Consider the following 56455-nt stretch of genomic DNA (forward strand, 5'->3'; position numbering starts at 1 on the left):
CACCTGGACTTCTACTTCACACCCTGACGCCGCTGAGTCGCCCGAATCGGATCGAATCGGCGCCATTTCAGCGCCGTTCCGGGCGACTCAGGGGCGGACGGTGACGCTACTCTGGACTCCCGATCACTGAAGGAGCACCCATGTCTGTCGGCCTGCTCGCCGTCGTCGATGACATCCTCACCGCAGCGCTGAAGGCGAGTGCGAAGACCGCCGGCGTCGTCATCGACGATGCGGCCGTCACCCCGCAGTACGTGCAGGGCCTCACCCCGGCTCGCGAGCTGCCCGTCGTGTGGCGGATCGCACGCGGCAGCCTCTTCAACAAGTTCGTGATCATCATCCCGATCGCGCTCCTCCTCACCGCCTTCGCACCGTGGGTGCTGCCGTTCTTCCTCATCATCGGCGGTACCTACCTCTGCTTCGAGGGCGCCGAGAAGGTCATGGAGTGGTTCGGCCTGCACCACGATGCAGCGGAGGAGGAGACGCGCGACGAGAAGAAGCTCGTCTCGGGTGCCGTCCGCACCGACCTCATCCTCAGCACCGAGATCATGCTCATCGCCCTCGCCAGCCTCGACGCCGGCCTCGGGATCTGGCTGACGCTCGGCGCCCTCGCCGTCATCGCCCTCGTGATGACCGCGATCGTCTACGGCGCCGTCGCCCTGCTCGTGAAGCTCGACGACATCGGCCTGCGCCTCATGAAGAGCCCCGAGCGTCGCGTCCGACGCACCGGCGCCCGGATCGTCGCCTCGATGCCCGCCGTGTTCCGCGTGATCAGCGTCATCGGCACCGTCGCGATGCTGTGGGTGGGTGGCCACCTCGTCATCGCGAACCTCGCCGAGACGTTCTGGTCAGGCCCGTACGACCTGCTCCACGTCGTGACGCACGCGATCGAGGCGACCGGCCCCGTCGTCGTGTGGATCGCCGACACGGCGATGTCCGCCGTCTTCGGTCTTCTGCTGGGCCTCGTCGTCGTCGCGATCACACTCGGCGTCTCCCGGGTCGTGAAGCGCGGCCAGCCGACGCACTGACCGCCTTCACTCGCCCGGAAACGTGCGCAAATCGCTCGATTTCGCGCGTTTTCGGGCGACTCAGCGGCTCGGCGCAGCGAGCTCGCGGGCGTAGCAGAGCGACATCGGGATCAGCTCGTACGGGGAGTAGATCGGGATGGGTTCATAGCCCAGCCACTCGTAGAGCCGCACGGCGTCAGGCTGGCGGTCGCCGGTCTGCAGGATGAGTCGCGAGGCACCGTCGGCCAGCGCTGCCCCCTCGACCGCTGCGATGAGGGCCCGTGAGATGCCGCGCCCGCGGTGGCTCGCCAGCGTGACGACGCGCTTCAACTCCCACTCCTCACCGAGCTTCCGGAGCGCCGCGTGCCCCACCGCCACACCGTCGACGAGCGCGAGGAACGTACCGCGGATGTCGGCCGGGTCGAGGGCGAACGCCGTCTGCGCCAGCCGCGCCCGCTCCGGGTCCCAGTCCGCCCAGGCCGAGGCGTAGCGCGCGTCCATCTCCTCGTCCATCGCGGAGCGTAAGGCGACCGCTCTGGCGTCGTCCCAGGCGACGGACTCGATGGTGACGACGGGCGATACGGACATGGTGCTCCTTGTGTGACGGGTGAATCGGTGCAGCGTCGTCGAGTCGCCCGAGAACGCTCGAACTCAGGCGTTTTTCGGACAGGTTCGGGCGACTCAGCGGCGTTTGCGGACCTCGCGGAGCACGATCTGCTCCGGGCAGACGGTCGAGAGGAAGTCGCCGACCGACAGGGCCAGGCGCTCGCCGACCAGCGAGTACAGGATACGGTTCGCGTCGCGTCGTTCGGAGACGAGCCCGGCCTGTCGCAGCACGCCCAGGTGCCGGGAGATCGTGGGGCCGGTGGCGTCGAAGCGCGCAGCGATCTCACCGGCGGCCATCTCGCCGTCCTTCAGGTCCTGCAGGATCTGCCGCCTGGTGGGATGCGCGAGGGCCGCGAAGATGTCCGAAGCCGTATCTGCCATGGTTGCAATCTAGCACGATTGCAATATACGGTTTAGCTACATTGCTAACAAGCGAAGGAGCGACCATGAGAGTGGCCATCACCGGCGGGACCGGATTCGTCGGACGACACCTCGACGAACGACTGCGAGCAGCCGGCCACGAGACCGTCGTGATCTCACGCCGCACCGGCATCGAGATCGACGACGTCGCCGCCCTCACGGAGGCGTTCGCCGGCTGCGACGCCATTGCGCACTGCGCAGGCATCAACCGCGAGATCGGCGAGCAGACGTTTCAGCGGGTGCACGTCGACGGCACCAGGGCGGTCGCGGACGCCGCCCGTCGCGCCGGAGTCCGACGACTCACGATGGTGAGCTTCCTCCGCGCCCGCCCGGACTGCGGCTCGGGGTATCACGAGACGAAGTGGGCCGCCGAGGAGCTCGTGCGCGCATCCGGGGTGCCGCACAACATCCTCAAGTTCGGCATGATCTACGGACCGGGCGACCACATGGTCGACCACGTCACGAAGGCGGTGCGCACACTCCCGGTCTTCGGCACCGTCGGGTACACCGAGCGCCTCGTGCGGCCCGTTCCGGTCGCCGACGCCGTGGACGTGCTCGTCGCGGCGCTCGAGGGACGCGTCGAGGAACCGACCGTGGCGGTGATGGGCGCCGAGACCCTCACCCTCGGCGCGGCGGTGCGGCGCATCGCCCGCGTGGCCGACCGCCGCCCGCTGTACGTCCCACTCCCGGTGTGGTCGATCCGGGTGCTCGCCCAGCTGACGGAGTGGTCGATGCGGACACCGCTCGTCGCGAAGGCGCAGGCGCGGATGCTCGCGGAGGGCGTCAGCGAGGCCGCTCCGCACGCACCGGAACTCCCTGAGGACCTGCGTCCGTCCCGCCCGTTCACCGAGGACCGCATCCGCGCCGCCCTCCCCGAGGGTCGCTTCGCCCGCTCCGACCTCCGGCGCGTCGGCGCGCACTGAGTCGCCCAGGAATGTCCGAGAATCGGCGTTTTCGGAACAGTTCCGGGCGACTCAGCGCCGCGCGACGGGGGCGGTCGACTCGCGCTCGACGAGCGTCGTCGCCAGTTCGAGGTGGTGCGACAGCGGCTTGCCGCCCGCGTGGAGGCGCTGCAGCGTCTCCACCGCGGCACTGCCGATGTCGCGCATCGAGGTGTGGACGGTCGTGAGCCGCGGAAAGGTCTGCACGACGGAGTACGTGTCGTCGTAGCCGACCACGCTCACGTCCTCCGGTACGCGCAGGCCGGCCTGGAACACGGCACGGATCGCGGCGAACGCGTCTGCGTCGTTCGAGGCGAAGACCGCGGTGGGCGGATCGGCGAGCGTCAGCATCCAGGCGACCGTGAGTCCCGCCGTGCCCATGCCGTCCTCCGAGACGAGCGCCGGGTCGTCGGCGATCCCCGCCGCCAGGAGTGCGTCACGGTAGCCGCCGAAGCGCGCACGCAACCCCGGATTCTCCTGATCGCCACCGACGAACGCGATCCGCCGGTGCCCGAGCGCGATCAGATGCTCGACCGCCTGCTGTCCGCCGGTCCAGTGGGCGGAACCGATGCTCGCGACCGAGCGGTCGAGCGGGTTCGGCGAGTCGACGGCGACGAGGGCGATACCGGCATCGAGGCAGGCGTCGACCACGTCCGACTCGATCGCCGTCGTCACGACGATCATGCCCAGATGCCCGCGCCCCGCGACGTCCTCGACGAACGCTCGGTCGAGCGCCGTGCCGCCGACCCCGGCCCCGAACTCCTCGGTCGACAGCACCCGCACCACGAGGTCGACGCCATCGCGCTGCGCAGCGGCGACCATGCCGTCGAGCACGCGCAGCGAGTAGACGCTGTGCAGGGTGTCGAAGACGACGCTGAACGCCGACCGCGCGTCGGTCACGCCGCGCACGGTCGCCACGTAGCCGAGTTCGCGGATGGCGGCCTCGACGCGGGTACGCGTCGCGGCGGACATTCCAGGGCGACCGTTGACGACCTTCGACACCGTCGCCTTCGAGACACCGGCGAGCTCGGCGACCGAGGCGAGCGTCGGTCCGGCCATCGGTGTCCGTGCCATGGGCGCCTCCGTGCGTCGATGTCTTCGCGCCCGCACGAGCACGCGTGGGCATGCGATCAGCGTAGCGAAACTGTTTCACGCTCGCTCGATTGACCGCCAGTGGAGCCGACGCTTACCCTCGACTCATTCGCGAAACCATGAGAAACAGTTTCGCGAACGCCATGATCTGCAGTGACGCACATCCAGCGGGCGCCGATCAGACCACCACCACCGCACCACCATCGGAGCCCGCCATGACCGTCACCCCGTTCACCAGCGACTGGATCGTCCGCGCCCCTCGCGGGCCCTTCGCAGCCGTGCAGGGTGGCGAGGACGACTCGGTGGCCGTGACCCTGCCGCACGACGCCCTGCGTGACGCGGAACGCTCCCCGGATGCACCCGCGAAGGGTGGTGCGGCGTACTCCCCCGCAGGCGCCTTCAGCTATCTGAAGACCTTCGACGTCCCGGCGGAGTGGGCGGGTCGCATCGTGCGGCTCGAGGTCGAGGGAGCGTTCCGGCACGCGATGGTGTTCCTGAACGACGAGTTCGCCGGGAACCGTGCCGACGGCTTCGCCCGCTTCTTCGTCGACCTCACGCCGTTCCTCCGCTTCGGGGAGACGAACACGCTGCGCATCGAGGTGCGCTCCGGCCAGGACACCCGCTGGTACGCGGGCGCCGGCCTCCACCGACCGGTCTTCCTCCACGTGGACGAACCGGTCCACATCGAGCCCGACGGCGTGCGCGTCACGACGGTCCGGATCGAGGACGACCAGGCGGTGCTCGAGGTCGCGACGACGATCGCGAACCGTGGACTGACGACCGCGTCGGTCACGCTCGGGACGGAACTGCAGGCGCCGAGCGGTGCCGTGGTCGAAAGCGACAGCACGCCGGTCACCATCGCGCCGGGCGGCACCGCGCTCATCCGCCAACGTCTGTACGTGCAGGATCCGGCCCTGTGGAGCGTCGAATCACCGGCACTCCACACGGCGACGTCGACCCTGCGCGATGGCGACGGCGGTGTCGTCGGCGAGGAGACCGTCACCGTCCACGGCATCCGCACGGTCACGGTGGATCCGCGCAAGGGTCTGCTGATCAACGGCGAGCCCGTGCTCCTCCGCGGGGCGTGCATCCACAGCGACAACGGTCCGCTCGGTGCCGCCTCGATCGCCCGAGCCGAGGAGCGTCGCATCCAGCTCCTCAAGGACGCCGGCTTCAACGCGATCCGCGCCGCCCACAATCCGGCCTCGCCGGCGATGCTCGACGCCTGCGACCGGCTCGGCATGCTCGTCATGGACGAGGCGTTCGACATGTGGGGCCGCGGCAAGACGACGTACGACTACGCACTCGACTTCGCGCAGTGGTGGCGTGCCGACCTCGAGTCGATGGTCGCGAAGGACGCGAACCACGCGAGCGTGATCATGTACTCGATCGGCAACGAGATCGTCGAGGTCGGCACGCCGCACGGTGCGATCCAGGCCCGCGACCTCGCCGAGCACGTGCGCGCGCTCGACCCGACGCGACCGGTGACGAACGGCGTGAACGCGACCCTGGCGGTGCTCGACGAACTCGACGCGATCATGGCGTCCGACCAGGGACTCAACACGCTGATGGGCGAGGCCGGTGCGAACATGATGAGCCTCATCGGTTCGTCCGACGCGGTCACGAAGCGCACCGCCGAGTCGAGCGCCGCCCTCGACGTCCTCGGACTCAACTACGCCGACGGTCGCTACGCGAGCGATGCCGAGCGGTTCCCGCACCGCGTGATCGTCGGCTCCGAGACGTTCCCCACGCAGATCGGCGAGCTGTGGCCGCTGGTCGAGGCGAACCCGAACGTCATCGGCGACTTCACCTGGACCGGCTGGGACTACCTCGGCGAGGTCGGCATCGGCGCGACCTCCTACGAGGAGGACCCGGAGGCGAACGGAGCACTGGAGCGCGAGTATCCGTACCTCACCGCGTGGTGCGGCGACCTCGACATCACCGGCTGGCGGCGGCCGGTCTCCTACTACCGGGAGATCGTGTTCGGTCTGCGGACGACGCCTGCGATCGCCGCCGTGCGCCCGGAGCGGCACGGGCAGACGGTGACGATGCAGTCGCCGTGGGCGTGGAGCGACTCGGTCGACTCCTGGACGTGGCCGGGGTTCGAGGGGCGCCCGGTGACCGTGGAGGTCGCTGCCGACGCCGACGAGGTCGCGCTCCTGCTCGACGGCGTGGAGATCGCGCGTGGACCGGTCGGTGAGCGACGCCCGAAGCTCGCGAGCTTCGAGACGACGTACCGCCCGGGCACCCTCGAGGCCGTCGGTTACCGTGCGGGCGTCGAGTCCGGCCGCACCGCACTGGTCTCCGCGACGGGCGACACGCTGCTCACCGCGACCGCCGACCGCACCGCGCTCCGCGCCGACGACACCGACCTCGCCTTCATCGCCATCGAGCTGCGCGATGCGGCCGGGGTGCTCGTCACCGGCGCCGACCGCGAGGTGTCGGTCGAGGTCACCGGCTCGGGCACCCTCGCCGGCTTCGGCACCGGCGCCCCGAAGACCGCCGAGCGGTTCGACGCCACGACGCGCACGACGTTCGACGGCCGTGCCCTCGCGATCGTCCGCCCGACCGGCCCCGGCACGATCACCGTCGTCGTCACCGCCCCCGGCCTCGCCGACGTCGTCGTCGACCTGGAGGTGGCATCCGACCCGCGTCAGCACTGAGTCGCCCGCAACGGTTCGAAAACGCGCAATTCCCGAGCAGATCCGGGCGCCTCGCCGCGCCCTACACTCGGAAGTCCCATGGCACACGCACACACGACCCGCCGCGGCACGACCACACTCCCGCCCCTCACCGCCGGGCCGCACCGCAGTCGCCTCGGCATCATCTCCATCGTCGCCTGCTTCGGCGGCCTCCTGTTCGGGTACGACACCGGAGTGATCAACGGCGCACTGCGCCCGATGACCGCCGAGCTCGGCCTCACCCCCTTCACCGAGGGCGTCGTCACGAGCTCCCTGGTCTTCGCCGCAGCGTTCGGCGCCCTGTTCGGCGGGCGCCTCGCCGACGGCTGGGGTCGCCGGAAGAGCATCATCCTGCTCGCCGTCCTCTTCTTCGTCGGCACCATGGCCGTCGTCCTCTCGCCGAGCTTCGAGGTGCTCGTCGTCGGACGGGTCCTCCTCGGCCTCGCCGTCGGCGGCGCCTCCGCCGTCGTCCCCGTGTTCCTCGCCGAGCTCGCGCCCTACGAGATCCGCGGATCCATCACGGGCCGAAACGAGGTGGCGATCGTCATCGGCCAGCTCTCCGCGTTCATCGTCAACGCCGTCATCGGCAACGTGTTCAGCGAGTACCACGGCGTCTGGCGCATCATGTTCGCGATCTGCGCACTGCCCGCCCTCGCACTGTTCTTCGGCATGCTCCGGATGCCGGAATCCCCGCGGTGGCTGGTCGACCGGGGCCGACGCGATGAAGCGCTCGTCGTCCTCAAGACGATCCGCGCCGAGGACCGCGCCGTCGCCGAACTCGGAGACGTGGAGGCCGTCGCGCAGGAGGAGCGTCGCGCACACCGGATCGGCTTCGGGGCGATCGTCCGCAACCCGTGGCTCGTCCGCATCCTGCTGATCGGCATCGGGCTCGGCATCGCCCAACAGCTCACCGGCATCAACTCGATCATGTACTACGGCCAGACGGTGCTCGTCGAGTCGGGCTTCGAGGAGGGCGCGGCGCTCATCGCCAACATCGCGCCCGGCGTCATCGCGGTCGTCGGCGGGTTCATCGCCCTCGGATACATGGACCGGCTCGACCGCCGGAAGACGTTCATCATCGGCTTCTCACTCACCACCGCCTGCCACGTGCTCATCGGCGTCTCCTCGATGCTGCTCGAGGCGGGCGACCCCATCCGCCCCTGGGTGATCCTGTTCCTCGTCGTCGCGTTCGTCGGCTCGATGCAGACCTTCCTGAACGTCGCCGTCTGGGTGTACCTCGCCGAGGTCTTCCCGCTGCACATGCGTGGCATCGGCATGGGCATCTCGATCTTCATGCTGTGGGTCGCGAACGGCTTCCTGTCGCTGTACTTCCCGTCGATGGTCGCCGGCCTCGGTATCACCGGGACGTTCTTCGTCTTCGCCGGCGTCGGCGCACTCGCACTGCTCTTCGTGGTCACACAGGTGCCCGAGACCCGGGGCCGCACCCTCGAAGCCCTCGAGGAGGACGTCTCCACCGGCGCGATCTTCGCCCACGGCTCGTAGCGGTCGTCTCAGGACCACCGGCCCTGCGCTGAGTCGCCCGAAACGGTGCGCAAATCGTCGATTTGCGCGCGTTTTCGGGCGACTCAGCGGCAGGGGCTCGCGCCTCAGCGCAGGACGGTGACGACGAGCAGCGCGCAGCCGACCAGACCGAGCACCTGGAGCGCACGCGGGTAGCGACGGTGGACGCCAGACTGCGTCAACGCGGCGAGGTTCGTGACGAAGTAGTACAGGAGCACCCCGAACGACGAGTACCCGATGACCTCGCGGAGGTCGACGACCAGGACGAGCACGCAGACGACCGCGACGAGCGCGAGCTCCGCCCGCTGCGGCACCTGGAACCGGGGGTGCACGACGGCGAGTCCGCGCGGGAGGTCACCGTTCCTGGCCATGGCGAGCGCCGTGCGACCGATGCCCGTCATGAGGCCGAGGAGCGCACCGAGCGAGGCGGCCGCCGCTCCGAGCTGCACGACGAGCGGCAGCCACGGCACGCCGCTTGCGCGAGCGGCGTCGGCGACGGGCGCCGTCGAAGCCGCGAGTGCGGGTACGCCGAGCGCGCCGAGGAGGAACATCGCGACGACGGCATAGAGCACCACCGCTCCACCGAGTGCGATGACGATCGCCCGCGGGATGGTCTTCGCCGGGTCGCGCACCTCCTCCCCCATGGTCGCGATGCGCGCGTAACCGGCGAAGGCGAAGAAGAGCAGTCCGGCCGCCTGCAGGACGCCGAGTGGTCCGGCGTCGCCGAGGAGACCGTCGCCGAAGGGGTCGCGTGTGATCTGACCGGTGCCCACGATGACGATGGCGAACACGGCGAGGGACGCGAGCGAGATCGCGACGATGATGCGGATGACCCCGGCGGTCCGTGTGACGCCCCGGAGGTTGACCGCCCCGAGCGCGAGAACGGCGACGACGGCGACCGGGCGCTGCCACGGCGCGGGGACGGTGTACGCAGCGAACGTCATCGCCATGGCTGCGCAGCTCGCCGTCTTCCCCAGGACGAAGCTCCATCCAGCGGCGAAACCCCACCAGCGGCCGAGCCGTTCTCGACCGTAGAGGTAGGTACCGCCCGAGCTCGGGTACTGCGCGGCGAGCTGCGCCGAGGACGTCGCATTGCAGAACGCGACGACCGCGGCGATCACGAGGGCGATGAGCAGCCCACCGCCCGCCGCCTCCGCAGCCGGCGCGAACACCGCGAAGACACCGGCCCCGATCATCGAGCCGAGACCGATGACGATCGCATCGGTCAGGCCGAGTCGGCGCGCGAGGGGCTGGTGGGTGGGCACGCTGTCACGCTAGCGCCGCCGGGTGAACGGCGTCCGAACCGCCGTGAGTCGCCCGAAACTGTCCGGATATCGTCGATTTTCGCGCGTTTTCGGGCGGCTCAGGGGGTGGGCGACCCGGCAGGGTAACACCTCCGGGCGCGGTTCACGAGGCCTCAGGGGCTCGCAGCTTCGCCGCGTACCGTCGCTGGCGCGTCCGGGTCTCCGGTCGCGACATGCAGGTCACACGAAGAGAGGATGGCAACCATGACCCAGGTCATCGAAACCATCGACGTCGACGTACCCGTCTCCGTCGCCTACAACCAGTGGACCCGATTCGAGGACTTCCCGAAGTTCCTGGACGAGGTCGAATCCGTGACGCAGGTCACGGACGTCCTCACCGAATGGACCGTGAAGGTCGGCGGTGCGACCCGGACCTTCGAAGCGCAGATCACCGAGCAGCACCCCGACGAACGCGTCGCCTGGGCGAGCCGCGGCGGCGAGGTCGACCATGCGGGCGTCGTCACCTTCCATCGGCTCGACGACGCCGAGACGCGGGTGACCGTGCAGCTCGACTGGCAGCCGACAGGCCTGCTCGAGCACCTCGGTTCAGCCCTCGGCGCCGACAACCATGCCGTGAAGAAGGACCTCAAGAACTACAAGGCCCTCGTCGAAGCAGAAGGCCAGACCGGAGAAGGGTGGCGCGGAGATGTCAACTGACCGCCCACGTCCCGGCCCGCCCGCCGACCACACGGACCCGGTCGAGGCGTCCGTCACCCCGCCCGACGAGGTCGATCCGGAGTCGGGCACCGACGCCGGGGGCGCACCCGTGGAGAACCCGTCCGGCTAGCGCCCCGTGAGTCGCCCGAAACTGTCCGGAAATCGTCGATTTTCGCGCGTTTCCGGGCGACTCAGGGGGTGGAGTGTCCGAGGAGGGTGATCGCCTCGACGCCCCAGCCGAGCGGGGTCACGTCGCCGATCCGCCAACTGGCGGCTGCGGCGAGCGCCCCGATGGCGTCGGCGTCGCGCATGGGCGAGCCCGTCTGGGCGAAGTGGTCGAGCTGCGCCTCAGCGTCCTCGTCGCCGAGGCCGTCCGGGCGGGAGGACTCGATCACGACGGCCGTTCCCGCATGCGCGTGGAGTGCGGTGAGGAACGACACGGCTTCGGCGTCCGTGCGGTGCGCGAGACCCAGCGCTGAGACGACGAGCCCCGTCGGCGCGGATGGTGTCGCCGCGTGGGTGGCGCCGGCCCGCGCCTCCGACACCTCTGTCCAGGTGACGGCGACGTGCTCCCCGAGCTCCGAACGGAGCGCTCCCAGACCGGCGGCCTGCTCGACGACCTCGATCGCCGTGACCCTCCCGTGGTCGAGCAGTGCACCGGCGAGCGCGGCCGTCCCAGGACCGGTGAGCACGCAGCGTTCCACACCAGTCCAGATGCCGTCCGCGACGAACGAGTCGAGGAGGTAGACGAGGTGCCCGGCGCCGTCGATGAGTTCCGTGTAGAGCGCGGCGTCGGTCGCGGCACGGGCGGCGAGCGTCGCACCGCTGCGCTCCTGACGCGTCGAACGGCCACTGCGCAACGCCTCGGCGAGGAGTTCGAGCGACACGAGCGTCTCCGCCTCGAACCCGTCGTACTCCTCTCGGACGTGCTCGTCGTCGACGAGTTCGTCACCGAACGCGCCGAGCCGCAGCGCGTCGTCCTCCCCCGCCACGACGCCGTGCGTGCGCAGCACCGGCAGCAGCAGACGCAGTCGTTCGACGGCGACGCCGACCCGCCTGGCGAGCTCCGTCAGTGAGGTCCCGGGCGACACGGCCAGCACGTCGGTGACGCCGAGGCGGATCGCGGCACGCACCACGAACCACGGCAGCGGTGAGGCGACGACGACGGGCGGCGCACCCTCGCTGCCGTTGTCGGCGCCGGTTCCCCGGTCTGCGACGTCGGCCTCCGCGGTCGATGCGCCGGCGACCGCCTCGTCTCGGTGCCAGTACCCGGTGATGTTCACGTGCGATCGCGGCATGCCGAGTTCGCGCGTGAGGTACCGACGGACCGGCAGCAGCACCTTGCTCTCCGCAGCGGCCCAGGCGTAGCCGGCCGGCTCGGCTTCCGCCTGCCCCCACAGGCGGCGCACCGCTTCCTCGATCGAGGTCGCGTCGGTCGGCTCGGCCTCGATCCACTCGATCGTGTCGCCCGGTCGAAGCGTCAGCTCCTGCCGAGCCGACGCATCGGAGACGGTGACGACCACGACGACCGGCGCGTCCACGGGCCGTTCCTCGAGGAATCGCCCGATGGCGGGGAGTGCGGTCTCGTCCCCGGCAAGTAGCACCCGGGAGACGTCGACGGGCAGCACGGTCGACGACTTCGGGCCGACGAACCACAGCTCATCCCCCACCGCGGCCGACGTCGCCCACGCCGCGGCCGGGCCGTCGCCGTGCAGGACGAAGTCGAGGTCGAACTCGTCCTCCGCCACCCGTCGCGGTGTGTAGTCGCGCCCCAGTCGGGTACTGGAGGGCGACCACTCGATGCCGTGCGCGAGCTGCACCGGCAGCGCCTGGGCCACGTCACCGTCCGACGCGAAGATGAGCTTCACGTGGTCGTCGAAGCCTGGCGCAGCGAACGCCGGATGCAGGACCCCGTCGACCTCGATCGGTCCGAGCCGGTCGCCGCCGAGGGTGACGCGGCGCATGCGTGGGGTCACGTCCCGGACGGCGCGCACCGTGACGCTCCGGACGACGAGTGGGTGGGTGGTGAAGGACCGCTGCGTCATGCTCGACCGATCAGGAGAACTGCTGCTCGATGACGTCGAGGAGGGCCATCGCCTCGTCGTAGTCGCCGCGGAGCGCCCAGTACGGGAGGTCGTAGGCGTTGCCGCTCTGGAACGCGGGGAGCGCCGCGTAGACCGGGTTGGTCTGCAGCAGGGCGACGTCGAGCGTCTCGCCGTTGAAGCCCATCACGAAGACGGACGGCTGGGTGATCGTCTGGCCGACCTGCTCCGTGGACAGTTCGAACATGTCACCGCCACCGCCGTACACCTCGAAGTCGCCCTCGGCGAAGATCGGTGCCGGCTCGATGCCGACCGCGGCGAACTCGGTGGGGAGGCCGATGCTCTCCACCAGCGCGTAGGCGGTGCCGTCGGCAGTGAAGGTCAGGAACGAGACCGGACCCGCAGGGGCGGTGATGACGTCCTTCACCTCGGCGACGCGGTCGTCGTAGGCGTCGAGCGCGGCCTCGTACTCCTCGGTGCGGTCGAAGACATCCTCCGCGAGGAAGGCGAACTGGTCCTGCCAGGTGCCGAGTCCAGCGCCCACGAGGACGGTCGGTGCGATGTCGCTGAGGTCGTCGTACGCCTCCTCCGCCTGGAACAGCGGGAAGCCGATGCCACCGCCGATGATGAGGTCGGGCTCGAGCGCGAGGATCGCCTCGAGGTCGAACCCGTCGACGCTCCACGGGAGGAACTCGGTGCCGTCCTCCTCGGCGTCTTCAGCCCAGAACTCCGAGTACTCGCCCTCGGTCGCATCCGCGTCCTCGGGGATGGTCGCGAGCACGGGCACGTCGAGGTTGTAGAGGTACCCGGCGAGCGCGTAGTTGAGGACGACGATGCGCTCTGCGTCGGTCGGGATGACGACGTCGCCGTAGTCGGTGGTGACGGTGCGGGTCGCGTCGGCGGAACCGGTGGACTCGGCCGATCCGGCAGAGGCGGAGCAGCCGGTGAGGGCGAGCCCGGCGACGAGCATCGTGGCGATCAGGGGACGGGTGAGACGCATGGTTCCTCGCAGAGGACAGGGCGGCACGATGGCACGCAGGCGAAGGGGGAAGTAAGGTAAGGCTATACTTCGCGACATCGTCGGGGCGTCCGGAGACGACATGCCCCGTCCCGGACGCGACACGTTCCCGAACCGAGCCGAAGGGTGGAGATGGTCGTCCGAACACTGGCCACGGTCGTGCCGGAGAACTCGGTGCGCTTCCTCGGCCACGACACGCACGAGCACGACGAACCGCACCTCGTCTACGCGGCGGCCGGCACCGTGGAACTCACGGTCGACGACGAGGTCCTGACGCTCCGCCGCGGCGAGGCCGTCTGGCTCGCCCCGTTCGTCCCGCACGCCGTCCGGCTGAGTGACGGCGGCATGGCGCTCGGACCGATGCTGCACGCCGACGTCGTGCCCGGTCAGCGCTTCCGGGTGCTCGGCGTCGTCCCCGCGCTCGTCGACGTCATGACGACCGTGCTCGGAGCGGCGCCGTCCGGCGACCAGATCGAACCGTTCCGTTCCGCGATCGGCGAGATCCTGCAGCGCCTGCAACGCCAGTACTTCGCGGTGATCGCCCCCACGCACCCGGTCGGGCGACGACTCGCACGGGAGGCGGTCCGGAGCCCGTACACGCTCGTCCAGCTGTCGGAACGACACCACCTCAGCCCCCGCCAGGTGCAACGCATCTTCCTCGACGAGACCGGATTGCCGTTCGCCCGGTGGCGGTCCCGGGCTCGGATGAACGCGGCGGTCGCCCACCTCGAGGGCGGCGGCTCGCCGTCGTCCGCGGCCCGCCTCGCCGGCTACAGCACCCGGGCCGGCCTGCTCCGGGCGCTGAGCCGGGAGACGGGCGTCGCGCTCGATGTGCTCGCCGCAGCCCCCGTCGAGGCGCTGCTCGCGGCGGAGACCACCACCGCCCGGTGAGTCCGGGCGCTCACATCCCGTGCGCTGCAGGGCTCGGCGGTGCTGTTAGCGTGTGGCGGACCGCGAGGTGAGGAGACCGATGCTCGAGCAGCGATCCGGGAGGCAGACCCCGGACCTCGCCACCCGCTCCCGGGGTCGGATGACAGGGCTCCTCCTCGGCCTCCTCCTCTCGGTCGGGCTCCTGGTGGCCGCGACGCTCCTGAGCGTCGCGATCGGCTCGGCCATGCTCCCCCTCGACGTCGTCTGGCGCGCGTTCACCGCGCCGGACGGATCCGTCAGCCAGATCACCGTCACCTCGGCGCGCGTCGACCGCACCCTGCTCGCGATCGTCACCGGTCTCGCGCTCGGCGTCGCCGGAGCCCTCATCCAGGCCCTCACCCGCAACCCGCTCGCCGACCCCGGCATCCTCGGGGTCAACGCCGGCGCCGGGTTCGCCGTGGTCCTCGCCGTGGCCTTCCTCGGCGTAACCTCGATCGAGCAGTACCTGCCGTTCGCGTTCCTCGGCGCGCTCGCCGCCGCAGCACTCGTCTACCTCGTCGCGAGCGGCGGACGCGGCGTCCCGACACCGCTCCGCCTCACCCTCGTGGGCGTCGCACTCGGAGCAGTGCTGACGGGCCTGACGCAGACCCTCGCGCTGATCGACGTGAACACCTTCGACCGCATGCGCTTCTGGGGTGCGGGGACCGTCGCCGATCGGCCGGCGGGCACGCTCGGCACGATCCTCCCGTTCGTCCTGGTCGGGCTCCTCCTCGCCGCGCTGAGCGCGCGCGGCCTCAACGCGATCGCGCTCGGCGACGACCTCGCGAAGTCGCTCGGCGCGAAGGTGACCTTCACCAGGCCCGTGGTCGTCATCGCGGTGACCTTGCTCTGCGGTGCGGCGACCGCCGCCGTCGGCCCGATCGTGTTCGTCGGCCTCATGGTGCCGCACGCCGTCCGTTGGCTGACCGGCCCGGACTGGCGCTGGATCCTGGCGTTCAGCGCGGTGCTCGCGCCGGTGCTGATGCTGGTGTCGGACGTCCTCGGACGACTCATCGTGCTCCCGGCGGAGCTGCAGGTGGGCATCGTCACGGCCCTCATCGGTGCGCCGGTCCTCATCGTCCTCGTCCGTCGTCAGGAGGTGAGCGGCGTGTGACCCGAACCCCCGCGACCCGAACCCCTGGGACATCGATCGCACCGACCGGCACCGTCACCATCCGCCTGGGCGGATCGAGCCTCCGCACGACGCGTCGCCGGATCGTGGGCGCGATCGTCCTCATTGCCGTGATCCTGGTCCTCGCCATGTGGGCGACGACGCTCGGCAGCTACGACCTCGCACCCACCGACGTCGTCGCAGCGGTGCTCGGTACGGCCGACCGGCCGACCACCACGGTCGTCCTGCAGTGGCGTGCCCCGCGCATCGTCGCCGCCGTGCTGTTCGGCGCGTCGCTCGCGATCGGCGGAGCGGTGTTCCAATCACTCACCCGCAACCCGCTCGGCAGTCCGGACGTCATCGGCTTCTCGGTCGGCTCCTACACGGGCGTCGTGGCGACGCTCCTCCTCGGTTTGAGCGGCACCCTGGTCCTTGCCGCGGGAGCCCTCGCCGGCGGGCTCCTCACGGCCGCCGCGGTGTACGCGCTGGCCTACCGACGCGGCGTGCGGAGCTTCCGGCTCATCATCATGGGGATCGCGGTCGCGGCGTTCCTCACCGCTGTGAACACCTGGTTCTCGACGAAGGTCGACGTGGACGTCGCGCTTCGTGCCGCGGTCTGGGGTGCGGGCACCCTGAGCATCGTCGACTGGGCGTCGGTCGGGCTGAGCGCCGTCGTCCTCTGCGCCGTCATCGTCGCCGGGCCTGCCGCTGCTCGCCGACTCCAGACGCTCGAACTCGGCGACGACGGTGCCGCAGCGCTCGGGGTGCGCGTCGAGCGGACGAAGGTCTGGCTGATCGTCCTCGGGATCACGGCGACCGCCCTGGTGACCGCGGCCGCCGGACCGATCGCCTTCATCGCCCTGGCCGCTCCGCAGATCGCGCGGCGGATCACGGGATCGGGCACGTCGATCGACCTCCTCGGCTCGGCCCTCGTCGGGGCGCTGCTCTTGCTGGCCGCCGATGTCATCGCCCAGCACGCGATCCCCGGAGTGGTCCTCCCCACCGGCGCGGTGACCGTGTGCCTCGGCGGCGCCTACCTCGTCTGGCTGCTCGCCGCCGAGAGTCGGAGCGGTCTCCGCAGCGGCCGACCCTGAGTCGCCCGAAACTGTCCGGAAATCGTCGATTTTCGCGCGTTTTCGGGCGACTCAGTGAGTGGTGCGGGCGCGCAGGGGGACGAGTGCGAGCGACAGCAGGACCACCGCGGCGACCACCACGGCGGCGAGGCCCGTCCACCCCCACGCGATGAAGACGAAGCCCGTCGCCCAGCCCATGAGCGACGAGCCCGCGTAGTAGGAGAGGTTGTAGAGCGCGGAGGCCTGGTTCCGGCCGGTCCGCGCGAGCTCCGGCGCCCAGGACGACGCCACCGCGTGCACGATGAAGAAGCCGGCGGTGGCGATGACGAGCCCCACGAGGATGAGGGGCAGCACCTCGGCGACGGTCACCGCCACACCCACCACCATCATCGACGCCCCGAGGAGCACCGTGCGCACCCGGCCGAGCCGGCCGATGAGCTTGCCGGCCTGCGAGGACGACCAGGTGCCGGCGAGGTAGGCGACGAACAGGAGCGAGATGATGCCCGGAGCGAGCAGGTAGGGCGGCGCGGCCAGACGGAACCCGAGGTAGTTGTAGATCGAGACGAAGCACCCCATCGACAGGAACGCGATGGCGTACACGGCGAGCTGCCGCCGGTCGCGGAGGTGGTCTCGGAGCGCCGCCCACCCGCGGGCGGGTGCGCCGCCGATCGAGCGTGCCGTGCGGGGCAGGAGCAGCACGAACGCCACGGTCGCGAGCGCGCACGTCGCCATCACCGCGAGGACACCGAGGCGCCAGCCGGCGAGCTCGGCGATGGGACCGGCGATCAGCCGTCCGCTCAGTCCCCCGATCGTCGTCCCCGAGATGTAGACGGCGGCCGCGCCCAGGTGGTGGGGCCGCTCGACCGAGCCGAGGATGAAGGTCATCGCGATGGCCGGCACCCCCGCGAGGCACAGGCCTTCGACGAAGCGGAGGGCGACCAGCGCGCTGATGTCGGGGATGAGTGGGCCGGCGAAACCGGGGAGGACGGCGGCGGCGAGCGCGATCATGAGCGAACGCCTGCTACCGAGGCGGTCGGCGATGAACGACCACGGGATGACGCCGATCGCCACACCGAGCGTGGTGGCCGACACGGTGAGCGCCGCCATCGACGCCGACACGTGCTCCTCGCGGGCGATCTCCGTCAGCACACCCTGCGTGGAGTACAGCTGGGCGAACGTCGCGACTCCGGCGAGGAACATCGCGACGAGCAGGCGCCGGTAGGCGTTCTCCGAGGGGTGGATCAGCGCGGGAGGGGGCTTGATCGCGCTGGTCACCTCTTCACCCTAACCACCGCCCGGTCGCCCGGACATGTACGGACCATCCAGTGGAAACGCACCGTTCCGGGCGACTCAGCATGTGTACTCAGTGCTGGTTGAGGCGTGCGACCGTCTCGGCGTAGGCGCCGCGCACCTCGGCGTAGCGGAGCAACTTCACGTTCTCCACCTGGATCTCGGTCGCCTCCGGCTGCGTGGTGATGAGCTCCAGCACCTCGTCGATGTACGCGTCGAGCGGCATGGCGAACGGGTTCTCCGCGTGTCCGGGCATCAGGTCGGTCTGGACGGCCGGCGGCACGAGTTCGAGCACCCCGACCGTGGTTCCGGCGAGCTGCAGGCGGATCGACTCGCTGAGCATGTGGATGGCGGCCTTGCTCGCGTTGTAGCTGGGCGTCGCCCGCAACGGGGTGAAGGCGAGGCCCGACGACACGGTGACGACAGTCGCGTCGGGCCGGCTGCGCAGGTGGTCGAGGAAGGCGGCGATGAGTCGGATCGGGCCGAGGACGTTCGTGGTGATGGTCTCCTCGGCGTTGGCGACGGCGGCGGCCGGGTCGGTCCAGTCCTCGGCCCGCATGATGCCGGCCATGGTGATGAGGACGTTGAGCTCGGGGTGCTGCGCGACGAGGTCGGCGGCGACGGCGGTGATGCTCGCCGGGTCGGCGGTGTCGATGCGCACCGTGTGGAGCTCGGGGTGCTCGGTGGAGAGCGCGTCGAGGAGTTCGGTGCGGCGACCGCCGACGATGACCGTGTTGCCGGCTTCCTGGAGCCGCAGGGCGAGGGCGAGACCGATGCCGCTGGTCGCGCCGGGGATGAAGATGGTGTTTCCGGTGATCTGCATGCTTCGAGTGTCGGCCGATGCCGCAGCCGCTTCCAGGCCGCGGCGATCCAGGGACCGGCGATCCCTGGTTCGCGGGGTCGATCCGGCGGATACTGGCTGGATGGACCGTGCAGCCCTCGCAGACTTCCTCGTCCGGCACCGGTCGGCGTTGCAACCCGCGGACGTGGGTCTGAGCGCGGGCCCGCGCCGCCGCACCGTCGGGCTGCGTCGCGAGGAGGTCGCCCAGTTGGCGGCGATGTCCACCGACTACTACGCGCGTCTCGAGCAGCAGCGCGGACCGCAGCCGAGCCCCCAGATGCTGACGTCCCTGTCGCGGGCGCTGCGACTGAGCGTGGAGGAGCGCGACTACCTGTTCCGCATCGCCGGGCACAACGCACCCACCAGGCTCTCGACCGGAGACCACGTGGCCCCCGCCCTGCTGCGCGTCCTCGACCGGTTGACCGATACCCCTGCGCTCATCCTCTCCGCTCTCGGCGAGACGCTCGTGCAGAACGACCCTGCCCGCGCGCTCTTCGGCGACGCGTCCCGCTACACCGGGCTCGACCGCAGCGCGATCCACCGCTGGTTCACCGACCCGGAGGGCGGGAGACGGATGTACCCGGAGGAGGACCGCGAACGCCAGAGTCGCGCGCAGGTGGCCTCCCTGCGAGCCGCGTACGCGACGATGGGACCGCAGTCGCGCGCCGGGGAGATCGTCGCCGAGCTGTCGCGGCGGAGCGCCGAGTTCCGAGCCCTGTGGGCGACGCACGAGGTCGGGCGACGCTTCGAGGACCACAAGGTGCTCATCCACCCGGAGATCGGGCCGATCGAGCTCGACTGCCAGGCCCTCTTCACGGAGGACCAGTCGCAGGCGCTGCTCGTCCTCACCGCGGCCCCGCGCACAGCCGCCGCGGAGCAGCTCGCGCTCCTCGCCGTCCTCGGCACCCAGACGTTCTCGGCCCACTGACCGACCGGCTGGCAGGCTGGCAGGCTGCGCTCAGCGACCAGGGCCCCGCCGAGCCCGAGCCCCGACGTCGTCCAGGAGGTCGCGGCATCCGGCGGACCACCACCTCGACATCGTCGCCGAGGACGAGGTGCCACCGCCCCTCACACCGTGACGACGACTTTGCCGGCGATCCGACCGGCCGCGCCCTCGGCGTGGAGTGCTTGGAGCTCGGTCAGCGGGATGCGTCGGGTGACTTCGACCGTGAGCTGCCCCGCGTCGACGAGGGCCACGAGCGCGGCGAGGCGTTCGCGGTTGCGGCGGACGAATACGGTCGCCGCCCGGACGTCTCGGGACTCGTCGCCCGGGGTCGCCATGAACGCGGTCGTGCTGACCACGGCGCCACCGTCGCGAACCGCGGCGACATATGCCGTGAACTGCTCCGGCTCGATCGGTGCGAGGTTGAGTAGGACGTCGACCTGCCCGTCGACCGCCCGGAGGACGTCCTCGCGGGTGTGGTCGACGACGTGATCGGCTCCGGCGTCCCTGACGGCGTCGGCACTGCGCGGGCTCGCTGTGGCGATCACGTGCACACCGGCCCGCTTGGCGAGTCGGATGGCGTACTTCCCCACCACACCGCCGGCCCCGACGATCAGGAGCCGCTGCCCCGCTGCCAGCCGGCCCTCGTCGAAGAGCGCCTGCCACGCGGTCAACGCGACGGATGGAAGCGCCGCGGCATCCTCCAACGGGATCGATGTGGGTGCCGACACCAGGGCGTCCGCGGGAGCGACGACGTACTCGGCCGCCCCGCCATCGCGCTCCATCGGCAGGAAACCGATCACCGCGTCACCGACCGACAGATCGGTCACGTCGGCACCGAGGGTTTCGACCGTGCCGGAGACGTCGTACCCGGGGATGTGCGGGAGCTGCACCGGGATCGGGAGGAACCCGCCTCGCATCCCGTTGTCCGCGGCGTTGTAGGCGGACGCGGCGACCCGGACAAGGACCTCGCCTTCGCCCGGTTCGGGACGTTCGAGCTCACCGTACTGCAACACCTCGGGGCCGCCGACGTCGTGGAACTGCACTGCCTTCATCATGATCTCCTCCATTATTTGCTTCGAATCTGAAGCAATGAAGACGACCGTAGCACTGCTTTGAACTCGAAGCAACAGGTAGGATCAGAACATGGCCGACTCCTCCCCGTCCTTGACGCCGACACAGCTCGACGCTTACCTGTCGTTCACCGAAGTGGGCGCCCTGCTGCGCCCGACGGTCGAGAGACAACTGCACGACGCAGGCGACCTCAGCTACGTGCAGTTCCAGCTCCTCGCGCGCCTCGGTGACACGGAGGGCGGACACCTTCGGATGACCGACCTCGCCGACGGCGTGGTCTACAGCCGAAGTGGCCTCACCTATCAGGCACAGCTGCTCGAGCGGCGCGGCCTCCTGACGCGCACCCCGTCGCCGGATGACGAACGCAGCACCGTGGTCTCCCTCACGGACGCCGGCCGGGATGTCCTCACCGCCGTGTTCCCCGGTCACATCGAGGTGGTCCGCGGACTCCTGTTCGCCCCCATCAGCGATGACGACGCCGTCGACCTCGCCCGCATCCTGGGCCTGATCGGTGAACACCTGCGACAGAACCCGCCCCGCTCGGCGACGCGGACACCCCGAAAGGTCACGGCCGCACCCGCCGAGCACCCCACCGCACCGAAGCGCTCGTAGGCCGCGATCGCCGCTGGACGACATCACGCTCCTCGCAGCGACATTCGAACATGTGTACTATAAACGCATGGCCACCGGACCCCTGCTGCACGTCGACGCCGATGCGTTCTTCGCGTCGGTAGCACTGCGGTCACGACCCGAACTCGTCGGGGTGCCGGTGGCCGTCACCGCCCATGTGTTCGTCGCGAGCGCCAACTACCCGGCTCGGGCACGGGGCGTCCGCGGGGGCATGTCGCTCGATGACGCGCGGCGGCACTGCCCGGAGCTCGTCCTGCTCGACTCGCCCCGCGCCGAGATCGAGGAGGTCGGCGACGCCCTGTTCGACCTCTTCCACGAGACGGCCGGCGCGGTCGAGCCCGGTTCGATCGAGGAGGCCTTCCTCGACGTCGGCGCAGAGGACTGGCCGACCGCCATCGCCGCTGGTCAGGCACTGCGCATGCGCGTCGCAGCCGAACTCGGCATCAGCGTGAGCGTCGGCATCGGCCGCACCAAGCTCATGGCGAAGCTCGCCTCTCGCGCCGCGAAACCCGCCGGCCTGCACGTGATCGGGCCGACCGAGGAGGGCGAACTCCGCCGCACGCTGCCCCTCGCCGAGGTCTGGGGCGTCGGTTCGAAGACCGCCGAACGGCTCGGCAACCTCGGTGCGACGCGCCTCGAAGACGTCGACCGGTTCTCCGACGAGACTCTGCAGCACGCTTGCGGCACGACCATGGCGCGCCGACTCCGGGCCATCCGCACCGGTACCGACGACACGACGGTTCGCACGGTCGAGTCGCGCAGCACGCTCTCGACCGAGGCGTCGACGAGCGGCTACGCCCGCCCCGACCACACACTCGACGAGATGATCGAAGCCTGCGTCGCCCGACTCGCCCGCCGCGCCGAACGGGCCGGGCTCGCGGGTACGGGGTTGACGGTCGCGCTCCACCCCTCGGGCGACGCACCACCCGTCCGCCGCGCCTGCCTCGGCACGACCGCGACCACCGGCACCGCCTCCTGGCTCGCGATCGCGCACGGCCTCCTGGACGACGTCACCGCACCGCCCCTCGCCGGCGTCCGCGTGAGCCTCACCGGGCTCCGTCCCGTGTCTCAGGTCGCGCCGATGCTCTTCTGAGACACAGCGCCCTCGGGCACTCCAGCCCCCTGAGTCGCCCGGAATCGCGCGAGAATCGCTCGATTCCTGACGTTTCCGGGCGACTCAGACGGGCGCCGGCCGATCGAGCTCCTCGAGCCGGGGCGGGTTCGCGCCGGCCCGGCCGACGGTGATCGCTGCGGACTGCAGGGCCACGTCGAGCAGGCCGTCCCAGTCCACCCGCCCACCGGCACGGATCGCACCGTCCACCTCGGCCGATGCGACGGCGAACAACAGACCGGACATGAACGCGTCGCCGGCACCGATCGTGTCGACGACGGACACGGGTCCGGCCGTACGATCGGCCCACTGGCGCCGACCGTCGTCCGCGAGGTACCCCTCACCACCACGCGTGACCACCACGAGGCGCGGTCCGAGGCTGCTGAGCTGACGGAGCACCTCCTCGAGTGGGCGCTGCGGGTACAACCACTCGGCGTCCTCATCGCTGAGCTTGACGATGTGGCTGGTCGACACGATCCGTTCGGTCTGCTCGACCGCGACGCGATGATCGGGCAGCAGCGACGCCCGGATGTTCGGATCGAAGCTGACGACCGCATGCTCCCGAGCCGCACCCAGCGCACTGCGGACGGCGTCGCTCCCCGGGCTGAGATACGCGCCGATGGAACCGGCGTGCACGAGGTCGTATCCGGCGACCGGAGTGGGCGGCAGGTCCCAGTCGATCGCGAACTCGTAGGCTGCCGCGCCGGTGACGGGCGAGACGGTCGCGAGCGCACTGGAGGTCGCACTGGCCCGAGTGCTGCTCGCCGTCAGTCGCACCGACGACGCCGCGAGGTGCCGGGCGACGACCTCGCCGTACGCGTCCTCGGCGAACCGCGTCGCGAGGGTCGCATCGATACAGAGACGACCGAGACCGACCGCGACGTTCAGCGGGGATCCACCCGGGTGCACCCGCCCGTCGACGACGTCGACGAGCGCCTCCCCCAGCACGAGGACGCGAGTCATCGGAGTCCTGCGGAGAGGTCGTCGACCGCGAGCGCCGTGAGTCGCACACCTGTCTCCGAGACGACGGCGAGCCGGACGCCACCACCGAGGAACACGAGGTCGGTGATCGACGCCCGCCCGTCGGCCGTGAAGACCTCGAGCGAACCGTGATCGTGCACGATGACGAGTGACGTCCGCTCCCCCGCGGGCAGTGGCATGGTCTCGACGCTCGCGAAGTGCTCGATGTCGCCCCCTCCGGTGGCGGCCGTGCGATCGAGCTGCAGCCGACCGCCGTCGAGGTCGACCCGGACCAGCGCGAGGCCGTCGACACCGCGCAGTTCGAGGGCGAACACGCCCTCCGCCCCCACCGCGTCGACCTCGATACGGGCCACCGCCGGCAGGTCCCCGACCTCGACCCGCCCCTCCACGGCGACGTCCTCGAGTCGGACGACGGCTTCACCGGCCGGCAGGACCGGCGAGCTGCGCAGGTTCTGGCGTCCGCCCTCCGAGACGAGGGACAGTCGGCGAGCCGTGGTCATGGATCCGCGCCAGGGTTCGGTCGGCAGGTGCTTGGCGTAGTCCCAGTTGCTCATCCAGGCGATGAGGGTGCGCTGATCGCCCGGCAGTCCGCTGAAGGTCACGCCCGCGTAGCAGTCCCGCCCCCAGTCCAACCAGTCGAGTTCCCGGAGGGCTTCCTCGTCTTCGGCGGCAGGCCATGCGCGATCCGCGGTGAAGGTGTGTCCGTCGAAGTCGCCGACGACGTACTGCGTGCCGGACCCGCCGGCGACGCCGCCGGGGTTCAGTGAGATGAGCAGCACCCAGCGCACGCGTTCCGGGTCCCCGTCGACCGGCAGCGGGAAGAGGTCGGGGCACTCCCACACCCCGCCGACGGCTCCGGCAGGACCGTAGGAGGACAGGAAGGTCCACTCGACGAGGTCGTCGGAGCGGTGCAGCAGGACGCGGCGCTCGGTCGCTTCAACGGCGACCATGACCCAGAACGACTCGTCGACGCCCTCGTACCGGAACACCTTCGGGTCGCGGAACTCTGCCGACCGGCGGTCGAGCACCGGGTTGCCGGCGTACTTCTGCCACACCGTCCCGCCGTCGCGGCTGTAGGCCAGGGATTGGGCCTGGATGCCGTCGGCCCGCGCCGAGGTGTAGATCGCGACCATCGGCGGGGTCGTGCCGTCGCCGAGCCCGGAGGAGTTCTCGTGGTCCACCACCGCGGAACCCGAGAACACCATCTCCTCGGCGTCGAACGAGATCGCGAGCGGCAGTTCCTGCCAGCGCAGCAGGTCGGTGCTCGTGGCGTGACCCCAGCTCACGTCGCCGTGGTCCAGTCCGTTCGGGTTGTACTGGAAGAAGAGGTGGTAGACCCCCTCGTGGAAGAGCAGCCCGTTGGGGTCGTTCATCCAGTTGCGCTGCGGGGTGAAGTGCAGCAGCGGGCGAGCCGGTGCGGCGACCACCGTGGACGTGTCCGCCGCGGTCATCCCTTGACCCCGGACGACGCGATCGAGTTGACGAACGAGCGCTGGAACGCGATGAAGAGCGCCAGGACCGGCACGGTGATGATGCTGGCGTACGCCATGATCTGCCCCCAGGAGACGTTGAGTTGCTTGAAGTAGTCGATACCGACCATGACGGGCCGCACGGATTCGCTCTGGGTGACCATGAGCGGCCAGAGGTACTGGTTCCATGCGGGCAGGAAGGTGAGGATCGCGGCGGTCGCGAGCGCCGGGCCCGCGAGCGGCATCACGATGCTGCGGTAGATGCGGAACCAGCCGGCGCCGTCGACGCGGGCCGCCTCGTCCAGCTCCCGCGGGATCGAGTCGAAGTACTGGTAGAAGAGGAAGATCGAGAACGCGTTCGCGATGAACGGCACGATCTGCACGGCGTAGGTGTCGAGCCAGCCCTGGACGAACTCGGTGCCGTCGAAGTAGGGCAGCTGGTTGACCCACCACAGCATGGGCAGCGCCATCACCTCGAACGGCACGATGAGCGTCGCGAGGATGACCCCGAGGATGACCTTGCGGCCGGGCAGGCGCATCCGCGACATCGCGAACGCGGCCATCGAGTTCACGACGAGCCCCACGACGACGGTGACGACGGAGATGAGGATCGAGTTGGTGAGGAACTGCGCGAACGGCACCCGCTCGAACACCCCGGTGTAGTTGTCGAAGGTCAGGTCGCCGACGGGCAGGAACGCCTGCGGGCCGCCCAGGTCCGCGAAGATCTGCAGGTCGGGCTTGAAGCTCGACACGATCATGAACACGAGCGGCAGCCCGAAGACGAGCGCCAGCACGATCTTGAGGGTCAGGACCGGTACCGCCCGCCAGCCGCGCGGCGGGCGCTTGCGGGGGTTCGGTGTCACGTCGAGCAGGTCGACGTCGGCGCGCTGCGCATCGAGAGCGGTCATCGCCGGGGCTCCTTGTCGCGAGTGAGGAAGTTCTGCACGAGGGTGACGACCAGCACGAGCACGAAGAACACGAGCGAAATCGCCGACGCGTAGCCGGTCTGCTGCTGCTGGAAGCCGGAACGCACCGTCAGGTAGACGAGCGTGGAGGTGGAGTCGAGCGGGCCGCCCTGGGTCATGATGTTGACCTGCGAGAAGAGGCCGAACGCCGCGATCGTGATCGTGATCAGGATGAACACGCGGGTCGCCCGGAGGCCGGGCCAGGTGACGTTCACGAACTGCTGCCACGGCGAGGCGCCGTCGAGCGACGCGGCCTCGTAGAGTTCCGCGGGGATCGTCTGCAGCCCGGACAGCCAGATGATCATGTGGAAGCCCATGGCCTGCCAGATCGACATGACGATGATCGCGAACAGCGCCCACTGCGGGTCCGCCAGCCAGTCGGGACCTTGGATGCCGACCTTGGCCAGCAGCAGGTTGATCAGGCCGTCCTTCTGGTACATGAACAGCCACAGCATCGACACGACGACGATCGAGGTGACGACCGGCAGGAAGTAGATCGTGCGGAAGAACGTGGTGCCGCGGACCTTCGAGTTGACGAGGACCGCGATGGCGAGCGCGATCGCGGACTGCACGGGCACGATCACGACCGTGAACACGATGGTGTTGCGCAACGACGCCCAGAAGGTGTCGTCGGAGAAGAGGTTGCTGAAGTTCTCCAGTCCGATGAACTGCCCGGGCTCGGGCGAGATCAGTCGGGTGTTGGTGAACGCGAGGACGAAGGTGAGCGCGATGGGGATGATCAGGAAGGTGAGGATCAGCGCGGCCGCGGGGAGGAACATCGCGACGGCGGTGAAGCGTTCCGTGCGCTGCCCCTTGATGCGGCGCGCACGCCGGTCGACGCCAGTGCCCGACCGGGTGGGGCTGTCGGCGCTCGGCCGATCGAGGGTGGTGGACATGGGTCTCCTTCACCGGGTGCCCGGGGCCGCATCGATGCGGCCCCGGACTCCGGACTACTTGTTGTAGGTGTTCTGCTTCTGGTTGGCGTCGATGTCCTTCACGGCCTGGTCGAGCGCCTGCTGCGGGTCGGCGCCGTTCAGGATGTCCTGCGTCGTCTTCGTGAAGGTCGTCGCGATGAACGGGTAGCCGGGCGTGACGGGACGGATCTCGGCGAAGGTCTTGGCGAAGTCGCGGAAGATCTCGTTCTCACCGCCGGCCTCGTAGCCGGGCACGAGTGCCGCGGCACCGTCGGTGGCGGGGATCGTCTGAGCGGCCTCGGCGACCGATGCGACGTACTTGTCCTGCGCGGCGAACGTCAGGTACGCGAGCGCGCCCTCGGTGTCGTTGCAGGTGCTCGACATGCCCCACTGCCAGGACCCTCCGCCGATCTTCGGGCCGTTGCCGAAGTCGACCGACGGGAGGAACAGGGCGTCGTCTCCGAGCTGGTCGCGCACCTTGTCGGCCGCCCAGCTGCCGGAGTAGATGAGGCCCGTCTTGCCGTTGAGGAAGTCGGCTGCCTGGTCGGTGCCGGACTTCGCGGCGATGTACCCGTTGTCGACGAGCCCCTGGAACCAGGTGGCCCACTCGACCGCGTCAGCTCCGTTCAGGACGCCGTCGGCGCTCTCGTACCCGTCGCGGTCGATGAGGTCGCCGCCGAAGCTCTGCAGCATGGGCGAGTAGGCGTAGGGGTACCACTCGCCCACATCGGCCGTCGAGAGGTCGGCCGCGTACTCGAACGTGCCGGATGCATTGATGGCGGCGAGCGCTGCATCGAACTCGTCCTTCGTCCAGGGTTCGTCGACGCTCGGCACGCGGATGCCGTTCGACTCGAGCGTGGTGCGGCTCGTGATCATCGTGAGCGCGACGTCGTAGAACCCGTAGGAGTAGGTCTTGTCCTTGTAGGTGCCGACGGTGGACGGGAGGAACTCGGCGAGCGTGTCGTCGAGGCCGGTCAGTGGCGCCAGGTAGCCCGCCCACGCCCAGTTGGGCACGTTCGGTCCGTCGATGTCGAGGATGCAGGGGAGCTTCTTCGAGGCGGCGGCCGCGGTGACCGACTGGTTGTAGGAGGTCTGTGGGAACGCCTGGACCTCGACCGTGTAGTCGTCCTGGCTGGCGTTGAAGTCGCTGACGACGCCCTCGATCGCCGCGAGTTCGGCGTCGTTGCCGGCGTTGTGCGTCCAGAGGGTGATCGTGCCGTCGCCACCGGAGGACGCGGAGCCCCCCTTGGCGCAGCCGGCGAGCCCGACCGCCATCGTCACTGCCGCGGCCGTGGCGACGACCCTGAATGCTGTCTTCTTCATCGAAGTTCTCCCTGTGCAAGAAGGTTGCTGAATTGATTTAGCAGGACGCTAGCAGACCCGATCTGCGACACGCAAGAACCGTGCTGAATCAATTTAGCAACGGAGTCGATGCGGTAGCGTTGCGCGTCAGGAGGCACGATGAACGACAGACGGCCAACGCTCGCCGATGTAGCCGAGCGCTCCGGCATGTCCAAGACCGCCGTCAGCCTCGTGCTCAACGACCGACCGGGCTCACGGCTCTCCGCGGAAGCCGCCGAGCGCATCCGCACCGCTGCCGCCGAGCTCGGCTACAAACCCAATCCCGCCGCACAGAGTCTCCGTCTGGGGAAGACGCGCTCCATCGGCTTCATCTCCGACGAGGTCACGCTGACGCGATACGCGTCGGGCATGATCAAGGGTGTCCTCGACGCGGCGAAGGAGTTCGACCACACCGTCCTCATCGCCGAGACGCAGGGCGACTTCGCGAGCGTGGAGCCGGCCATCGAGTCGATGCTCGACCGTCGGGTCGACGGACTGGTCGTCGGACTCATGGGCGCCCGCCTGGTCGACCTCCCGACGCCCTCGATGGACATCCCGATGGTGATCGTCAACGGCCGCACACCGTCCGGCCTGCCGAGCATCCTCCCGGACGAGTACGCGGCCGGGCGCGCCGTCGCCGGCGAGCTCCTCGCGGCCGGCCACACCCGTGTCGGCGTCATCGGCCGACTTCCGGAGATCGCGCTGAACCTCCGCCAGAGCGTCACCATCGGTGCACGGTTCGCCGGCATCGACGACGTGTTCCGTGAGGCCGGTGTCGAACCGGTCGTCGCCGAACTCGAGGGTTGGAGTCCGGCGATCGGGCACACCGAGGCCCTGCGGATGCTCGAGTCGCATCCCGAGCTGACCGCGCTGCTCGCGGGCAACGACAACGTCGCCTTCGGCATCTACCAGGCGCTTGGAGAACTGGGGCGCCGCATCCCCGAGGACGTCTCCGTCATCTCCTTCGACGACGAGGAACTCGCCGGCTACCTGCGCCCGGGCCTCACGACGGCGCGCCTCCCGTACGAGGAGATGGCGCGCATCGGCGTCGAGATGGTGCTCGGGCAGCGTGAGCTCACCGACGTGAAGGTCCCCATGCCGGTGATCCGGCGGAACTCACTCAGCGACCGCCGCTGAGTCGCCCGGAATTGCGCGAAATCCAGCGATTTTCGCGCAATACCGGGCGACTCAGGGGGCCGGTCAAGCCGGGAGCCGCCAGGTGGCACGATGACGGCCACGCCGGGCCGCACTAGCCTGAGGGGATGAACGCCCGTCGCACCCTCGATCAGTCCTCCAAGTTGAGGAGCGTCCTCTACGAGATCCGGGGCAAGGCCCTCGTCGAGGCCGTGCGACTCGAGGCCGATGGCCACCGCATCCTGAAGCTCAACACCGGCAACCCGGCCATCTTCGACTTCGAGGCGCCGCACCAGATCGTGCGCGACATGATCGCCGCCCTCCCCCACGCCCACGGCTACAGCGACAGCCGCGGCATCCTCTCCGCCCGCCAGGCCGTCACCTACCGCTACGAGGAGATCGAGGGCTTCCCGCCCGTCGACCCCGAGTGGGTGTTCCTCGGCAACGGCGTCTCCGAGCTCATCACGATGACGATGCAGGCGCTGCTCGACGACGGCGACGAAGTCCTCATCCCGGCCCCCGACTACCCGCTGTGGACGGCGATGACGAGCCTGTCCGGCGGAACCGCCGTGCACTACCGCTGCGACGAGGAGAACGACTGGAACCCCGACATCGAGGACATCCGGTCGAAGATCACGCCCCGCACGAAGGCCATCGTCATCATCAACCCGAACAACCCGACGGGTGCGGTCTACTCACGCGAGATCCTGGAGCAGATCGCCGACGTCGCCCGCGAACACGGCCTCCTGCTCCTCGCCGACGAGATCTACGACCGCATCCTGTACGAGGACGCCGTGCACATCCCGATGGCTTCGGTCGCACCCGACCTGCTGTGCCTCACCTTCAACGGGCTGTCCAAGACCTACCGCGTCGCCGGATACCGCTCCGGCTGGCTCGTGATCACGGGCCCCCGCGACCACGCGCACGGCTTCCTCGAGGGCATCACGCTTCTCGCGTCCACCCGACTGTGCCCGAACGTGCCGGCGCAGCATGCCGTCCAGGCCGCCCTGTCCGGCGTCCAGTCGATCGACGCCCTCATCGCTCCGAACGGCCGTCTGCTCGAGCAGCGCGACGCCACATGGAAGGGCCTCAACTCCATCCCCGGCGTCTCCTGCACGAAACCCATGGGCGCCCTGTACGCGTTCCCCCGGCTCGACCCGGAGGTCCACGAGATCCACGACGACGAGAAACTCGTCTACGACCTGCTGATGGCTGAGCACATCCTGCTCGTGCAGGGCACCGGCTTCAACTGGCCGGACCACGACCACCTGCGCGTCGTCACCCTGCCCGAGGAGCGCGTGCTCACCGACGCGATCGAGCGCATGGGGAACTTCCTGTCCTCCTACAAGCAGTAACCGCTGCCGCGCGGACCCCGTGCGCTACACGCCGAGGTACCGGCCCGGCTTGTGGTTGAAGGCCAGGATGAGGTTCAGCAGCACCGCGCCGACCGCCGAGACCAGCACGTTCAGCGGCGGCACGGCGACGAGCGACACCAGCACGACGATCGTGTCGACGATCATCAGCACGTAACCCGCTCGGATACCGAACCGCTCCTGCAGGATCAGCGCGACGATGTTGAACCCGCCGAGACTCGCCCGGTGCCGGAACAGGATCAGGATGCCGACCCCGCAGAGCACGTTGCCGACGACCGCCGCATAGAGCGGGTCGACGTGCGCGACCGGCAGGAAGATCGCGTGCACGCTGGACAGCGCCGACACGAGCAGGATCGCCACCCCGCTGCGCAGGGCGAAGACCCAGCCCTTCCCGCGGATCGCCAGCAGGAAGAACGGCAGGTTGACCGCGAAGAAGAGGACGGGGAACGGGACGGGCGCGAGGTAGCTGATCAGGAGCGACAGCCCGGCGGTCCCACCCGTCACCGCTGAACCGGCCTTCAACAGGAACAGGCCGAACGACACGACCGTGACGCCGACGAGCAGCCCGAAGACGTCCTCGACGACGCCGTGCGCGAGCGGCGAGCGAACCGCGGCGCCCCGAGTGCTCGTTGGTGTGGTGGTCATTCCGAACACTCTGCGAGATGACGCAGTGATGCGCAAGTGAGCACCTGTGCGCTGGTCTGAATGCTCAACTAAGCTCGCAAACATGAGCAATGTGACACGAGTAGCCGTGATCGACCCGCTGGACGCCCGCATCCTGACAGCGCTCGACGCCGACCCGTCGACGACCGCGCTCGCCCTGGCGCGCACGCTCGGCGTCGCGCGCAACACCGTGCACGCCCGTCTGCGTCGGCTGGAGTCGAACGGAGCGCTCGCCGCACCGAGCCGCCGCGTCGAGCTCTCGGCGCTGGGCTACTCGCTCACGGCGTTCATCGAGATCTCGATCAGTCAGGAATCGGCCGACGACGCCTACGCAGCACTCGAGGCGATCCCTGAGATCGTCGAGGTGCACGCGACCACCGGAGACGCCGATCTGTTCGCCAAGGTCGTCGCCCGTGACACCGCCGACCTGCACCGCATCACCGGGGTCCTGCTCGGCTCGCCCGGCATCGTCCGGACGAGCACCGCCGTCTCGCTCGGCGAGGTCGTCCCGTTCCGCACCTCCAGCCTGCTGGCACAGCTCTCGCGCAGCGCGACCGACTGAAGCGACGACTGGCCGTCGGCGCTCAGTCGTGACCGGCGCTCAGTCGTGGTCGACGCTCAGTCGTGGTCGGCGTCGATCGCGTCGACGGCCTCGCGCATCCGGTCGAGGAACTCCACGATCCCGGCCGCGACCTCGGGTTCGATGCCGGTGGTCGCACCGATCATGCGCGAGTGCATGTCGGTCAGCGTCTTCCGCACCTCGGCGTCGGCGTGCTCCGTGGTCTCGATCACGATCCGGCGTCGGTCCACCGCGCTCGGGTGACGTCGGACATGGCCGGCCTCCTCCAGGCGGTCGAGCATGACGGTCACCGAGGACGTCTTGATGCCGAGGTAGGCGCCGATGTCGGTCGGGCTGACGGCGCGCCCCTGTTGCTTGGCGCGCAGCAGGAAGCGGAGGGCGAGGAGGTCGTTCTCGCCCATGTGCATCTGCTCGCGGGTCCGGCGACGCATGGCGGCCTCCGCAGCGCGGTAGAGCCGCATGGCCTCGAGGATGCGGCGCCCGCGCTCCTGCTCATCCTGGTCGTACCAGTACGCCTGCACCTCGGGTCGCGTAGCCGTCATGGGGAGCAAGCCTAGCCCGTCTCGCTATTCACCCGTCTAGCTTTTAGTGGTTCGAGTGGTGCGCTGTCAAGCATGAGTATTCACGTGCATGGATCACTAGATTGTCTAGCGACAGAGCGAACGAAGGAGATGCGATGACCACCCTGCTTGAGCGCGAGACGCAGATCGTCTGGGCAGAGCTGGACGCGAGCCTCTGGGTCGCATCGACTGGAGGCGAGTACGCCGGCATGGTCGAGTTTCGGGACGGTCGCTTCCTCGCCGCATCCGAGACCGGTCAGCCACTCGGCGAGCACGTGTCGCTGCTCCGAGCCAAGGCGGCCGTCGAGTCCGGCCCGAAGGCCATGGCGCTGCCGGTGCTCTACGTCGCCGGCGTCGCCGCCACCGCACTCATCTCGGCGAGCGCGGTGGCCATCACCGCACTCGCCGTCTTCTGAGCCGTCGGTGAAGCACACGCTCGAGGCGCTGCCCGATGCGATCCTCGCCGAACGGGCGGCCGACGGCGATGCCGCGGCGTTCGAGGTCATCGTCTTCCGTCACGGCTCCCTGATGCGCGCCTACGCCGTCAGGATGCTCGGCGACCGCGCCGAGGCGGAGGACGTGGTGCAGGACGTCCTCATCCAGGCGTGGGGCCAGCTGGATCGACTCAACGACCCGTCGGCGATCCGCTCCTGGCTGATGAGGATGGTCTCGAACCGCGCCATCGACCGGATCCGCCGCCGGCGGGAACACACGGAGATCGAGGACTGGAATGCACCAGCACCCGCCCACCAGTCACCGGAACGCGTCGTCGAGGTGCGCATGCAGATGACTGCACTATCGTCGGTCCTCGACGGCCTGCCGCAGATGCAGCGTGAGAGCTGGATGCTCAAGGAACTCGGCGGGCTCTCGTACCTCGAGATCGCGGAGTCACTGGGCGTGCCGGCCTCCACCGTGCGCGGGCAGCTCGCGCGGGCACGACAGACGATTCTGCGAGAGATGGAGGTGTGGCGATGAACGACGACCCGGAACAGACGCTCGACGGCCTCGGATCCCCCGACCTCGACGGGCACACGATCGACGAGCTCAGCGACTACCTCGACTCCGGGCGCGAACCCCGCGATCCGAGCATCGAGCGCTCCCCCGGCTGCCAACTCGCGCTCGACGCGCTGGCACGTCTGCGGGCGCAGACGTGGTCGATGCTCGAAGCGGAGGCCGCCGACACCTCCGACCGGGATCGCGACTGGATGCGGGCGGTCCTGGCGAACATCTCGCTCGAAGCCCACGCAGGACGCGACATCCCCCTCAGTCACCCCGATCCCGAGGTGCACCTGCGGGTGAGCGAGGGTTCCGTCCGCGCCCTCATCCGCAGTGTGGGCGACGGCATCGGCGGCGTCATCGTCGGTCGGGTCAGCTTGGACGGCGATGTGACGACGCTCGGCGCCCCGGTCACCGTCGCGATCACTGCGTCGGCCGCGTTCGGCACCAATCTCGATCGCCTGGCTCAGCTCATGCGGGATCGCGTCACCGCGCAGCTGGCCCTGCACACCGAACTCAACGTCGTGGCCGTGGACGTCACGATCCTCGACATCCACATGCAGCGCATCGCCCGTCCGGAGGAGTCCTGATGAACGACCTCGAGCTCGCGCAGGACCTCACCGCCCTGGTCGCGGAGACACCGGGTGTGACGGCCGTCTACGCGTCCGGTTCGCCGATCCGAGCGGTGCTGCACGCCGTGGTCGACGCGGTGGGGTCGGCCGGCGACGATGCGGCGAAGGTGGCGGTCACCCGGCATCGCGACGGTTCGCTGACGGTCGACGCGACGATCAGCGTCGACTCCGGCGCACCCGTACCGGCGACGCTGCGGCTCGTCGGCGACGCCGTCCGCGGCCACCTGCTCACCCAGCCGGACAGTGCGCCGGTGCGCGAGATCGACGTGCGCGTCTGCCGGATCGAGGATGCGCTGCGCTGACCGAGTCGGCCCCTGAGCCGCCTCGGCCGGCCCGGTCCCTGCCACCTCGGCTGGCCCGGTCCCTGAGCTTGTCGAAGGGCCTCACCTCTCACCAGTCGGCTGGGCCGGTGCCGCCCGCCTCGTACTCCTCCAGTGGCGTCTCGCCGTCGGCCCAGCGATTGACGACGGGGGTCACGATCCGCCAGCACTGCTCAGCGACGTCACCGCGCACGGACAGCAGCGTGTCCTCCTGCAGCAGTCCGGCGAGCACCTGCCCGTAGGCGTCGAGGGCCGCCGTGCCCGGGCTCGCCTGGAGGGCGATGCGGCGGAGCCCGTCCACGTCCTCCGCTCCCGTGACGACGAGGTCGAGGTCCACGTCACCACCCTTGAGCGACATGCGCAGCACGGTGTCGGCGCCTTCCTCTGGAACCTCGAGCCCGGTCGGGACCTCGGAGCGCTTGAAGTGGACGGCGACCTCGCGACGCGGGTCGCCGATCGCCTTGCCCGAGCGCAACACGAACGGGACGCCCTGCCAGCGCGGGGTGTCGACCTGCAGGAGGACCTGGGCGAGCGTCTCGGTGTCGTGCGAGGCGTCCACGTCTGGTTCGTCGACGTAGGACGGGAAGAGCCGGTCGCCGACGCGCCCCTCCGTGTACCTCGCGCGCCGCGCTGTCGCCGGGTCGTCACGCCAGATCCTGGTCGCACCGAGCACCTCAGCGATCCGGTCGTGCACTGCGGTCGGGGTCACGGCCTCCGGGCGCTCCATCGCCGTGAGGGCGAGGACCATCAGCAGGTGGCTCTGGAGCATGTCGCGGAGCGCACCGGTGCTGTCGTAGAACGCGGCTCGGCCCTCGACCCCGAGCTCCTCGTCGTAGACGATCTCGACCTTCTCGATGTGCTCGGCACTCCAGCCCGCTTCGAGCAGGCGGTTGCCGAACCGGAGCCCGAGCATGCCGAGCACCGTCGCGTTCCCGAGGAAGTGGTCGATGCGCCACAGCCGGTCCTCCGGCACCACCTCGGCGAGCGCCGCGTTGAGCGCTTGGGCGTCGGCGAGGTCGTCGCCGAACGGTTTCTCGATCGCGATGAGGAGGTCGTCGGGCAGTTCGATCTGCGCCAGGGCTTCGGCGACCTTCTGGCCGGCGGACGGCGGGAGCGCGATGTAGAGGATCGGCGAACCCGTGCAGGCGTCGAGCAGGGTTCGGAGGTCGTCGGGGTCGGAGGCGTCGGTGGGGATGAACCGGGCGGTCGACGACACCTCGTGCGCGGTCTTCGCGGACACCTCCGCGGCCTCGAGGCTGCTGCGCACGGTCGCGCGCCACTCCTCGTCGGTCTGCGGCGTGCGCGCTGCACCGATGATCTGCAGCGACAGGTCGCGGGCCGCGTCGACGACCTGTCCGAGCCCTGGCAGCAGCAGCCGCTTCGCGAGGTCGCCGTTGGCACCGAGGATCGCGATGGTGCGTGTCGTCGGCTCGATCGACTCGGCATCGGGGATCCCCGCCTGCGTCTCGGCGTCGGGCTGGGCGGATGGGTTCGACTGGTCGCTCATACCTTCCATCCTGAACGAGCTCCGCCGCAACGGCGTGGGGTTGCGTTCCGGTCGACCTTCGACAAGCTCAGGGACCACCGTGGAGCGTCCGTGGGCGGACGGCGCGTCATCCTCGATGATGACGCGCCGCATCCCGAGCCAGCGCTACATTGATCGCAGGCGACCACGGGTGTCGCGCCACCGGGGGGTCGCATGTCTGCAGGGCCGAAGCCGATACCGCTGTCACGGCCGTATCGAGCGGCGGGAGAGCTCGAGAACCTGGAGCAGGTGCTCGCGTCCGACCACGCCCACGGCGACGGACGGTTCACCGTGCAAGCCACCGAACGCCTCCGCGACATCAGCGGCGCCCCGGACGTGCTGCTGACGACCTCGGGCACCCACGCTCTGGAGATGTCGACGCGGCTCATCGGCGCCGGCCCGGGGGACGAGATCATCCTGCCGAGCTTCACCTTCCCATCGGCCGCCAACGCCATCGTGCTCGCCGGCGCGACGCCGGTGTTCGTCGACATCGACCCGGCGACCGGCAACCTCGATCCGAACAGTGTGCAGGAGGCCATCGGTCCACGCACCCGGGCGATCTCGATCATGCACTACGGCGGCGTTCCGGCCGACGTCACGGCGCTCGAATGCATTGCACGGGATGCGGGGATCCTGATCCTCGAGGACAACGCCCACGGGCTCGGCGTCCAGGGGCAGGGCGTCCGGCTGGGGACCATCGGTGTGACCGCCGCGCAGAGTTTCCACGACACCAAGAACATCCATTGCGGCGAGGGCGGTGCGCTCCTCATCAACGATCCGACGATGCTGCTGTCGGCGGAGATCATGCGGGAGAAGGGCACCAACCGCTCCCAGTACCTGCGCGGCCAGGTGGACAAGTACAGCTGGGCGCAGATCGGATCGAGCTACCTCCCGAGCGAACTGAACGCGGCGGTGCTCACCTGCCAGCTCGCCGAGTTCGACACGATCCAGACGCTCCGACACCGCATCTGGGACCGCTACGCGAGCGAGCTGGCGGCCTGGGCGGACGCTGCGGGCGTTGCGCTCATGGATCCGCCGGGCGGCCTGCACGCCGCCCACCTGTTCTTCCTGCTCCTGCCGAGCCCCGCCCTGCAGCGGGAGTTCCTCGAGCATCTCCACCGCGCCGGCATCGGTGCAGCCTTCCACTACGTCCCCCTGCACACGAGTGCGGCGGGGCAGCTGTACGGTCGCACACCGGTTGCACTCGACCGCAGTGAGCGATTCGCGGAACGCCTCGTCCGGTTGCCACTGTGGCCGTCGATGAGTGACGACGACGTGGATCGGGTGATCGCGGCGGTCACGGCGTTCACCGTTCCGTCCCTGCTCCGCAGCGCGGCGTCACGACGCTGACCCGGCCCGCATGCGCCCGATCAGATCGAGCGCTGCATCGCCGCCTCGAAGCGGTCGACGAACCCCTGACCGGGGTCGGACCAGTCCACTGCGGTGATCGAGGCCGCGATCGTGCGCGAATGCTCGACGGCGTCCGGGCGCTCCACGATCTCGACGAGTCGGCGGGCGATCGCGGCCGGAGCAAGCGGCACGTACTCGATGTGGTCGGTGTCGAGCACGCCCGTCGTGTTCGGGCTGTCGTTGACGACGGGGACGACACCGGCCGCCATGATCTCCAACGGCAGCAGCGACATGTCGGTCAGTGACAGGACGAGCCCGGCGGCGCACCGGTTGTAGACGGCGTTGAGCTCCGAGATGTCCATCGCCGAACGGTTCACGAAGGGGAACCCGGTCTCGTATCCGGCCATGTCCCAGCCGACGAGGTTGATCGTGACGTCCGGGCGCAACCGGTGGAACTCGGTGAGCGCGAGCTCGCCGATCTCCCAACCGCGCCGTGGGGTCGGCGGGCGCGCGTAGAACAGGATCTCCGTGCGCGGTGCGTCGTTGACGTGCGAGTAGTGCTGCTTGTCGACCGAGTAGTCGAAGTGGTCGCAGCTCATGCCGTAGTCGTCGGCGACCTTGCCTGCGAGCCACCGGCCGGCGGAGAACCCGTGGAACCCGAACCGATACGTGTTCTCCGCGAGCACGTACTCGCTGCTCGCCGGGTAGAACCAGGGTTCGAAGTCCTGGACGAAGGAGAACCGCTTCGCCGAGCCCTCGTAACGGAAGGCCGGGTAGGCGGTCTGCCAGTCCGACGACATGACGACGTCCATGCCCGGCGCGATGCCGACCGTCGGGTCGTAACGGCGGATCTCGGCCCGCAGCTCCGGATAGGCGCTGCTCGTCGCCATCATCGCGCGGATGCCCTCGATATCGACAGCCGGCTGCGACGACGCCTGGTAGAGGTAGATCGTGAGCCGATGGCCGGCGCGCTCCAGGAACTCCATGAAGCGGAACGCGTTCTGGTGGCCGCCCGAGGTGCGGCTGGGCGGCGAGATCAGCCAGGCGACGTCGTACGGGCGCTCCGGGAAGGCCACCGCGTTGAAGTGGCGCGGCACCGTCCAGTCGGCGGCGATCGCGTCACTCGGGTAGAGGTCGGTCGGTTTGCGCCGCATCGGGTTGAACCGCCCGTCGGCGAAGTGTGCTGCGCGCCACAGCGTCGACCGGACGCCCTCGCCACGAACCGTCTGCAATCCCCGCCCGATGATCCCCACGGTCAGGAGTATAGGGCCTGCGCTCGCGTGCTGAGTCGCCCGAATCGGCACGAAATCGTCGCGATTCCGCGCCTCTTCGGGCGACTCAGCGGGCGCTGCCTACTTGTCGTTGGCGGCGAGCCAGGCGAACGACTCGGCGACGCCGGCGAAGATCTCGCCGCTGTAGCCGTCGAACTCGACCACGCGGGTGGCGTGCGGTGCCGCGGCGAGGATGGCCGGGATGTCGACCTGGCCCTGGCCCGCCGGCTGCTGGTTCGCGAACGCCTGAGCGAGTGCGTCCGGCACGACGAGGGCGCTCTCGCTGCTCGGGAGGGCGGTTGCGATATCGCCGGAGATGATCCCGTCCTTGATGTGCAGGAACTGCACGCGGTCGCCGAGCGACTTCAGGAAGGCGGGCGTGTCGGCGCCACCGACGGTCGACCAGAAGGTGTCGATCTCCAGGACGACCTCGGGCGACAGCTGCTCGACGAACAGTTCGAAGATGGGGCGTCCGTCGACACGGGTCGAGAACTCCCAGTTGTGGTTGTGGTACCCGAACTTCAGGCCGCTGGCCGCTGCCTGGACGGCGAGCTCGTTGACGCGCTCGGCGAGGCGCGCGGCGTCGTCGGCGGTCTGCCAGCGGTCGGTCGGGATGAACGGGTCGATGACCGTGCCGATGCCGAGCCGCGATGCCGCGTCGAAGGCGATGGCCGGGTCAGCGGCGTCGATGACGGGTGCGTGGCCTGACGGCGCAGTGACGCCGGCGGCGGCGAACGCGGCCTCGAACTCAGCGGCGCGCTCGACGAACGCGTACGGCTCGACCTTGGTGAAGCCGATCTCCGCGATCCGGGCGACAGCGCCCTGGAGGTCTTCGGCGACCGCGTCGCGGACGGTGTACAGCTGCACGGATGGGGACGAGGTCATGGGTACTCCTTCGTAGCTTCGGGCGGGCACCGACGGGCGGCACGCCTCAGAACCACGAGGCGGACCGCTTCTGTCGACGAATCGACAAAAGTACCCACCGCGAGTGTATCGACTCCACCTGGACGGGGCATCAGTCGCCGACGTCCCTCTCGCACGGAGCAGTCACGAGCTCCGCATCGATCGCGCCTAGCTGGCCTCCTGCTTGAGCGACTTCTTCACGGCGCGCTCGGTCAGCACCGTCACGTAGTCCTGGATCGGACGCTTCGCGAGCTCCGAGACCTCGGTACGGACCAGCTCCGCGACATGACCGGGATCCGCGTCAGGGAACTTCGTGGTCATCTTCTCCGTGACCTGACGGATGATCTCTTCGTGGTCGATGTCGGTAGCCATGTGCCCAGTATCCAGGGCGCCGCATTTGCCCGGGCTGGGAATCCGCCCCCGTTGGTCAGACGTTCACCGAGCAGTCATCCCGCACTGAGTCGCCCGGATCTGCGCCGGAATCCCGACATTCCGCGCAGTTCCGGGCGACTCAGCGATTCAACGGCTCGCGACGGGCGACGAGGAGCACACCGGCGAGCAGTGCCAGCACCGCGATCAGGAGCGACACGGACCCGGCGAAGCCGGTTGCGGCCAAGCCATCGGACCCACGATCAGCCGTCACCGGTGCACCCGGTTCGTCGACCGATGCCCCCGGACCCGTCGTGCCGGCGGTCACCTCGAGCGCCGCTGTCGCACGACGCTCAGACGACGCGCCGAGGACCTCGATCGTGTGCGCACCGCTCGGCGTCGCGACGGGAATGACGACCACGGCGGCCACCGAGCCGTCCTCGCCCGCCGTGACCGTCGCGAGCACGACGGGATCGGAGAACAGGGTGACCGTCACGTCCTCCCCCGCGACGAAGCCCGTGCCGGCGATCGCCAACGAACCACCGGCGGTGACGGCCGAGGCGCCGAGGACCACCCGGGGTTCGACCCCCGGCTCAGGATCGACGGGCGCCTCGGTGACCGTGATCGTGACCGCCTGCTCGTCGCTCGTGTTCCCGGCCAGGTCGGTCGCACGGTAACGCAGCTCGTGCGCCCCCGGTTCGGTGATCACGAGTCCCGCGCTCGGCACCTGCTCCCAGCCGTCTGCGGAGTCCGACCGGACCTCGACCACACCGGGCCCGGAACCGGCGTCGGCCTGCTCGAACCGCACCGTCGCCGCACCGTCGGCCGGTGCCACCGGATCACGAACCGGCTCCACCGTCGGTGCCGTCGTGTCGATCCGCACGGTCGCCGTCGCGATCTCCGAGACGTTCCCCGCAGTGTCGATCGCGCGAGCTGCCACCTCGTGGACGGCGTCCGCGTCGAGCAGGAGCGACGCCGTCGTCGGATCGTATCCGTCCACCTCCGCGGCGGACGTCCATGGCCCGTCACCACGGCGCAGCTCCACAGCCGGCGCCTCGTCCACGTCGTCCGTCGCACGGACCGCGAGACGGACGGACTCGCGGTACCACCCGGCGAGGCCGGTGGGCTCGGCAGGAGTCGCGACGACGGCGACCGTCGGCACGGTCGTGTCGGGCACCTCGGTCGGCGCAGGGGCGTTCGCCGTGATCTCGAGGATGCCGGACGAGCCTCCCTGTTCAGCAGCTCCCCAGGCCTGCATGACGACCCGGATCGCGGTGGTCGTCACGGGCGCGAAGCCGACGGAGTTCGCGGTGTCGCGGTCGCGTGTGTACGCGTCCGTCGTGTCCACCGGCACCCAATCGCCGTCCGCACCGAGGGCCTCGACGACCCAGCTGCGCGGCGGGATGACCCCGACGTTCGCCTCATCCGCCGAGTCGGCGAAGAACCGCACCGACGCCGCGTCGAGCGTGACCTCGCGGTCCCAGGTGAGCTGCACCCACTGCTCCCCCACCACGGGCCAGGTCCCCCACGAGGCGCCGGTGTCGCTGCCGTCGTTGACGGAACCGACGGTCGTCCACGGCGAGGAGTGCGACGCGGTGGCCGTGGCGAACGGTGCGATGTTGCCCACGAGTGGTGCGTTCGCCGAGCGCGGCACGCTCACCGACCGGACGGCCGACACGTTGCCCGCTGCGTCGCTCGCCCGCAGGTACACGTCGTGCGCCTCGTCGTCGAAGTCGATCGGCGCGGTGACCGGCTCCCAGTCGTCCTGCCCGTCCACCGCGGCCTCGAGGGAGGCGACCCCGGCGGCGACGGCAGGATCGCCCGGATCAGTGGCCGTCGCGGTCACCGTGCGGGTGTCGGGGTCGAACGCCGCATCGACGGTCGGTACTCCGGAGTCGATGCGGAGCGCCGTGTCCCACACCTCGGAGACGTTGCCGGCAGCATCGGTCGCCCGGATCGACAGCGTGTGTGCTCCGTCGCCGCTCACGAGCTGCGTCGCCGTCCGCTGGCCGGTCACGGCGGACCAGTCGCCGCCGTCGAGCCGGAACTCGACCGTGGGCGTCGGGTCGAGCGCGTCGAGGGCGGTGGCCCGCACCGAGACGTCGCCGAGGAACCAGTCGCCGATGCCGTCGATCCCGACGGTCTCCACATCGAGCGTCGGCGCCTCCGTGTCCTCCGCCGCCGAGCCGTCGATGACGGTGACGACCGCCTCGACCCGCCCCGCCGCATAGCCTTCAGCGGTGCCGAGGACGGTGAACGATCCAGGTGCTGCGACCTGCTCGCCGGGAATCGCGTCCCAGTGCACGGTCGCCCTGGTCGAGGTACCGGCCCCGTCGTCGAGCAGCACGGTCTCCGGCAGGATCGGCAGCGTGCCGGTGATGGTCGACACGGCGACCGGTCGGTAGGCGGTGGACGGGGCTGCGAGCACGCGCCACTCCTCAACGGCGAGCGCCGAGTACGCGGGCGGTGTGGCACCGTTCGGTGCGGCGTTCAACACGGCGCGCAGGCGGGTGGTGGTGACCGGTGAGAAGGTCACCGTGTGCTCGGTGGTCGTGGAGGTCGGGTAACCGCTCGGATCGGCGACGTCCACCCACGCGCCGGACTGCCAGGACTGCAGCTTCCAGCTCGACGGGTCGGAGACCCCGTTGCCGGTGCCGGGTGCGACGTCGCGGTAGAACTTGATCGACGCGCTGTCGATGCGCACCGGGCGCTCCCAGTCGTACTGGATCCACTGCTGTGCGGGACGGTCGGCCGACCAACTGCCCCACATGTCCGGCGGCAAGGGGTTCGGTCGGATGGTCTCGTCGTTGAGCGCATCGATCCAGTACTGCGTGGGGATCGGTTGGTTGGAGGCGGAGGCGGTTGCCCACGGGGCGACGTTCCGGCGCGGCGTGAGGTCGGGGCCGCGCTCGGGCGTCGTGACGACCTGCTTCATCGTCGGTGGGACGGTCGTGTCGTCCCACTCGACCGTGTCGATCGCGACGGAGCGGCGGAAGTGGTTCCCGCCCACCGCATCGGCCGTGTGGTACGCGATGTACCACTCGCCCTGGAACTCGGTGATCGCCGGGTGGCTCGTCGTCGAGGACACCGGCGCCAGGATCCTGCCGCGCTGCGTCCACGGGCCGAACGGCGAATCGGACGTCGAGTACGCGATGCACGCGTGGTAGTTCGCCGGCGTGCAGGTGGAGTCCGGTCCGGCGTTGTTCGCCGCGTATGCGAGGTAGTAGGTCGTGCCGCGTTTGAACAGCCAGGCCGCTTCGAAGAAGCCGTTCACTCCCGAGGAGATCGTGCGGACCCCACCCGTGAGCGTCACCATGTCGGCCGCGATCTCGACGGCGCGCAGCTGCCCGAAACTGCCCCAGTAGAGGAAGACGCGGCCGTCGTCGTCGACGAACACCGTCGGGTCGATGTTGTGGATGGTGTTGCCGAGGATGGCCTGCGAGATGATCGGGCCGCCCACCGCATCGGTCCAGGGTCCGAGCGGGTCGTCGGACACGGCGACGCCGATGCCGAACTTGTCCTCCGACGTGCTCGCCGCCTCGTGCACGGGCACGTACCAGTAGAAGCGGCCGTCGGCCCCCTCGACCACCTGGCCGGCGTAGGCCCGACCGGGTGTCGCCCAGTCGAAGACGACCTCGGGCCGCATGAGCGAGGGGTGGTGCTCCCAGCTGCCGCTCGCGGGATCGGTGGTGGAGAACGCCTGCCACTCGTTCATGATGAAGTCGTTCGTGGTGGGCCCGGCCTCGTCGCGGCCGGCGTAGATGTAGAGCTCGTCATCGACGACGAGGGTGGCCGGGTCGGCCGAGTACACCGATCCGTCGCCGATGATGGGGTTCTCCGTGGCGGCACCTGCGGGCGCGCCGGCGACCACGGTGAGCAGTGAGGCGACGACGGCTGTCGCCGCGGTGAGGGCGCCGAGGCGCAGCGGGCGTGGCACAGGATCTCCTTCGATCGGTGTGTGACGGTGGAGCGGCCCTTCGACAGGCTCAGGAACCGGGATGAGCCGGTCCCCGAGCCTGTCGAGGGGGATCATCAGACCAGCGGTCCGGTGGGTCCGCGCTCGAGCGGGGTGCGACCGGCCCGGTGACGGGCGATCAGCACCGCTGCTGCTCCGAGGAGCACGGCGAGGGCGGCGAGGCGGCCGATGGTGCCGGCCTCCTCCGAGACACCCGTCGACGCGATCGCGTCGGGGCTGCTGGCACCAGGCGTGACGACCGTCACCTGCGCCGTCACCTCACCGCCCGGCAGCACCAGGGCGAGCGTGTGCACGCCGGCCGTGATCGTGTACGGGACGGTGAAGACGCCGTTCGCCGTGCCGTCCGCGGCGACCGTGAGCGTCCCGAGTGTCACCGGCGTCGACCGCAGCTCGACGCGGAACACCGCACCGGGCTGAGCCCCCGTCAGCGACACGGGCAGCGCACCACCGGGTGCGACACTCGTCACACCGAGGCGGAGGACCTCGTCGCCGGTCAACGCACCGCTCGGCTCGGTCGGGCCGGTGGTCGGACCCGGGTCGGTCGGCGTCGGCGAGGGCGACGGCTCCGGGCCGACAGGCTTCGCCGGCACCTCGAGGGAGGCGACCTCCGAGACGTTCCCGGCGACATCCGTCGTGCGGGCCGTCACCGTCGTCGCGGCGTCGCCGACACCGATGGCGTCGGTGTACGTCGTCCACGGGCCGTCGCCGATCCGGACCTCCGTGAAGGAGATGCCGGAGTGCTCGTCCTCGGCCGTCACCTGCACGGTGCGGGTGCCGGCATCGAAGACGGGCGCGGCCGTCGGCACGGTCGCGTCGCGACGCACCTCCACCACGACGGGCTCCGAGACGTTGCCGGCGGCGTCAGCGGCACGGAAGGCGACCGACTGCACGCCGTCCTCCGTGACCACGACCGGGGCGGCGTACGCCGACCACTCGCCGTCGCCGACTCGCACCTCGAGGTCCACGACCAGGTCGCGGTCGTCGACGGCGGTGGCCGAGACGCTCACGTCCTCCGTGAACCATCCCGAGGCCGGCTGCTGCGGCGTGACCGCGGTGGTCACGACCGGTGCGACCGTGTCGACGATCGGCTCGTCGGCCGCCTCGAAGACCTGCCACTCCTTGATGCCGAGGCTGCCCTTGCCGCTCTCCGTGCCCGTGGCTTCGAGCACCAGTCGCAGCTTCGTGGTCGTCACCGGGGTGAATGCGACGCTGTTGAAGGCGTCGACGTCCGTCTCGTAGGCACCGAGCGCTTCGACGTCGACCCAGGCGCCGCTGCCGTCGCCGGCCTCCGCGTCCCAGTACTGCGCCTTCCACGACTTCGGTACCGCGATGCCCAGACCAGCGTCGTCGAGGTTCGAGACGAAGTACGCCCCGGTCTCGCCCACGGTGACGGGTTCCGCCCAGTCGTACTGCACCCACTGCCCGCCGATCTCCGGCCAGGCACCCCAGACGTTGGCGTTGTCGTTCGGTGTCACATCACCCGACGAGGTCGGAGCGACGTCGTCGTTCAGGCCGTCGACCGTGTTCCATGCCGCCGTGTAGGAGGCGGTGGGGACGGCACCGAGTGCGACGTTGCGGCGGAGCTGCCCGTCGCTCTTCGGGACCACGACGCTCGTCTCGGTGGAGACGTTGCCAGCGGTGTCCGTCGCGCGGAGGTGGACGGTGGTCTCCTCCAGGCCGACGAGGATCGCGGTGCCGTAGGCGGTCCAGTCCAGGGCGTCGCCGATCCGGTACTCGATGGTCGCGACACCGGACCCGGCGTCGGTCGCGGTCGCCTTGACCGTGCGGGCCGCTGCGTCGGTGACCGGGGTCACCTGCGGGGCGGTCTGGTCGATGCGGACGCTCACGTCCGAGACGCCCGAGCGGTTGCCCGTCGTGTCGGTCGAGCGAGCGCCCACCGTGTGGACACCGTCCGTCGTCACCGCGATCGGTGCCGTGTAGGGCACCCAGGCGGCGCCGTCCACCTGCACCTCGATGCCGGGCGACGGGTCGCGGTCGTCGGTTGCGGTGACGGTGACGCTCGCGGCTCCGGTGTGCCAGCCGGAAGCCGGAGCCGCCGGGTCGACGGAGATCGTCACCACGGGCGCGGTGTCGTCCTCCTCACCGCCGCCGGCGCCGACGGTCACCGTCGCGGTGGCCTCCTTCACGCCGGGCAGCACCGAGTCGACGGTACCGGCGACCTCGAACACGCCCTCTGCGGCGTAGTCGGCCGGGTCGACGGTCGCCCACGAGACCGGGAGGTCCTCTCGGGAGCCGTCGTTGTAGAGCACTCCGAGCGACGACGGCAGCACCGGGGCGACGCCGGCCGCGGTGGTCACCGCGACGGGGTCGACGGCATTGATCTGCCCGGGAGCGGTCGCCCGCACCCACACGGTCGCCTTCGCTGGGACTGCGGATCCGGTCACGAGGCCGATCACCTCGAAGCTGCCCTCACCCGCGACCTGCTCGGGTGCGACCGAGGCCCACGAGACCGGGAGGTCGGCGTGGGAGCCGTCGGCGAACGCCGCGTCGACGGTCGTCGGCAGCGCCGGCAGGGTGCCGACGGTGGTGCGCACGTCGATCGGTTCGATCGAGGTGGGTGCGACCGCGAAGACCTGCCACTCGCTCACCGCGACGCCCGCGTACGGGTCGCCTCCGGTGCCGGGACCGGCTGCGCTCAGCACGAGGCGGAGTTTGGTCGTCGTCACGGCGTCGAAGCCCACGGCGTTCGGCGCGTCGCGCAGCACCCCGTAGGCGGAGGCCCCGGTGACGTCGGCCCATGCGGTCCCCGTCCAGTACTGCGCCTTCCATCCCTTGGGGATGTTGACGCCGGCACCCGACGACGGGTTGGTCTGGTCGGCCCAGAACGACACCTCGACCGAGTCGACACGCACGGGGCTCGTCCAGTCGTACTGCAGCCAGCGCGTCGCCGGGCGGTTGCCCGACCACGTGCCCCAGATGTCGGCCTGCGAACCGCCACTGTGGAGGACGGTGCCGTCGTTGACGGCGTTCACGTTGTTCCAGCCGGCGGTGTACTCGGCACTCGGGGTCGCCTCGCGGGCCACGTTCTGCCCACCCGCCGAGACCGTGCCCTGCAGGACGAGGTCCTTCGTGCTCGTGAGCTCGCCGTCGGTCGCGGTCAGACGCAGCGTGTACTGCCCCTCGGCCGTGAAGCTCGCCGTCGTCGACGCCGCGTTCGCATCGCCGAAGATCACGAGGCCGTCCGTCGGCGCACTGACCACGCTCCAGCTGGAGCTCACCTCGCCGAGCGGCAGACCGTCGTCCTTGACCTCGCCGACGAGGGCGAGCGAGCCACCGGCGGAGTTCGCCGGGTCGACCCATGCGTTCACCGACGGCGCCTGGTTCGTGGAGGCAGGAGCCTCCACCCCCGTTGCGGACAGCTGGAACTCCTTGACGCCCGTCTTGAAGCCTGCGGCGTGGTTCACCGTCAGCCGGACGGCGTCGCCCGAGACCTCCGGGAACTGCACGTGGTTGTAGTTCGCCCGCGGATACACGGGACCGCGCGCCTGGGCCGGGATCGCCGTCCAGGTGTCGCCGTTGCGGACCTCCAACGAATAGGTCGCCGGTTCGGAGTACCCCTGCACCGTCGCCGTGGACGAGGAGTTGTAGAAGTACACCCGCGCGTCGTCGAAGGTCTTCGTGCCGCCGAGCTCGACGACGAGGGAGTCCTTCGCGTTGGGCGAACCCGCCGTACCCCAGAAGGGCTCGTTGGCCGTCGTCCCGTCGACCGCAGCCGTCGCGGGGCGCGCGTTCGCGGAGAAGCTCGCGCTCACCTCGGCACCCTGCGCGACGTTGGCGGAGCCGGCGCTCGCCGGGCTGACGTCGGCGCCGGCCTTGGCGAACAGGTCGACGACCCGGTCACCGGCGGCGAAGGTCACGTCCTGCGGAGCTGTGGCCGGAGCGGTCGTCGCGGAGAGGACCTCGACGTCGTCTGCCACCTCGACCGCACCCGTCGCGGGGTCGTAGACGACCTTGCTCAGGGAGTCGATCGTGAAGGCCAGCTGGCCGTCGAGGAAGACGGAGTAGCCCTCGGGGACGCTGTCGCCGTAGTGGCGCTCACCACCCGGTGCGTCCCACGTGATCGTCAGGTCGTGGTCGCGGAACGCGATGTTGTTCGCGGTGAAGTGGTCCCAGTCGATGTCGATCGGGTCGAGCTCGATCTTCGCGTCGCTCCGTGGACGCAGACCCATGGTGTCCTCGATCATCGTGAAGTTCGTCGCACCGAGGATGGTGTGGTGGATCCAGGAGCGGTACCCGATGTTCTGCGGGTCGGCGTCGCCATCGGACCAGAACTCGTTCTGGTCGGGCAGTCGGTTGTCTCCACCGTTCTGGTAGTGCGACCACGCGTTCCAGTAGAGGAGCTTCTTGTACCACTCGGCGTCGATCGACTCCGTCGGGTAGTCGCGCAGCACGCTCCCGAGCATGCGGAAGGTCACCGTGGAATTGATGACCGAGAAGTTGTTGCTGCCGGGTCCGCCGTAGTCCGCCTGATCGGCCTGGTTCGCCGTGTAGAAGGGGAAGATCGGGTACTGGGCGTCGTCGGCGAAGAGGTCGAGCGCCTTCACGTAGTCGTCGTCGTAGTCGGCGTCTCCCGGCTTCGGCATGAGACCGACCGTAAAGGGGTAGAAGTTGTTGATCTCCTTCCACTTCGCCAGCTTGCCGTCGCTCGTGAACCGGTGCTTCAGCACCTTCGCGTCGGCGTCCCAGAGGAGCTCGACCACCTTGTCCTTGATGCCCTGGGCGAACTCGTCCATCTCCACGGCCTTGGCCTCGTCGCCGGCCGTCCGGTAGGCCTCGGCTGCGGCGAGCGCGTTCGAGTAGAGGTAGGCGTTCTCGGTGCGGTCCATGGACGCACCGGGCCGCTCGTGGAACGACACCGCGTCGGCGTCGTTGCCGGTCATCGCACCCCAGTTGTAGTCGATGAGGCCGCTGTCGTCGGTGTCGTAGGCGTCGAGCAGACCCTTGACGTCGTCCTCGGCGTACTTCGCGAGGTTCTCGGCGATCGCCGTCGGTCCGCCGTGCAGCTGGTACGAACGCCAGGCCGCCTCGGAGATGTACTGCGTGTAGCTGTTCGACCAGTTGGCCGGGTCGCCGGGGTTGTCGACGAACTTGTAGCTCTTCGACGTCTCACCGGCGGACACCCACGGACCGTAGGAGTAGATGGGGTTGCGGAAGTACTTGAGGTCGTCGATGAACATGCCCGTGGTGAGCACGATCGCGTTGTTGTAGCCGAGCACACCCTCCATCGAGGTCGGGAACTGGTAGTCGTTGCCCGGGATGTCGGCGTCGAGGAAGTTGAACCGCATCAGCCACCAGCGGTAGTACAGCGTCTTGTCGATGTTGTCCTCTGGCGTGTCCAGGTAGGGCACGTTGTCGGCCCACCACTGGTTGTACGCGGTGACCTGAGCCGTGTAGGCGGCGTCCGGCGCGAGGCTGCGGACGGTGTCGTACTCGGTGCGTGAGGTGGCGATCTCCTCGGTGACGAAACCGAGCTGGACCTTGGTGGAGACGGAGCCGCCGGCGGGGACGGCGAGGCTCGCGGTGATCGCGCCACCCTCGGGCGCGAAACCGTCCCCGGAGAGGCGCGGGAAGATGGTCGTGAGTTTGTTGGCGGCGGTGACGACGCCCGTGAGCTCGTCGCCCTCGACCGTGGTCGTATAGGCGCTCGTGGCGGTGAGCTTCACGGTGTGGGCGCCGCTCGTGCTGCGGACCTCGAGGCCGGTGACGGCGACGTTGGCGTCGGTGATGTACTTCGTCTGCACGATCTCGATGCCGGTGGCCGCGTGGCGGTGCACGCTCTGCCAGTAGCTCGGGGTCTGGACGCGACGGTCGGTCACCTCGGTGAGGGGAACGTCGGTCCCGTCCACGTTCGCGGTGATCGTGTACGCGGCCTTGCCGTCGATGGCCTCCCAGTAGGCGACCTGGCCGCCGAAGCCGAGCTTGGACGGGTCGTGCTCCTTCATGAACACGGCGCGACCACGGCTGAAGAGCCACTGGTTGTTGTCACCGAAGCTGCCGGCGGTGCCGCTGCGCTGCAGCATGCGGTCCATCCAGAAGTCGGGGCCGCCGAGGGCTCCGGCTCCGGCCGCGACGTCCGCGTCGAAGATGGCCTGGAGCTGGTTGCCGGTCGTGTAGCCGGTGCCGGTCGCGGGGACCGGGGTGTCGCTGCCCGAGAAGCTCGGGTAGCCGATGTCGGCGTTCGCCGCCTGCGCTGGGGCCGTGAGGAAGGTCGTGCCGATGACGGCGAGCGCGGCTGTCGCCGCGATTCCGCCGCGCCATCTGCGCGCCCCTCGTCCGGGGGTGGGTTTCTGTGTTCTGACCACGCTGTCTGATTCCCTCTCGTCGATGAGTGGACACTCTCGGGGAGGTTATCGGGAGACTCACAGCAACCGCAACCCTTTTCGGAAGTTTCGGGATCGACCGGCTCCAGACACGCCGAGTCGCCCAAAAATGCACGAAATCAGGCGAAAATCGTGCGTTCTTGGGCGACTCAGGCGTTTCGCTCAGGCGTGATGCGTGGGGATCCAAATGCGCATCGTCGACGGGCCGCGCTGGGCCCAGGAATGGTACGGCGCGATCGACGCCGTGAACGCCTCTCCGGGCTCCGTCGACGCGAACGCCTCGGCGTACGGCCAGGAACCGTCCGTTACCGGGCGGGCGCGGAGCGCGACGGTCAACCGCCCCCCGTCGGCTTCGACGGGGACCACTCCCTCGTCGATCTCCACCCGACTCAGCGTGTCGTCGCCTCCCGGCAGGTCGAGCGACTCGACGCAGTACACCTCGGGGCCGCGCTCGATCGCGACGCTGCCGCGGATCGCGTCCACGCGTGGATCGGGCTGCGTGATCCGCGGCCGGACGCCGAAGGCCAGTTCGACCACGTCACCGACGGCGAACGATCGCGACACCGCCGCGTAGCCGGGCTCGACCGCGCGGTCCTCGACCTCGACGCCGTCGGCGGTGCGCACGACGAGGCGTCCGTCGTCCGCCCACGAAGGCACGCGGATCGAGAGTTCGACGGCGTCCGTCGGCGCCTCCACGATACGCACGCGAACCACACCGGACCGCGGGTAGTCGGTCTCGACCTCGGCAACGAACGGCAGGCCGCCGAGCACCGTGGTCCGGATGGTCGACGAGGCGAACTGATGGAGCTGCACCCCCGCATCGGAGCTGGTCGCGATCAACGAGGCGAGGCTCGCCATCGTCCGCGCGACGTTCGGCGGGCAGCACGCGACGTCGAACCACGGCGCTCGTTCCGAGGACGACGCGCGCGGCGACACCTCGTCAGGCGGGCTCGAGACCCCAGGTGTCCGCTGGTGGAGCGTGTTCGCGTAGAAGAAGGTGTCGCCCGTGGCCGACGGCGAGGTCGCGAGCACGTTGTACAGCACCCGCTCGATGTGGTCGGCGTACCGGACGTCTGGGGCTTCGAGCAGGAGCCGCCAGCTGAACATGATCGAGGCGATCCCGGCGCACGTCTCCGAGTAGGCACGGTCGGAGGGCAGCTCGAAGTCCTCACCGAACGCCTCGTCCTGATGGTGCGAACCCTGACCGCCGGTGACGTAGGTGCGTCGTGCGATCGTGCGGTCCCACTGCGAGCGCAGCGCGTCGAGGAGTCCGGCGTCCCCGTGCTCGACGGCGACGTCTGCAGCGCCGGCCGCGAGATAGTTGGCGCGCACCGCGTGCCCTCGGAGCGCCACAGCCTCACGGATCGGCACGTCGTCCTGGAAGTAGGAGCGACCCCACTCGATGTCGGCGAGCACCCCGGTGCCACGGCGCTCGATGAAGAGCGAGGCGAGCTCGAGGTAGCGGCGCTCGCCAGTGACCCGCGCGAGTTCCGCGAGCCCCACCTCGACCTCGGCGTGGCCGCACACCGACTGGATGCCCGTCGCGCCGAACACCTCGCAGATGAGGTCGGCGGCCCGCGTCGCGATCCGCAGGAGACCGTCGTCGGCACCGGGACTCGTCCGCTCCCGCGCGACCGCCGCCTGGAACAGATGGCCGAGGCAGTACAACTCGTGACCCCACTCGAGGTCCGACCACCGAGCGCCTTGACCGGGCCGGCCGAAGCGGGTGTTCAGGTAGCCGTCGGCCTCCTGAGCGGCGGCGACACGATCGACGACGGCACGGAACCGGGTGTCGAGCGCGTCGTCTCCACCGAGTCGACCGATCTCCCAGGCGACGGCCTCGAGGTACTTGTAGATCTCGGAGTCCGAGAACTCCCGCCCGCGCCGCCCCTCGGGCAGGGTGCCGGCGGCGGCCCGGTCGAAGTTGCCCAGCCACCCCTCGCGCTCGAGCCAGTGCTCGATGTGCGGGAGCGTTGACGTCCCGTTGACGCGCTGACGTTCGTTCCAGAAGCCGTCCGTGATGGTGACGGCGTCGAGGCCGAGCGGCGTCAGGGCGCTGCGCGTGGGAACGACGGGGGCCGCGATGGTCCTGGTGGTGATGGTCATGGTTACCCCTTGAAGGCGCCGGACATGAAGCCGCGCACGTAGTGACGTTGGAGGATGAGGAAGAGGACGATGCACGGCAGCGCCAGCACGACGACGCCGGCCTCGGTCGCGCCGTAGTCGACGACACCCTGCACCTGCCCGCGGAGGTTCGACACGGCGAGGGGCAGGGTCATCTTCGTCGAGTCGTTGAGGAGGATGAGCGGCGCCATGAAGTCGTTCCAGGCCGCGAGGAAGGCGAAGAGGCCCACGGTGATGAGGCCGGGTTTGACCGCCGGGACGAGCACCTTCCAGAGCACCGTCCATGCGTTGCAGCCGTCGACCATCGCCGCCTCGTCGAGTTCCTTGGGGATCGACTCGAACGCGATCCGCATCATGAACGTCGAGAACGGCAACTGGAACATCGTGAGCACCAGCGCGACCCCGACGAGCGAGTTCGACAGCCCGACGACGTTGAGCAGCACGTAGAGCGGGATGAGGAGGGTCGCGTAGGGCACCATGAGGATCGCGATGGTCGCGAGGAACAGGGCGTTCTTGCCCCAGAACCGGAACCGCGCGAACGCGTAGCCGCCGAAGAGCGAGATCACGAGCGTCAGCACGACAGTGAGCAGCGAGACGAACAGGGAGTTGCCGATGTACTGCAGGATGCCGTCCTGGTACCCGGCGAGCGTGATGTAGTTGCCGAAGCCCCAGCCGTTGGTCTGGTTCGTGCCCGCGAGCGGCGACACCGAACGCACCGCCGTCCAGACGAGCGGGTAGAGGAAGATCACGGCGAGCGCCGCAGTGAAGATCCAGAACGGCATCTTGACCGCGATGCCGAAGAAGTTCGTCGGCTTGGGGTCGCGCCCGGTGCCGACGCCACGACGCGAGCCGCGCCCATGGCCTCGGACGTCGGGCATCGTCGAGGTGACGGTGGCCGGTTCCTTTCGGGTGATGGTCATGGTCAGTCCTCGGCCTTCTTGCTGAACGCGCGGATCTGCACGATGTTGATCACGATGAGGGCGGCGAGCACGATGACCGACAGCGCACCGGCGACGCCGAGGTTGTTCGGGCCTTGGAACGCCACGTTGTAGATGAGTTGCACCACGGTGATGGTGCTGTTGTCCGGGCCACCCTTGGTGAGGATGTAGAACTGCTCGAAGGCGAGGAGCGAACCGGTCACGCACATCACGGTCGTGAGGGCCAGCGTCGGCTTGAGCAGCGGGACGGTGATGCCGCGGAAGATCTGCCACCGCGAGGCGCCGTCGATGCGTGCCGCTTCGTAGACGTCTTCCGGGATGCCCTGGAGCCCCACGAGCATGAGCAGCATGTAGAAACCGGCGAACCGCCAGACGATGAGGAACACCGTCGACCAGAGCGCAGCGTCCGGGGTGCCGAGGAAGGTGAAGCCGAGCGCCTTCGTGAGGTCCGCGAAGGGACCGGCGATCGGCGAGTACAGCACGTAGAAGAGGAGCGAGGCGGAGGCGAGGCCGAGCGCGCTCGGGATGAGGAACGCCGTGCGCAGGAAGCCCTTCCAGCGACTCGACTCCTGCACGAGGAGCGCGAGCCCGAGGCCCAGGCCGATGAGCAGGACGGTCGCGATGACCGTGTACTTCAGGGTGAAGACGACGGAGTCCAGGAAGAAGCGGTTGTCGATCGCCTCGGGGAAGTTCGCGGGGAAGTTCCAGCCCTGATTCCCGCCGAGCAGCGGCCACTCGGAGGCGGACATCTGGAACACGAGGCCGAGCGGCACGAGGAAGAGGAGCACGACGAAGAGCGCCGTCGGCAGCGCGAACAGCCAGCCGGTGCGGGCGTTCCCCGCTCTCCGCTTCCGGGCGCCGACGGAGTCCGTCGTGCCGGGTCTGGCGATGGTGGTACTCATGGATGCGACCTTTCGAAACGGGTGGGTGCAGGTGCGTCGCCCCGACGTGGGGCGGGACGACGCACCTGCGACGCTGACTACTGCGAGAGCACGTCCGTGATCGCGTCGTTGTCGGCGTCCACGGTGTCGGTGCCCTCGAGCACCGCGTTCCGCACGAGCGTCAGCCAGGGGCTGGTCGGCGAGTTGAACGCCTCCTGGAAGTTGAGCGAGAACGGGGTGTCACCCTTCGCCGCGACCTCGTTGATGGTGACGAGGCGCGGGTCCTTGCTCGAGTACTCGTTCTCCGCGAGGTCGGCACGGGAGACGACGTCGCTGTTCTTCGCGAGCACGCCGACCTGCGCGTCCTCGGACATCAGCCAGCTGAGGAAGTTCCACGACTGCGCGGCCTTCTTGGAGTCCTTCGAGACGCCGATGCCGTCGCCACCGACGAACGTCGAGTCGCCGCCCTTCGGGCCGGGGATGCCGGAGACGCCCACGTCGAACGGGGTGGAGGAGAGCAGGGTCGCGGGGTACGGCATGACGCCGACCTTGCCCTCGGTGAAGCCTGCGGTCCAGGTGGGTCCGGCCTCATCCTTCGACGACGGGAGCACAGCGCCCGACTTCCAGAGGTCGGCCCACGTGCTGTAGACCTCCTTGGCGCCGTCCTCGGCGAGCAGCGACTCGGTGCCGGCGTCGTTCATGACCTGCTCGTCGTCGGCCCACACGCTCGGGAACCAGGTGAAGACGAGGCAACCGCCGCAGTTGAGGCCGGTGGCGGTGCCGTAGGTGTCGGGCTTGTTCAGCGCCTGGACGGCTTTGGCGTCCTCGGCGAACTCGGCGAGCGTGGTCGGGCCCTGCTCGGGGTCGAGACCGGCCTCCTTGTACAGCTCCTTGTTCCAGAACAGCATCGAGAGGTCGAGGACGAAGGGCAGCACGTGCTCCTTGCCGTCGGACGTGCCTGCCGCGAGGTGGCCGGGGTTGATCTCGTCCTTGAAGGAGAGCGCGTCGATGTTCGCGGTGAGGTCCTGGAAGAGCCCCTGCTCCACCCAGTTGGGCACGTAGACGATGTCGGCGGCGAAGAGGTCGGGGAGGCTGCCGGATCCCGCAGCGGCACCGACCTTGGCGACGTAGTCGTCGTTCGGGACGACGGTGAGCTTGACCTGGTTCTCGTGGCTGGCGTTGTAGGCCTCGACGAGCAGCTTCGCCTGCTTCTCGAGAGGGGCGCGCGTCCAGAGCGTGAGTTCGCTGCCGTCGTCGACGCCCTCGGCTCCCGCACTCGCGAGAGGGGTGCTTCCTGCTCCACCCGAGGAACAGGCGGCGAGGCCCGCCAGCAGGGCACCGGCGGCCAGGACACCTCCGACCCGTTGCATTCGTCTCATCTGCGTGCTGCGCATGGTGTTCTCCTTGACTCGTCATTGAGCGGACCGGCTCGGGTCCGGCGGTGCATGGTAGGGTTTCGAAAGCTTCGAAACGCCTTTCGGTAAAGCTAGCCTGGGATCGGAGTAGCGTCAAGAACAGAATCCTGTAACGTTTCCGAAACCAGAAGGGGGAACCATGTCAGACAACGACGTCGCGGCATCGACCACCGGCACAGCGGGGCGCGCAGCGACCCTCGGAGACGTGGCACGCCTCGCCGGCGTCTCGATCGCCACCGCCTCGAAGGCGATCAACGGCCGCAGCGAGGTCGCTCCGGCCACGCGGCAACGGGTGCTCGACGCGGCGAAGACCGTGTCCTTCACACCGAACGAGCTCGCCAGGAGCCTCATCAACGGCCGCACCGGCACCGTCGGACTCCTCACGAGCGACCTCGAGGGCCGCTTCGTGATCCCGATCCTCATGGGAGCCGAGGACGCTTTCGGCGCCGGTCAGGTGAACGTGTTCCTCTGCGACGCCCGCGGCGACGCCATCCGAGAGCAGCACCACCTCAACGCACTGCTCACCCGCCGCGTCGACGGCATCATCGTGGTGGGCCGCAGCACCGACCCACGGCCGTCGCTCGGCCACAAGCTGCCGGTGCCGGTGGTCTACGCGTACGCGCCGTCCGACGACCCGACAGACGTGTCGATCACGCCCGACAACCGTGCCGGCGGTCGTCTCGCGGTCGAGCACCTGCTCTCGACAGGACGCACGCGCATCGCGATGATCACGGGTGAGCCCGAGTACGCCGCCGCCCGGGACCGCGCGACCGGGGTGCAGGACGCCCTCGCCGCCGCTGGGCTCGAGCTCGTCGGCACCCCGATGTTCTCCGAGTGGACCGAGCACTGGGGGCGCGACGCCTCGGCGATGCTGCTCGCCCAGTACCCGGAGGTCGACGGCATCGTCGCCGGTTCCGACCAGATCGCGCGAGGCATCCTCGACACCGTCCGCGACCTCGGTCGGGACGTGCCGTCCGACGTCGCGGTCGTCAGCTTCGACAACTGGGAGATCCTCGCGACCAACTCGCGCCCCGAGCTCTCCACGATCGACGCGAACCTGCAGCAGCTCGGCCGCCTGGCTGCCACCCGCATCTTCGAGGCGATCGAGGGCACCGAACCGAAGCAGGACGTCGAGTACCTGCCCGGCCGCCTCGTGATCCGCGGCT

48 protein-coding genes (2 of these 48 cut by a window edge) are annotated in these 56455 nt (G+C 69.6%); 22 read left to right on the plus strand and 26 right to left on the minus strand.

Features of this window, described 5'->3' with window-relative positions:
• Positions 1 to 27, plus strand: the final stretch of a protein-coding gene (locus KXS11_RS10640; protein WP_437385554.1) for a CHY zinc finger protein. Its footprint begins 330 nt before the window's first position; the window shows 27 of its 357 coding nt (coding positions 331–357); the start codon falls outside the window, past its left edge; it ends in the stop codon at positions 25 to 27.
• 113 nt (positions 28 to 140) lie between these two features.
• Complete coding sequence (locus KXS11_RS10645) at positions 141 to 1025, plus strand: DUF808 domain-containing protein (RefSeq protein WP_437385555.1); 885 nt, start codon at positions 141 to 143, stop codon at positions 1023 to 1025.
• Between the two features lie 60 nt (positions 1026 to 1085).
• Here KXS11_RS10645 and KXS11_RS10650 read toward each other — a convergent pair whose 3' ends face one another.
• Complete coding sequence (locus KXS11_RS10650) at positions 1086 to 1592, minus strand: GNAT family N-acetyltransferase (protein ID WP_437385556.1); 507 nt, start codon at positions 1590 to 1592, stop codon at positions 1086 to 1088.
• A gap of 93 nt (positions 1593 to 1685) precedes the next feature.
• Entirely contained in the window at positions 1686 to 1991 is a 306-nt protein-coding gene (locus tag KXS11_RS10655) for a metalloregulator ArsR/SmtB family transcription factor (RefSeq protein ID WP_437385557.1), read from the minus strand.
• A gap of 65 nt (positions 1992 to 2056) precedes the next feature.
• Between KXS11_RS10655 and KXS11_RS10660 the strand changes: the two genes are divergently transcribed.
• Positions 2057 to 2953 carry an NAD-dependent epimerase/dehydratase family protein gene (locus KXS11_RS10660; RefSeq protein WP_437385558.1) on the plus strand — a complete coding sequence of 299 codons (897 nt, stop codon included), beginning with the start codon at positions 2057 to 2059 and terminating at the stop codon, positions 2951 to 2953.
• 51 nt (positions 2954 to 3004) lie between these two features.
• Here the strand turns inward: KXS11_RS10660 and KXS11_RS10665 are convergent, their stop codons facing one another.
• A complete protein-coding gene (locus tag KXS11_RS10665) occupies positions 3005 to 4045 on the minus strand; it encodes a LacI family DNA-binding transcriptional regulator (RefSeq protein ID WP_437385559.1) in 1041 nt (346 codons plus the stop codon).
• A gap of 233 nt (positions 4046 to 4278) precedes the next feature.
• Between KXS11_RS10665 and KXS11_RS10670 the strand changes: the two genes are divergently transcribed.
• The gene (locus KXS11_RS10670) at positions 4279 to 6726 is read left to right on the plus strand and encodes a glycoside hydrolase family 2 TIM barrel-domain containing protein (RefSeq protein WP_437385560.1); all 2448 of its coding nucleotides are present in this window, start codon (positions 4279 to 4281) and stop codon (positions 6724 to 6726) included.
• Between the two features lie 78 nt (positions 6727 to 6804).
• A complete protein-coding gene (locus tag KXS11_RS10675) occupies positions 6805 to 8247 on the plus strand; it encodes a sugar porter family MFS transporter (RefSeq protein WP_437385561.1) in 1443 nt (480 codons plus the stop codon).
• Between the two features lie 104 nt (positions 8248 to 8351).
• Here the strand turns inward: KXS11_RS10675 and KXS11_RS10680 are convergent, their stop codons facing one another.
• On the minus strand, positions 8352 to 9461 hold the full coding sequence (locus tag KXS11_RS10680; RefSeq protein WP_437386015.1) for an APC family permease: 1110 nt from the start codon (positions 9459 to 9461) through the stop codon (positions 8352 to 8354).
• A 312-nt stretch (positions 9462 to 9773) separates the two neighbouring features.
• On the opposite strand from KXS11_RS10680, the gene KXS11_RS10685 reads away from it, so the two are divergent.
• Together KXS11_RS10685 and KXS11_RS10690 are read left to right on the plus strand one after the other, a co-directional pair.
• Positions 9774 to 10226, plus strand: a complete 453-nt coding sequence (locus KXS11_RS10685; protein ID WP_437385562.1) for an SRPBCC family protein — start codon at positions 9774 to 9776, stop codon at positions 10224 to 10226.
• Positions 10216 to 10356 carry a hypothetical protein gene (locus tag KXS11_RS10690; RefSeq protein WP_437385563.1) on the plus strand — a complete coding sequence of 47 codons (141 nt, stop codon included), beginning with the start codon at positions 10216 to 10218 and terminating at the stop codon, positions 10354 to 10356. Before KXS11_RS10685 ends, KXS11_RS10690 begins: the two co-directional genes overlap by 11 nt.
• Before the next feature lie 61 nt (positions 10357 to 10417).
• On the opposite strand, the gene KXS11_RS10695 is transcribed toward KXS11_RS10690, so the two are convergent.
• Together KXS11_RS10695 and KXS11_RS10700 are read right to left on the minus strand one after the other, a co-directional pair.
• Positions 10418 to 12271 carry a siderophore-interacting protein gene (locus KXS11_RS10695; protein ID WP_437385564.1) on the minus strand — a complete coding sequence of 618 codons (1854 nt, stop codon included), beginning with the start codon at positions 12269 to 12271 and terminating at the stop codon, positions 10418 to 10420.
• Between the two features lie 10 nt (positions 12272 to 12281).
• Positions 12282 to 13268, minus strand: coding sequence for an ABC transporter substrate-binding protein (locus KXS11_RS10700; RefSeq protein ID WP_437385565.1), 987 nt, complete (start codon positions 13266 to 13268; stop codon positions 12282 to 12284).
• A 150-nt stretch (positions 13269 to 13418) separates the two neighbouring features.
• On the opposite strand from KXS11_RS10700, the gene KXS11_RS10705 reads away from it, so the two are divergent.
• The 3 genes from KXS11_RS10705 (at position 13419) to KXS11_RS10715 (ending at position 16400) form a co-directional block, all read left to right on the plus strand.
• Entirely contained in the window at positions 13419 to 14177 is a 759-nt protein-coding gene (locus KXS11_RS10705) for a helix-turn-helix domain-containing protein (RefSeq protein ID WP_437385566.1), read from the plus strand.
• A 79-nt stretch (positions 14178 to 14256) separates the two neighbouring features.
• Positions 14257 to 15309 (plus strand): iron chelate uptake ABC transporter family permease subunit, encoded by a 1053-nt coding sequence (locus KXS11_RS10710; protein ID WP_437385567.1) that lies wholly within the window; start codon positions 14257 to 14259, stop codon positions 15307 to 15309.
• A complete protein-coding gene (locus KXS11_RS10715) occupies positions 15306 to 16400 on the plus strand; it encodes a FecCD family ABC transporter permease (protein ID WP_437385568.1) in 1095 nt (364 codons plus the stop codon). Before KXS11_RS10710 ends, KXS11_RS10715 begins: the two co-directional genes overlap by 4 nt.
• Positions 16401 to 16451: 51 nt before the next feature.
• Here the strand turns inward: KXS11_RS10715 and KXS11_RS10720 are convergent, their stop codons facing one another.
• Both KXS11_RS10720 and KXS11_RS10725 read right to left on the minus strand, forming a co-directional pair.
• A complete protein-coding gene (locus tag KXS11_RS10720; RefSeq protein WP_437385569.1) occupies positions 16452 to 17654 on the minus strand; it encodes an MFS transporter in 1203 nt (400 codons plus the stop codon).
• A gap of 88 nt (positions 17655 to 17742) precedes the next feature.
• Complete coding sequence (locus tag KXS11_RS10725) at positions 17743 to 18492, minus strand: SDR family oxidoreductase (RefSeq protein ID WP_437385570.1); 750 nt, start codon at positions 18490 to 18492, stop codon at positions 17743 to 17745.
• A 100-nt stretch (positions 18493 to 18592) separates the two neighbouring features.
• Between KXS11_RS10725 and KXS11_RS10730 the strand changes: the two genes are divergently transcribed.
• The gene (locus KXS11_RS10730; RefSeq protein WP_437385571.1) at positions 18593 to 19438 is read left to right on the plus strand and encodes a helix-turn-helix transcriptional regulator; all 846 of its coding nucleotides are present in this window, start codon (positions 18593 to 18595) and stop codon (positions 19436 to 19438) included.
• 140 nt (positions 19439 to 19578) lie between these two features.
• Here the strand turns inward: KXS11_RS10730 and KXS11_RS10735 are convergent, their stop codons facing one another.
• Positions 19579 to 20508, minus strand: coding sequence for an NADP-dependent oxidoreductase (locus tag KXS11_RS10735; RefSeq protein ID WP_437386016.1), 930 nt, complete (start codon positions 20506 to 20508; stop codon positions 19579 to 19581).
• Between the two features lie 91 nt (positions 20509 to 20599).
• Here KXS11_RS10735 and KXS11_RS10740 point away from each other — a divergent pair, with 91 nt between their 5' ends.
• On the plus strand, positions 20600 to 21139 hold the full coding sequence (locus KXS11_RS10740; protein WP_437385572.1) for a MarR family winged helix-turn-helix transcriptional regulator: 540 nt from the start codon (positions 20600 to 20602) through the stop codon (positions 21137 to 21139).
• A gap of 67 nt (positions 21140 to 21206) precedes the next feature.
• Entirely contained in the window at positions 21207 to 22250 is a 1044-nt protein-coding gene (locus tag KXS11_RS10745; protein ID WP_437385573.1) for a DinB/UmuC family translesion DNA polymerase, read from the plus strand.
• Positions 22251 to 22334: 84 nt separating this feature from the next.
• Here KXS11_RS10745 and KXS11_RS10750 read toward each other — a convergent pair whose 3' ends face one another.
• From KXS11_RS10750 to KXS11_RS10770, 5 genes are read right to left on the minus strand one after another with little or no spacing between them, the layout of a single operon-like run.
• Positions 22335 to 23231 (minus strand): PfkB family carbohydrate kinase, encoded by an 897-nt coding sequence (locus KXS11_RS10750; RefSeq protein WP_437385574.1) that lies wholly within the window; start codon positions 23229 to 23231, stop codon positions 22335 to 22337.
• Complete coding sequence (locus tag KXS11_RS10755) at positions 23228 to 24700, minus strand: GH32 C-terminal domain-containing protein (protein WP_437385575.1); 1473 nt, start codon at positions 24698 to 24700, stop codon at positions 23228 to 23230. Before KXS11_RS10755 ends, KXS11_RS10750 begins: the two co-directional genes overlap by 4 nt.
• Positions 24697 to 25626, minus strand: a complete 930-nt coding sequence (locus KXS11_RS10760) for a carbohydrate ABC transporter permease (protein WP_437385576.1) — start codon at positions 25624 to 25626, stop codon at positions 24697 to 24699. The genes KXS11_RS10755 and KXS11_RS10760 overlap by 4 nt, the downstream gene beginning before the upstream one ends.
• Positions 25623 to 26579: a carbohydrate ABC transporter permease gene (locus KXS11_RS10765; RefSeq protein ID WP_437385577.1), complete on the minus strand. Its 957-nt coding sequence runs from the start codon at positions 26577 to 26579 to the stop codon at positions 25623 to 25625. The genes KXS11_RS10760 and KXS11_RS10765 overlap by 4 nt, the downstream gene beginning before the upstream one ends.
• 54 nt (positions 26580 to 26633) lie before the next feature.
• Complete coding sequence (locus KXS11_RS10770) at positions 26634 to 27920, minus strand: extracellular solute-binding protein (RefSeq protein WP_437385578.1); 1287 nt, start codon at positions 27918 to 27920, stop codon at positions 26634 to 26636.
• Positions 27921 to 28058: 138 nt separating this feature from the next.
• Between KXS11_RS10770 and KXS11_RS10775 the strand changes: the two genes are divergently transcribed.
• Positions 28059 to 29075: a LacI family DNA-binding transcriptional regulator gene (locus tag KXS11_RS10775; RefSeq protein ID WP_437385579.1), complete on the plus strand. Its 1017-nt coding sequence runs from the start codon at positions 28059 to 28061 to the stop codon at positions 29073 to 29075.
• 125 nt (positions 29076 to 29200) lie between these two features.
• Entirely contained in the window at positions 29201 to 30427 is a 1227-nt protein-coding gene (locus KXS11_RS10780) for a pyridoxal phosphate-dependent aminotransferase (protein WP_437385580.1), read from the plus strand.
• Positions 30428 to 30451: 24 nt separating this feature from the next.
• Here KXS11_RS10780 and KXS11_RS10785 read toward each other — a convergent pair whose 3' ends face one another.
• Entirely contained in the window at positions 30452 to 31090 is a 639-nt protein-coding gene (locus tag KXS11_RS10785; protein ID WP_437385581.1) for a YitT family protein, read from the minus strand.
• Between the two features lie 82 nt (positions 31091 to 31172).
• Between KXS11_RS10785 and KXS11_RS10790 the strand changes: the two genes are divergently transcribed.
• Entirely contained in the window at positions 31173 to 31670 is a 498-nt protein-coding gene (locus KXS11_RS10790; protein ID WP_437385582.1) for an Lrp/AsnC family transcriptional regulator, read from the plus strand.
• Between the two features lie 56 nt (positions 31671 to 31726).
• Here KXS11_RS10790 and KXS11_RS10795 read toward each other — a convergent pair whose 3' ends face one another.
• Positions 31727 to 32230, minus strand: a complete 504-nt coding sequence (locus KXS11_RS10795) for a MarR family winged helix-turn-helix transcriptional regulator (RefSeq protein ID WP_437385583.1) — start codon at positions 32228 to 32230, stop codon at positions 31727 to 31729.
• Between the two features lie 134 nt (positions 32231 to 32364).
• Between KXS11_RS10795 and KXS11_RS10800 the strand changes: the two genes are divergently transcribed.
• The 4 genes from KXS11_RS10800 to KXS11_RS10815 are packed head-to-tail and all read left to right on the plus strand — an operon-like array spanning position 32365 to position 34178.
• Positions 32365 to 32664 carry a hypothetical protein gene (locus tag KXS11_RS10800; RefSeq protein WP_437385584.1) on the plus strand — a complete coding sequence of 100 codons (300 nt, stop codon included), beginning with the start codon at positions 32365 to 32367 and terminating at the stop codon, positions 32662 to 32664.
• A gap of 7 nt (positions 32665 to 32671) precedes the next feature.
• A complete protein-coding gene (locus KXS11_RS10805; RefSeq protein WP_437385585.1) occupies positions 32672 to 33223 on the plus strand; it encodes an RNA polymerase sigma factor in 552 nt (183 codons plus the stop codon).
• Positions 33220 to 33834, plus strand: a complete 615-nt coding sequence (locus KXS11_RS10810) for a hypothetical protein (protein ID WP_437385586.1) — start codon at positions 33220 to 33222, stop codon at positions 33832 to 33834. The genes KXS11_RS10805 and KXS11_RS10810 overlap by 4 nt, the downstream gene beginning before the upstream one ends.
• The gene (locus KXS11_RS10815) at positions 33834 to 34178 is read left to right on the plus strand and encodes a hypothetical protein (protein ID WP_437385587.1); all 345 of its coding nucleotides are present in this window, start codon (positions 33834 to 33836) and stop codon (positions 34176 to 34178) included. Before KXS11_RS10810 ends, KXS11_RS10815 begins: the two co-directional genes overlap by 1 nt.
• An 88-nt stretch (positions 34179 to 34266) precedes the next feature.
• Here the strand turns inward: KXS11_RS10815 and KXS11_RS10820 are convergent, their stop codons facing one another.
• Positions 34267 to 35703: a glucose-6-phosphate dehydrogenase gene (locus KXS11_RS10820; protein WP_437385588.1), complete on the minus strand. Its 1437-nt coding sequence runs from the start codon at positions 35701 to 35703 to the stop codon at positions 34267 to 34269.
• Positions 35704 to 35895: 192 nt separating this feature from the next.
• Here KXS11_RS10820 and rffA point away from each other — a divergent pair, with 192 nt between their 5' ends.
• Entirely contained in the window at positions 35896 to 37071 is a 1176-nt protein-coding gene (gene rffA, locus KXS11_RS10825; protein WP_437385589.1) for a dTDP-4-amino-4,6-dideoxygalactose transaminase, read from the plus strand.
• A 20-nt stretch (positions 37072 to 37091) separates the two neighbouring features.
• On the opposite strand, the gene KXS11_RS10830 is transcribed toward rffA, so the two are convergent.
• The 9 genes from KXS11_RS10830 to KXS11_RS10870 form a co-directional block, all read right to left on the minus strand.
• The gene (locus KXS11_RS10830) at positions 37092 to 38324 is read right to left on the minus strand and encodes a rhamnosyltransferase WsaF family glycosyltransferase (protein ID WP_437385590.1); all 1233 of its coding nucleotides are present in this window, start codon (positions 38322 to 38324) and stop codon (positions 37092 to 37094) included.
• A 99-nt stretch (positions 38325 to 38423) separates the two neighbouring features.
• On the minus strand, positions 38424 to 39227 hold the full coding sequence (locus KXS11_RS10835; RefSeq protein WP_437385591.1) for a sugar phosphate isomerase/epimerase family protein: 804 nt from the start codon (positions 39225 to 39227) through the stop codon (positions 38424 to 38426).
• 186 nt (positions 39228 to 39413) lie between these two features.
• Positions 39414 to 39617 (minus strand): three-helix bundle dimerization domain-containing protein, encoded by a 204-nt coding sequence (locus tag KXS11_RS10840; RefSeq protein ID WP_437385592.1) that lies wholly within the window; start codon positions 39615 to 39617, stop codon positions 39414 to 39416.
• Between the two features lie 139 nt (positions 39618 to 39756).
• A complete protein-coding gene (locus KXS11_RS10845; RefSeq protein WP_437385593.1) occupies positions 39757 to 43551 on the minus strand; it encodes an OmpL47-type beta-barrel domain-containing protein in 3795 nt (1264 codons plus the stop codon).
• 95 nt (positions 43552 to 43646) lie between these two features.
• On the minus strand, positions 43647 to 49913 hold the full coding sequence (locus tag KXS11_RS10850) for an OmpL47-type beta-barrel domain-containing protein (protein ID WP_437385594.1): 6267 nt from the start codon (positions 49911 to 49913) through the stop codon (positions 43647 to 43649).
• Between the two features lie 180 nt (positions 49914 to 50093).
• Positions 50094 to 52037, minus strand: coding sequence for a glycoside hydrolase family 127 protein (locus KXS11_RS10855; RefSeq protein WP_437385595.1), 1944 nt, complete (start codon positions 52035 to 52037; stop codon positions 50094 to 50096).
• A gap of 2 nt (positions 52038 to 52039) precedes the next feature.
• The gene (locus KXS11_RS10860; RefSeq protein WP_437385596.1) at positions 52040 to 52975 is read right to left on the minus strand and encodes a carbohydrate ABC transporter permease; all 936 of its coding nucleotides are present in this window, start codon (positions 52973 to 52975) and stop codon (positions 52040 to 52042) included.
• Between the two features lie 2 nt (positions 52976 to 52977).
• Positions 52978 to 53895 (minus strand): carbohydrate ABC transporter permease, encoded by a 918-nt coding sequence (locus KXS11_RS10865; RefSeq protein WP_437385597.1) that lies wholly within the window; start codon positions 53893 to 53895, stop codon positions 52978 to 52980.
• Positions 53896 to 53972: 77 nt separating this feature from the next.
• The gene (locus KXS11_RS10870; protein ID WP_437385598.1) at positions 53973 to 55268 is read right to left on the minus strand and encodes an ABC transporter substrate-binding protein; all 1296 of its coding nucleotides are present in this window, start codon (positions 55266 to 55268) and stop codon (positions 53973 to 53975) included.
• Positions 55269 to 55428: 160 nt separating this feature from the next.
• Here KXS11_RS10870 and KXS11_RS10875 point away from each other — a divergent pair, with 160 nt between their 5' ends.
• Positions 55429 to 56455, plus strand: partial view of a LacI family DNA-binding transcriptional regulator gene (locus KXS11_RS10875; protein WP_437385599.1) — the 5' portion only. The gene runs 20 nt beyond the window's last position; 1027 of the gene's 1047 nt are visible here — the first part of the coding sequence; it begins with the start codon at positions 55429 to 55431; its stop codon lies beyond the right edge, outside the window.

Origin of the sequence: Plantibacter flavus (genome assembly GCF_051487245.1) — a bacterium.
Taxonomy (GTDB): Bacteria; Actinomycetota; Actinomycetes; order Actinomycetales; family Microbacteriaceae; genus Plantibacter; species Plantibacter flavus_B.

What these genes read in the sequence shown, in the direction of transcription:
- KXS11_RS10645 (WP_437385555.1), top strand. Translation starts at nt 141, where the DNA reads ATGTCTGTCGGCCTGCTCGCCGTCGTCGATGACATCCTCACCGCAGCG.
- KXS11_RS10650 (WP_437385556.1), bottom strand. Translation starts at nt 1,592, where the DNA reads ATGTCCGTATCGCCCGTCGTCACCATCGAGTCCGTCGCCTGGGACGAC.
- KXS11_RS10655 (WP_437385557.1), bottom strand. Translation starts at nt 1,991, where the DNA reads ATGGCAGATACGGCTTCGGACATCTTCGCGGCCCTCGCGCATCCCACC.
- KXS11_RS10660 (WP_437385558.1), top strand. Translation starts at nt 2,057, where the DNA reads ATGAGAGTGGCCATCACCGGCGGGACCGGATTCGTCGGACGACACCTC.
- KXS11_RS10665 (WP_437385559.1), bottom strand. Translation starts at nt 4,045, where the DNA reads ATGGCACGGACACCGATGGCCGGACCGACGCTCGCCTCGGTCGCCGAG.
- KXS11_RS10670 (WP_437385560.1), top strand. Translation starts at nt 4,279, where the DNA reads ATGACCGTCACCCCGTTCACCAGCGACTGGATCGTCCGCGCCCCTCGC.
- KXS11_RS10675 (WP_437385561.1), top strand. Translation starts at nt 6,805, where the DNA reads ATGGCACACGCACACACGACCCGCCGCGGCACGACCACACTCCCGCCC.
- KXS11_RS10680 (WP_437386015.1), bottom strand. Translation starts at nt 9,461, where the DNA reads ATGATCGGGGCCGGTGTCTTCGCGGTGTTCGCGCCGGCTGCGGAGGCG.
- KXS11_RS10685 (WP_437385562.1), top strand. Translation starts at nt 9,774, where the DNA reads ATGACCCAGGTCATCGAAACCATCGACGTCGACGTACCCGTCTCCGTC.
- KXS11_RS10690 (WP_437385563.1), top strand. Translation starts at nt 10,216, where the DNA reads ATGTCAACTGACCGCCCACGTCCCGGCCCGCCCGCCGACCACACGGAC.
- KXS11_RS10695 (WP_437385564.1), bottom strand. Translation starts at nt 12,271, where the DNA reads ATGACGCAGCGGTCCTTCACCACCCACCCACTCGTCGTCCGGAGCGTC.
- KXS11_RS10700 (WP_437385565.1), bottom strand. Translation starts at nt 13,268, where the DNA reads ATGCGTCTCACCCGTCCCCTGATCGCCACGATGCTCGTCGCCGGGCTC.
- KXS11_RS10705 (WP_437385566.1), top strand. Translation starts at nt 13,419, where the DNA reads ATGGTCGTCCGAACACTGGCCACGGTCGTGCCGGAGAACTCGGTGCGC.
- KXS11_RS10710 (WP_437385567.1), top strand. Translation starts at nt 14,257, where the DNA reads ATGCTCGAGCAGCGATCCGGGAGGCAGACCCCGGACCTCGCCACCCGC.
- KXS11_RS10725 (WP_437385570.1), bottom strand. Translation starts at nt 18,492, where the DNA reads ATGCAGATCACCGGAAACACCATCTTCATCCCCGGCGCGACCAGCGGC.
- KXS11_RS10730 (WP_437385571.1), top strand. Translation starts at nt 18,593, where the DNA reads ATGGACCGTGCAGCCCTCGCAGACTTCCTCGTCCGGCACCGGTCGGCG.
- KXS11_RS10735 (WP_437386016.1), bottom strand. Translation starts at nt 20,508, where the DNA reads ATGAAGGCAGTGCAGTTCCACGACGTCGGCGGCCCCGAGGTGTTGCAG.
- KXS11_RS10740 (WP_437385572.1), top strand. Translation starts at nt 20,600, where the DNA reads ATGGCCGACTCCTCCCCGTCCTTGACGCCGACACAGCTCGACGCTTAC.
- KXS11_RS10745 (WP_437385573.1), top strand. Translation starts at nt 21,207, where the DNA reads ATGGCCACCGGACCCCTGCTGCACGTCGACGCCGATGCGTTCTTCGCG.
- KXS11_RS10750 (WP_437385574.1), bottom strand. Translation starts at nt 23,231, where the DNA reads ATGACTCGCGTCCTCGTGCTGGGGGAGGCGCTCGTCGACGTCGTCGAC.
- KXS11_RS10755 (WP_437385575.1), bottom strand. Translation starts at nt 24,700, where the DNA reads ATGACCGCGGCGGACACGTCCACGGTGGTCGCCGCACCGGCTCGCCCG.
- KXS11_RS10760 (WP_437385576.1), bottom strand. Translation starts at nt 25,626, where the DNA reads ATGACCGCTCTCGATGCGCAGCGCGCCGACGTCGACCTGCTCGACGTG.
- KXS11_RS10765 (WP_437385577.1), bottom strand. Translation starts at nt 26,579, where the DNA reads ATGTCCACCACCCTCGATCGGCCGAGCGCCGACAGCCCCACCCGGTCG.
- KXS11_RS10770 (WP_437385578.1), bottom strand. Translation starts at nt 27,920, where the DNA reads ATGAAGAAGACAGCATTCAGGGTCGTCGCCACGGCCGCGGCAGTGACG.
- KXS11_RS10775 (WP_437385579.1), top strand. Translation starts at nt 28,059, where the DNA reads ATGAACGACAGACGGCCAACGCTCGCCGATGTAGCCGAGCGCTCCGGC.
- KXS11_RS10780 (WP_437385580.1), top strand. Translation starts at nt 29,201, where the DNA reads ATGAACGCCCGTCGCACCCTCGATCAGTCCTCCAAGTTGAGGAGCGTC.
- KXS11_RS10785 (WP_437385581.1), bottom strand. Translation starts at nt 31,090, where the DNA reads ATGACCACCACACCAACGAGCACTCGGGGCGCCGCGGTTCGCTCGCCG.
- KXS11_RS10790 (WP_437385582.1), top strand. Translation starts at nt 31,173, where the DNA reads ATGAGCAATGTGACACGAGTAGCCGTGATCGACCCGCTGGACGCCCGC.
- KXS11_RS10795 (WP_437385583.1), bottom strand. Translation starts at nt 32,230, where the DNA reads ATGACGGCTACGCGACCCGAGGTGCAGGCGTACTGGTACGACCAGGAT.
- KXS11_RS10800 (WP_437385584.1), top strand. Translation starts at nt 32,365, where the DNA reads ATGACCACCCTGCTTGAGCGCGAGACGCAGATCGTCTGGGCAGAGCTG.
- KXS11_RS10810 (WP_437385586.1), top strand. Translation starts at nt 33,220, where the DNA reads ATGAACGACGACCCGGAACAGACGCTCGACGGCCTCGGATCCCCCGAC.
- KXS11_RS10815 (WP_437385587.1), top strand. Translation starts at nt 33,834, where the DNA reads ATGAACGACCTCGAGCTCGCGCAGGACCTCACCGCCCTGGTCGCGGAG.
- KXS11_RS10820 (WP_437385588.1), bottom strand. Translation starts at nt 35,703, where the DNA reads ATGAGCGACCAGTCGAACCCATCCGCCCAGCCCGACGCCGAGACGCAG.
- rffA (WP_437385589.1), top strand. Translation starts at nt 35,896, where the DNA reads ATGTCTGCAGGGCCGAAGCCGATACCGCTGTCACGGCCGTATCGAGCG.
- KXS11_RS10835 (WP_437385591.1), bottom strand. Translation starts at nt 39,227, where the DNA reads ATGACCTCGTCCCCATCCGTGCAGCTGTACACCGTCCGCGACGCGGTC.
- KXS11_RS10840 (WP_437385592.1), bottom strand. Translation starts at nt 39,617, where the DNA reads ATGGCTACCGACATCGACCACGAAGAGATCATCCGTCAGGTCACGGAG.
- KXS11_RS10855 (WP_437385595.1), bottom strand. Translation starts at nt 52,037, where the DNA reads ATGACCATCACCACCAGGACCATCGCGGCCCCCGTCGTTCCCACGCGC.
- KXS11_RS10860 (WP_437385596.1), bottom strand. Translation starts at nt 52,975, where the DNA reads ATGACCATCACCCGAAAGGAACCGGCCACCGTCACCTCGACGATGCCC.
- KXS11_RS10865 (WP_437385597.1), bottom strand. Translation starts at nt 53,895, where the DNA reads ATGAGTACCACCATCGCCAGACCCGGCACGACGGACTCCGTCGGCGCC.
- KXS11_RS10870 (WP_437385598.1), bottom strand. Translation starts at nt 55,268, where the DNA reads ATGCGCAGCACGCAGATGAGACGAATGCAACGGGTCGGAGGTGTCCTG.